This is a genomic window from Mycolicibacterium sp. XJ2546 (assembly GCF_053483195.1).
Genome location: NZ_JBEFRW010000004.1, coordinates 57,232 through 114,902, shown reverse-complemented (window position 1 = coordinate 114,902; position 57,671 = coordinate 57,232). Strand labels below are relative to the sequence as shown.

At 67.1% G+C, this 57,671-nt stretch carries 50 protein-coding genes, 1 tRNA gene and 1 pseudogene (2 of these 52 only partly in view); 28 read left to right on the top strand and 24 right to left on the bottom strand.

Translation table 11 applies throughout. From position 1 onward, the window contains the following. Positions 1 to 1,397: the 3' portion of an Hsp70 family protein gene (locus ABQE44_RS09485; protein WP_448429366.1), read on the top strand. It extends 274 nt beyond the left edge of the window; only the last 1,397 of its 1,671 coding nucleotides appear in the window; its start codon lies beyond the left edge, outside the window; its stop codon occupies positions 1,395 to 1,397. Positions 1,398 to 1,400: 3 nt separating this feature from the next. Here the strand turns inward: ABQE44_RS09485 and ABQE44_RS09480 are convergent, their stop codons facing one another. Together ABQE44_RS09480 and ABQE44_RS09475 are read right to left on the bottom strand one after the other, a co-directional pair. Continuing rightward, positions 1,401 to 2,585: a DUF7159 family protein gene (locus ABQE44_RS09480; protein ID WP_448429364.1), complete on the bottom strand. Its 1,185-nt coding sequence runs from the start codon at positions 2,583 to 2,585 to the stop codon at positions 1,401 to 1,403. A gap of 63 nt (positions 2,586 to 2,648) precedes the next feature. Continuing rightward, on the bottom strand, positions 2,649 to 3,410 hold the full coding sequence (locus tag ABQE44_RS09475) for an SDR family NAD(P)-dependent oxidoreductase (RefSeq protein WP_448429568.1): 762 nt from the start codon (positions 3,408 to 3,410) through the stop codon (positions 2,649 to 2,651). Positions 3,411 to 3,509: 99 nt separating this feature from the next. Between ABQE44_RS09475 and ABQE44_RS09470 the strand changes: the two genes are divergently transcribed. Then, a complete protein-coding gene (locus tag ABQE44_RS09470; protein WP_448392469.1) occupies positions 3,510 to 4,199 on the top strand; it encodes a VldE C-terminal domain-containing protein in 690 nt (229 codons plus the stop codon). 479 nt (positions 4,200 to 4,678) lie between these two features. On the opposite strand, the gene ABQE44_RS09465 is transcribed toward ABQE44_RS09470, so the two are convergent. The 3 genes from ABQE44_RS09465 to ABQE44_RS09455 all read right to left on the bottom strand — a co-directional run bounded on the left by ABQE44_RS09465 (position 4,679) and on the right by ABQE44_RS09455 (position 6,642). Further along, positions 4,679 to 5,098, bottom strand: coding sequence for a hypothetical protein (locus tag ABQE44_RS09465; RefSeq protein WP_448429362.1), 420 nt, complete (start codon positions 5,096 to 5,098; stop codon positions 4,679 to 4,681). 153 nt (positions 5,099 to 5,251) lie between these two features. After that, on the bottom strand, positions 5,252 to 6,442 hold the full coding sequence (locus ABQE44_RS09460; protein ID WP_448429360.1) for a Fic family protein: 1,191 nt from the start codon (positions 6,440 to 6,442) through the stop codon (positions 5,252 to 5,254). A gap of 126 nt (positions 6,443 to 6,568) precedes the next feature. Next, positions 6,569 to 6,642: transfer RNA gene (locus ABQE44_RS09455), tRNA-Gly, on the bottom strand. Between the two features lie 45 nt (positions 6,643 to 6,687). On the opposite strand from ABQE44_RS09455, the gene dcd reads away from it, so the two are divergent. The 6 genes from dcd (at position 6,688) to rfbA (ending at position 12,529) form a co-directional block, all read left to right on the top strand. Next, entirely contained in the window at positions 6,688 to 7,260 is a 573-nt protein-coding gene (gene dcd / locus ABQE44_RS09450; RefSeq protein WP_448392466.1) for a dCTP deaminase, read from the top strand. Between the two features lie 264 nt (positions 7,261 to 7,524). After that, complete coding sequence (locus ABQE44_RS09445) at positions 7,525 to 9,099, top strand: DUF7159 family protein (RefSeq protein WP_448392465.1); 1,575 nt, start codon at positions 7,525 to 7,527, stop codon at positions 9,097 to 9,099. A gap of 110 nt (positions 9,100 to 9,209) precedes the next feature. Beyond that, positions 9,210 to 10,505, top strand: a complete 1,296-nt coding sequence (locus ABQE44_RS09440) for a cytochrome P450 (RefSeq protein ID WP_448429566.1) — start codon at positions 9,210 to 9,212, stop codon at positions 10,503 to 10,505. 27 nt (positions 10,506 to 10,532) lie between these two features. Further along, positions 10,533 to 11,279: a maleylpyruvate isomerase family mycothiol-dependent enzyme gene (locus tag ABQE44_RS09435; RefSeq protein ID WP_448429358.1), complete on the top strand. Its 747-nt coding sequence runs from the start codon at positions 10,533 to 10,535 to the stop codon at positions 11,277 to 11,279. 18 nt (positions 11,280 to 11,297) lie between these two features. Then, positions 11,298 to 11,663, top strand: a complete 366-nt coding sequence (locus tag ABQE44_RS09430) for a nuclear transport factor 2 family protein (RefSeq protein WP_448429356.1) — start codon at positions 11,298 to 11,300, stop codon at positions 11,661 to 11,663. Next, positions 11,663 to 12,529 carry a glucose-1-phosphate thymidylyltransferase RfbA gene (rfbA, locus tag ABQE44_RS09425; protein ID WP_448392462.1) on the top strand — a complete coding sequence of 289 codons (867 nt, stop codon included), beginning with the start codon at positions 11,663 to 11,665 and terminating at the stop codon, positions 12,527 to 12,529. The genes ABQE44_RS09430 and rfbA overlap by 1 nt, the downstream gene beginning before the upstream one ends. Here rfbA and ABQE44_RS09420 read toward each other — a convergent pair. The 7 genes from ABQE44_RS09420 to ABQE44_RS09390 form a co-directional block, all read right to left on the bottom strand. Further along, positions 12,480 to 13,742 (bottom strand): YibE/F family protein, encoded by a 1,263-nt coding sequence (locus ABQE44_RS09420; RefSeq protein WP_448429354.1) that lies wholly within the window; start codon positions 13,740 to 13,742, stop codon positions 12,480 to 12,482. The two genes, rfbA and ABQE44_RS09420, sit on opposite strands and share 50 nt — an antisense overlap. Positions 13,743 to 13,781: 39 nt before the next feature. Then, on the bottom strand, positions 13,782 to 14,591 hold the full coding sequence (locus ABQE44_RS09415) for a class I SAM-dependent methyltransferase (RefSeq protein WP_448429352.1): 810 nt from the start codon (positions 14,589 to 14,591) through the stop codon (positions 13,782 to 13,784). Positions 14,592 to 14,683: 92 nt separating this feature from the next. After that, the gene (locus ABQE44_RS09410) at positions 14,684 to 16,303 is read right to left on the bottom strand and encodes a helix-turn-helix transcriptional regulator (protein ID WP_448429350.1); all 1,620 of its coding nucleotides are present in this window, start codon (positions 16,301 to 16,303) and stop codon (positions 14,684 to 14,686) included. Between the two features lie 37 nt (positions 16,304 to 16,340). Beyond that, entirely contained in the window at positions 16,341 to 17,615 is a 1,275-nt protein-coding gene (locus tag ABQE44_RS09405; protein ID WP_448392682.1) for a pyridoxal phosphate-dependent aminotransferase, read from the bottom strand. A gap of 58 nt (positions 17,616 to 17,673) precedes the next feature. Further along, entirely contained in the window at positions 17,674 to 20,598 is a 2,925-nt protein-coding gene (locus ABQE44_RS09400; RefSeq protein ID WP_448429348.1) for a (Fe-S)-binding protein, read from the bottom strand. 136 nt (positions 20,599 to 20,734) lie between these two features. Then, positions 20,735 to 23,317, bottom strand: a complete 2,583-nt coding sequence (iniR, locus tag ABQE44_RS09395) for an isoniazid response ATPase/transcriptional regulator IniR (protein ID WP_448429346.1) — start codon at positions 23,315 to 23,317, stop codon at positions 20,735 to 20,737. A 4-nt stretch (positions 23,318 to 23,321) separates the two neighbouring features. Beyond that, on the bottom strand, positions 23,322 to 25,094 hold the full coding sequence (locus tag ABQE44_RS09390) for an Hsp70 family protein (protein WP_448429344.1): 1,773 nt from the start codon (positions 25,092 to 25,094) through the stop codon (positions 23,322 to 23,324). Positions 25,095 to 25,330: 236 nt separating this feature from the next. On the opposite strand from ABQE44_RS09390, the gene ABQE44_RS09385 reads away from it, so the two are divergent. The 4 genes from ABQE44_RS09385 to ABQE44_RS09370 all read left to right on the top strand — a co-directional run bounded on the left by ABQE44_RS09385 (position 25,331) and on the right by ABQE44_RS09370 (position 30,590). After that, positions 25,331 to 25,828 carry an Rv0340 family IniB-related protein gene (locus ABQE44_RS09385; protein ID WP_448429342.1) on the top strand — a complete coding sequence of 166 codons (498 nt, stop codon included), beginning with the start codon at positions 25,331 to 25,333 and terminating at the stop codon, positions 25,826 to 25,828. A 250-nt stretch (positions 25,829 to 26,078) separates the two neighbouring features. Further along, positions 26,079 to 27,065 (top strand): IniB N-terminal domain-containing protein, encoded by a 987-nt coding sequence (locus ABQE44_RS09380; protein ID WP_448429340.1) that lies wholly within the window; start codon positions 26,079 to 26,081, stop codon positions 27,063 to 27,065. A gap of 97 nt (positions 27,066 to 27,162) precedes the next feature. Further along, entirely contained in the window at positions 27,163 to 29,022 is a 1,860-nt protein-coding gene (locus ABQE44_RS09375; RefSeq protein WP_448392453.1) for a dynamin family protein, read from the top strand. A gap of 62 nt (positions 29,023 to 29,084) precedes the next feature. Beyond that, entirely contained in the window at positions 29,085 to 30,590 is a 1,506-nt protein-coding gene (locus ABQE44_RS09370; RefSeq protein WP_448392452.1) for a dynamin family protein, read from the top strand. Between the two features lie 73 nt (positions 30,591 to 30,663). Here ABQE44_RS09370 and ABQE44_RS09365 read toward each other — a convergent pair whose 3' ends face one another. From ABQE44_RS09365 to ABQE44_RS09355, 3 genes are read right to left on the bottom strand one after another with little or no spacing between them, the layout of a single operon-like run. Next, entirely contained in the window at positions 30,664 to 31,119 is a 456-nt protein-coding gene (locus tag ABQE44_RS09365) for a hypothetical protein (protein WP_448429338.1), read from the bottom strand. A 19-nt stretch (positions 31,120 to 31,138) separates the two neighbouring features. After that, entirely contained in the window at positions 31,139 to 31,561 is a 423-nt protein-coding gene (locus ABQE44_RS09360) for a hypothetical protein (RefSeq protein ID WP_448392450.1), read from the bottom strand. A 40-nt stretch (positions 31,562 to 31,601) separates the two neighbouring features. Then, positions 31,602 to 32,543, bottom strand: a complete 942-nt coding sequence (locus ABQE44_RS09355; RefSeq protein WP_448429564.1) for an LLM class F420-dependent oxidoreductase — start codon at positions 32,541 to 32,543, stop codon at positions 31,602 to 31,604. A gap of 263 nt (positions 32,544 to 32,806) precedes the next feature. Here ABQE44_RS09355 and ectA point away from each other — a divergent pair, with 263 nt between their 5' ends. The 4 genes from ectA to thpD are packed head-to-tail and all read left to right on the top strand — an operon-like array spanning position 32,807 to position 36,005. Next, a complete protein-coding gene (ectA, locus tag ABQE44_RS09350; RefSeq protein WP_448429336.1) occupies positions 32,807 to 33,364 on the top strand; it encodes a diaminobutyrate acetyltransferase in 558 nt (185 codons plus the stop codon). Between the two features lie 30 nt (positions 33,365 to 33,394). Continuing rightward, the gene (gene ectB / locus ABQE44_RS09345; RefSeq protein ID WP_448429334.1) at positions 33,395 to 34,684 is read left to right on the top strand and encodes a diaminobutyrate--2-oxoglutarate transaminase; all 1,290 of its coding nucleotides are present in this window, start codon (positions 33,395 to 33,397) and stop codon (positions 34,682 to 34,684) included. Between the two features lie 14 nt (positions 34,685 to 34,698). Continuing rightward, entirely contained in the window at positions 34,699 to 35,088 is a 390-nt protein-coding gene (locus tag ABQE44_RS09340) for an ectoine synthase (protein WP_448392447.1), read from the top strand. Further along, positions 35,085 to 36,005, top strand: coding sequence for an ectoine hydroxylase (thpD, locus tag ABQE44_RS09335; RefSeq protein WP_448429332.1), 921 nt, complete (start codon positions 35,085 to 35,087; stop codon positions 36,003 to 36,005). The genes ABQE44_RS09340 and thpD overlap by 4 nt, the downstream gene beginning before the upstream one ends. A gap of 34 nt (positions 36,006 to 36,039) precedes the next feature. On the opposite strand, the gene ABQE44_RS09330 is transcribed toward thpD, so the two are convergent. Then, positions 36,040 to 36,513 carry a hemerythrin domain-containing protein gene (locus ABQE44_RS09330; RefSeq protein WP_448429330.1) on the bottom strand — a complete coding sequence of 158 codons (474 nt, stop codon included), beginning with the start codon at positions 36,511 to 36,513 and terminating at the stop codon, positions 36,040 to 36,042. A gap of 20 nt (positions 36,514 to 36,533) precedes the next feature. Further along, a pseudogene (locus tag ABQE44_RS09325) lies at positions 36,534 to 36,803 on the bottom strand (PIN domain-containing protein); the annotation flags it as partial. A gap of 294 nt (positions 36,804 to 37,097) precedes the next feature. Here ABQE44_RS09325 and dnaK point away from each other — a divergent pair. From dnaK to ABQE44_RS09305, 4 genes are read left to right on the top strand one after another with little or no spacing between them, the layout of a single operon-like run. Continuing rightward, positions 37,098 to 38,963: a molecular chaperone DnaK gene (dnaK, locus tag ABQE44_RS09320; protein WP_448392444.1), complete on the top strand. Its 1,866-nt coding sequence runs from the start codon at positions 37,098 to 37,100 to the stop codon at positions 38,961 to 38,963. Continuing rightward, positions 38,960 to 39,562, top strand: a complete 603-nt coding sequence (gene grpE, locus ABQE44_RS09315) for a nucleotide exchange factor GrpE (RefSeq protein ID WP_448429328.1) — start codon at positions 38,960 to 38,962, stop codon at positions 39,560 to 39,562. Before dnaK ends, grpE begins: the two co-directional genes overlap by 4 nt. Before the next feature lie 35 nt (positions 39,563 to 39,597). Continuing rightward, complete coding sequence (dnaJ, locus tag ABQE44_RS09310; RefSeq protein ID WP_448429326.1) at positions 39,598 to 40,782, top strand: molecular chaperone DnaJ; 1,185 nt, start codon at positions 39,598 to 39,600, stop codon at positions 40,780 to 40,782. After that, complete coding sequence (locus ABQE44_RS09305; RefSeq protein ID WP_448392441.1) at positions 40,782 to 41,150, top strand: heat shock protein transcriptional repressor HspR; 369 nt, start codon at positions 40,782 to 40,784, stop codon at positions 41,148 to 41,150. Before dnaJ ends, ABQE44_RS09305 begins: the two co-directional genes overlap by 1 nt. On the opposite strand, the gene ABQE44_RS09300 is transcribed toward ABQE44_RS09305, so the two are convergent. The 5 genes from ABQE44_RS09300 to ABQE44_RS09280 form a co-directional block, all read right to left on the bottom strand. Further along, positions 41,147 to 42,595, bottom strand: coding sequence for a sugar nucleotide-binding protein (locus ABQE44_RS09300; protein WP_448429324.1), 1,449 nt, complete (start codon positions 42,593 to 42,595; stop codon positions 41,147 to 41,149). The genes ABQE44_RS09305 and ABQE44_RS09300 overlap by 4 nt on opposite strands. Before the next feature lie 238 nt (positions 42,596 to 42,833). Further along, on the bottom strand, positions 42,834 to 43,736 hold the full coding sequence (locus ABQE44_RS09295; RefSeq protein ID WP_448429322.1) for an aldose 1-epimerase: 903 nt from the start codon (positions 43,734 to 43,736) through the stop codon (positions 42,834 to 42,836). A 292-nt stretch (positions 43,737 to 44,028) separates the two neighbouring features. Then, positions 44,029 to 45,090, bottom strand: a complete 1,062-nt coding sequence (locus tag ABQE44_RS09290; protein ID WP_448392438.1) for an NAD(P)-dependent alcohol dehydrogenase — start codon at positions 45,088 to 45,090, stop codon at positions 44,029 to 44,031. Positions 45,091 to 45,140: 50 nt separating this feature from the next. Then, positions 45,141 to 46,307, bottom strand: coding sequence for an FAD-binding oxidoreductase (locus ABQE44_RS09285; protein ID WP_448429320.1), 1,167 nt, complete (start codon positions 46,305 to 46,307; stop codon positions 45,141 to 45,143). Between the two features lie 16 nt (positions 46,308 to 46,323). Continuing rightward, positions 46,324 to 47,328: an ABC transporter permease gene (locus ABQE44_RS09280; RefSeq protein ID WP_448392436.1), complete on the bottom strand. Its 1,005-nt coding sequence runs from the start codon at positions 47,326 to 47,328 to the stop codon at positions 46,324 to 46,326. 102 nt (positions 47,329 to 47,430) lie between these two features. Here ABQE44_RS09280 and ABQE44_RS09275 point away from each other — a divergent pair, with 102 nt between their 5' ends. After that, entirely contained in the window at positions 47,431 to 48,045 is a 615-nt protein-coding gene (locus tag ABQE44_RS09275; RefSeq protein ID WP_448429318.1) for a TetR/AcrR family transcriptional regulator, read from the top strand. Here the strand turns inward: ABQE44_RS09275 and ABQE44_RS09270 are convergent. Continuing rightward, positions 48,040 to 48,690, bottom strand: coding sequence for a GAP family protein (locus tag ABQE44_RS09270; RefSeq protein ID WP_448392680.1), 651 nt, complete (start codon positions 48,688 to 48,690; stop codon positions 48,040 to 48,042). The genes ABQE44_RS09275 and ABQE44_RS09270 overlap by 6 nt on opposite strands. A gap of 30 nt (positions 48,691 to 48,720) precedes the next feature. Next, positions 48,721 to 49,122 (bottom strand): Rv0361 family membrane protein, encoded by a 402-nt coding sequence (locus tag ABQE44_RS09265; RefSeq protein ID WP_448392434.1) that lies wholly within the window; start codon positions 49,120 to 49,122, stop codon positions 48,721 to 48,723. Between the two features lie 169 nt (positions 49,123 to 49,291). Between ABQE44_RS09265 and clpB the strand changes: the two genes are divergently transcribed. From clpB to nhaA, 7 genes are all read left to right on the top strand, one after another. Continuing rightward, a complete protein-coding gene (gene clpB / locus ABQE44_RS09260; protein ID WP_448392433.1) occupies positions 49,292 to 51,871 on the top strand; it encodes an ATP-dependent chaperone ClpB in 2,580 nt (859 codons plus the stop codon). A 142-nt stretch (positions 51,872 to 52,013) separates the two neighbouring features. Further along, on the top strand, positions 52,014 to 52,829 hold the full coding sequence (ttfA, locus tag ABQE44_RS09255; RefSeq protein ID WP_448392432.1) for a trehalose monomycolate transport factor TtfA: 816 nt from the start codon (positions 52,014 to 52,016) through the stop codon (positions 52,827 to 52,829). A gap of 14 nt (positions 52,830 to 52,843) precedes the next feature. Further along, positions 52,844 to 53,632 (top strand): SDR family NAD(P)-dependent oxidoreductase, encoded by a 789-nt coding sequence (locus tag ABQE44_RS09250; RefSeq protein WP_448392431.1) that lies wholly within the window; start codon positions 52,844 to 52,846, stop codon positions 53,630 to 53,632. A 12-nt stretch (positions 53,633 to 53,644) separates the two neighbouring features. Then, positions 53,645 to 54,544: a hypothetical protein gene (locus tag ABQE44_RS09245; RefSeq protein WP_448429316.1), complete on the top strand. Its 900-nt coding sequence runs from the start codon at positions 53,645 to 53,647 to the stop codon at positions 54,542 to 54,544. Continuing rightward, positions 54,537 to 55,178 (top strand): TrmH family RNA methyltransferase, encoded by a 642-nt coding sequence (locus ABQE44_RS09240; protein ID WP_448429314.1) that lies wholly within the window; start codon positions 54,537 to 54,539, stop codon positions 55,176 to 55,178. Before ABQE44_RS09245 ends, ABQE44_RS09240 begins: the two co-directional genes overlap by 8 nt. Before the next feature lie 14 nt (positions 55,179 to 55,192). Next, positions 55,193 to 56,293, top strand: a complete 1,101-nt coding sequence (locus ABQE44_RS09235) for a glycoside hydrolase family 76 protein (protein ID WP_448429312.1) — start codon at positions 55,193 to 55,195, stop codon at positions 56,291 to 56,293. Beyond that, positions 56,290 to 57,671, top strand: the 5' portion of a protein-coding gene (nhaA, locus tag ABQE44_RS09230) for a Na+/H+ antiporter NhaA (protein WP_448429310.1). Its footprint extends 463 nt past the window's final position; 1,382 of the gene's 1,845 nt are visible here — the first part of the coding sequence; it begins with the start codon at positions 56,290 to 56,292; the stop codon falls past the right edge of the window. Before ABQE44_RS09235 ends, nhaA begins: the two co-directional genes overlap by 4 nt.

The window sequence follows — 57,671 nt, the reverse complement described above, 5'->3', positions numbered from 1 at the left end:
CACCGGCGTCGTTGGACGCACTGGGCAACGCGATGCGCGCCAGCGCCGTGCTGGCGCCGGCGCGGCTGCTGTCCGACGCCGTCGCCGCGCTGACCGCGCTGAAAACCAACCCCGGCCTCACGCCGCAGGGCGTCGTCGTCCTGCTGGATTTCGGTGGCGGCGGCACCAGCATCACGTTGGCCGACGGAGGCGCGGGGTTCGAACCGATCGACGAGACCACCCGTTATCTCGAGTTCTCCGGCGACCACATCGACCAGGCGCTGTTGCGCCTCGTGCTCGACGAGATCACCCGAACCGGTGAAGTCGATCCCGCTGCCACCGCCGCGGTGGGATCGCTGGCCCAGCTGCGCGACGAATGCCAGCGCGCCAAGGAGCGGTTGTCGACCGAAGAGGTAACCGAGGTGGTCGCCGAACTGCCCGGACACCGGTCGTCGGTTTCGGTGTCGCGGCCGCAGCTGGAGGAATTGCTCGCCGAACCGCTGGCCGGACTTCTGGTGACGCTCGATAATACGTTGCAGCGCAACCGGATTGACTGGATCAACGTGTCGGCGGTGGCGATGGTCGGCGGCGGTGCGAGCATCCGGCTGCTCGGGCAACGGCTTGCCGGGCATACGGGCGCGCCCGTGATCACCACGCCGCAGCCGGCGCTGGACGCCGCTGTCGGTGCCGCGCTGTACGCGGCTTACAGGGCGGTCGCCGAGGCCGAAACCGGGTTGGCGCCGGCCCCGCTGGTCGACGTCGAGGCGTCGGAACCATCGACGGTCGGGGCGCTGGCATGGTCGCAGGACGATGCCAGCGCTGAAGATCCGGTGCCCTACACCGGCCCGGAGTCCTACGACACCGGCATGACCGCGTCGCGACCTCCGGTGCAGTACGTGCCGCCGACGGGGCCGATCGATTCGCCCCGCACCTGGCAACGGCTCCCGGCGCTGGCGGTCGGCGTGGCCGCCGCCGTCGCGTTGATCGCCGTCGGCGGGGTGGCGATCGCGCTGACCGGCGCGACCGACACCAGCAACACCCCCGAGGCGCCGCGCACGTCCGCTGCGCCCAGCCCTCCCGCGTCGCCGCCGCCGACCAGCGCGCCGCCGCCGAGCCCGCCCGCGGAGACCGTCACGGTGACCAGCGACCCGCCGCCGCCACCCGAGACCACCCAGGCATCTCCGCCGCCGCCGTCGACGGCCGTCACCACGACCACGACGCCGCCCACCACAACCACCACGACGACTACGACTACAACGACCACTACGACGCCGCCCACCACCACCACGACGACGACGACGCCCACCACCACCACCACGACGACGGTTCCGCCGGTGACGACAACCCACTTGGTCGTGCCGGGCGTCGGGTCGATCCCGATCCCGGTGCCCAACAACCAAAATCCGCCGGCGCCCTGACGGTCAGCGCGGGTACGGATATTCCGGTTCGTGGAACCGGTTGATGATCGGGATGCGCTCGATGATCCGGTCGCGCAGCCTCGGCTTGGGCGCGGGAACGTAGGCCGGCTGCTGCGGCGGCGGCACGTAAGCCGGCGCAGGTGGGGGCACATACGCAGGCGCCGGCGGCGGGTAGGCCGGGGCGGGCGGTGCGACCTCGGGCGCCGGCGGCGGGACGTACTCGGGCGGGTCGTACATCGGTTCGGCGACGGGCGCCGCGGGCGGCGGCGGAGCCGCGACGGCAATGGTCTGGGCGAGCACCGGGCGGGCCTCGGCCGGCGTCGACACCTTCTTCTCCGGCGGCGCGGGTGCGCCTGCCGGTTCCTCAGCCGGGTTTGTCGCCGAGGCGGCCTGCGGCTGCTCGTCCGGGGTGCCAGGAGACAAGCTCAGCACGACGGCCACGGACAGCGACACCACGAACGTCAGCACCGCGGCGGCAAGGACCGAAGCCAACGCGCCCACCTTGGATGGCGCCTTCGACCCGGCCGGAGCCATTTCGTTGACGGCATGTGCCGACGCCAGGGCCGCCCCCCGGGCCAGCGCCACGTCGGCGTCGGCGGCCGATACGACCGGACACTCCGCCGCGTCGGTGAGGGCGGCCACGACCACGTCGAGGTCCTCGGCCGAACCGAGGACGAAGATCGCATCCGGATTCCAACCGTCGAGTTGCGACAGCGCCAGCACCCGGCTCGACAGTTCCACCACGTCGGCGCCGTCAAGCGGCCGGGCGATCCGGTCGACCGTCGCGCCGGCGGGCTGGACGGCCGCGACCACCGCCGCGTCCGGTTCGACGATGCAGACCGCGAGATCGTCGTAGCCGCCGAGGCCGGCGAGCCCCGCGGCGAGCACGTCGGCGGCCTCGAGTTCGGATACGGCGATCACGTTGGCGAACCCGCGGGCGGCCAGCGCGTCCAACACGTCGGAGGCCGCGATTTCGGCCTCGTTGGTCCACGTCACGCCGATGGCGTGGATGGAACCGTCGACCTCGTCGGACAGGACCACGTCCAGCAGATCTTCGGGGTCGACGGCCGCGGTGAGGGCGCAGGCGCCGCGGTGAACGGTGTCACCTTCGCCGGTCGTTCCTTCGACCAGCACCCAACGAACAGCGCTGGACGTCATCGATAGACCCAGCACGAGGTTCATGGCCATGCCCCCATCCGCTGACGATCGGCTCAGAGGTTACCCCTCCACTCAGCGGCGGTATCCACTCCCTCAGGGCCGAAACGTCACGCCGCCGTCGACGCTGATCGTCTGGGCGGTGATGAAGCTGCCGTCGTCGGAGAGCAGCAGCGCGGCCAACGCGGCGATGTCGTCGGGTGCGCCGAAGCGGGACTTGATCATCTGACGGGCACGAGCCTGTTCGACGACGCCGTCGGGCATCGGCTGCTCGTCGAACTTGTAGTGCCAGATCAGGCCGGGAGCGATCGCGTTGGCGCGGATGCCCTTGGGTCCGTACCGGCGGGCGATGTGGCGGATCAGCGCGAGCTCGGCGGCCTTGCTCATCTGGTAGGACACCCGGGTGCTGGCCGCGTTGTAGGCGTCGGCCGAGGCGGTGAACACGATGGAGCCGCCGCCGTTGTCGATCATTGCCGGTATCGCGTGCTTGGCGCAGATCACGAAACCTCTCGTGTTGACCCGCATGACCTCGTCGAACACCTCGAGCGGCAACTCGACGACACCGCCGGGGAGGTACGCGTCGGCGGTGTCGGCGAAGTTGACGTGCAGGCCGTCGATGCGGCCGAAGGTGTCCACGGCCGACCGCACGATCGCGGCGACGGAGCCCTCGTCGGCGCCGTCCAGCCTTACGCCGCGGACCCGTTCACCTGAGCGATCGATGTCGGCGACGACGCGCGTCACCAGGTCCTCGTCGAGGTCGCCGACGACCAGCAACGCGCCCTCGTCGGTGAAGCGCCGCGCGAGGCCATTGCCGATGCCGCCGAGCCCGGCGAGGATGACGACCTTGTTCTCGAGCATTCCGGTCACGGGTCGATCTTGCCCCCTGACCTGGGCGATCGCTCAGCGGGGGTGGCAGCGGTTGCGGCAAATGTAACGAATTGATATAGGCTGCAGCCCGTGGGTCGCCATTCCTTAGCCACAAAGCGACGGAGGCCGCCGATCGGGCTGGCTGCGATCATCGCCCCTGCCGCGGTGCTTTTCGCGGTCGGCGGCGACGTGCCCGCACCGGCCGAGACCAGCCGCGAGGCCCCCGAACCCGTCGTGACACCCGTTGAGAATCAAGCGAGCGCCGAGACCGCGACGCCGTGCTGTGTCGAGTTGGTGGCTGCGCCGCCGACCGCGCCACCGTTCATCGTCGACGAGCCCGATGCGGCTCCGCCACCCGGCGAGGTGTTCGCCGCGTCGCGTCTGCGGATAGTCGACCGAGCGCTGCCCGCCGGCATCGCTCCCGAGCGCGGATTGCAGGTCAAGACGATCCTGACTTCACGGGCCATCAGCGAGGCATTCCCGGAGATCAGCAATATCGGCGGTGTGCGACCGGATTCACTGCGGTGGCATCCCAACGGGCTGGCGCTCGACGTGATGATCCCGAACCCGACCAGCGCCGAGGGCATCGCGCTCGGCAACGAGATCGTCTGGTACGTGCTGCGCAACGCCGAGCGGTTCGGCATGCAGGACGCGATCTGGCGCGGCGTCTACTACACGCCCGATGGTGCGCAGGGTTCCGGACATGGGCATTTCGACCACGTCCACATCACCACGACCGGCGGCGGATTCCCCGACGGCGACGAAATCTACTTGCGCTGAATTTCTTGGCGCTGAAATAGCGCGTAGGGTCGCGCGCACGCGAATTACAGTGCCCTGAGCGCTATCTCGGGCTCAGTGGTGCCCGGAGTCGTGTTCCGTGCTGTCCACCGGGGAACCGATGCCGGCGGTGGGCGGCGCCGGCGGGACGGGCGCGGGTACGCACGTTGGGGTGCCGTCGACAACGGATTCGGCTCCGATGCAAGCAGGTTCGGCGAGTGGTGGTGACGGCGTTTCGTTCAGCGCGGCTAACGCGGGCGCCGCAACGAGCGCGCCGCCGACGGCGGCTGCACCAATGAGTCGGCGGGTAGACCGTGGCAGATCGAACATTTCGCACCTCTCAAATGGAGGAATCGAGACTATCGGCGTTGGCGTGTCCAGCGTTGGAATTTACGCAAATTGACACAGTGGTAACCCAGTGGGGGAAGGTCGCTGCTGAGCTGTCACCACGGCCACGTGTGCGCGTCGTGCGGTCAACGAGGTCAACCGACCTTGCGCAAGTGGAACGGGCTGTGCGACACGACTCCGCCTTCGCAACCGTAGTTGGAGTCCGACGTCAACACCCCGTTGAGCGTCACCGGGTCGATCGACATCGACACCACAGCGGGTTCGTAGTGGCCGTCGGCGCAGGTCAGACCACCGGGCTTGGAAACTGTGAAGATCCAGCGGCCATTGGCATATGTGGTGGGGGTCTGCCAACCCTCGTTGCTGGCGACGGTACCGGTGCAACCGGTCGGGCCGCAGCTGGTCGCGAACGTCCAGACGATCACCGAGTCACCTTCGACTTCGCTGTAGTTGCCGTTGAGCAGCGCCGGATCGGCGGCCGCAGTGGCGGCGAGGGCAATGCCGGCGAATGCGGGCGCGGCGACGACGGTGGTCAAGGTGCGCAAGACTTTTGTCATAGTGACTGAGGAATTTAACGGTCATGTCAGCCACTTGACGCCAGCGACGCGCCTGCGTCGCCGAATCGCAACCTGCGGAGCCGATGACGGGAATCGAACCCGCGTTCTCAGCGTGGGAAGTCGTTCAAAGAGTTCTGACGCTCCTCCTACGTCCTAGAGCCTTACGCGCTCCTCACGGTTGATCGCATTGAGGATCTCCGGTGCGACAAACAGCCGGTCTTGCCGGCGTCCCGTGATCTCCATGAGGACACCATGTTCAATCAATTTGCCCACTGACTGGTTTGCGGCTTGAAACGATCGACCCAAAAGGTCTCTGACGGTTGGTACGTCGATCACCGGGTAGCCGACCAGTACTTCTGCGATTTCTACGGGTGATCCGCGCATGCCTTTGCCGCGCAAGTCCGCAACCAGCCGGTCCCTGATGCGTAATAAGCATTGGATCTTGGCGAGACCCTCACGAGCCTGCACTTCAACAGCGTGAGCGAATAGTTCGACCCAGGGGCTGAAGTCTCCAGAAGTTGTGACGGCCAACAAGCCGTCCTGATACTGCTGCCGCCGAGCTTCGAACCACGGAGCGATGTTCAGTACCGGCCAGCGGAGCTCGCCAGCCTGCATCACCTGCAAGAGCGCTATCAGGCGGCCCAGTCGACCATTGCCGTCGCTAAATGGGTGCAGTGTCTCGAATTGGTAGTGCGCAATTGCCATTTTCGCCACGATCAATAGATCGGAGTTCTCATTGACCCAGTCCTCCCAGGCGGCGAAGCCTGTCTCGAGGTGATCGCCAGCCGGACATGGAACGAATCGAGACTCTTCAATGGGCCTGGTTTCGGCACCGATTGCCACCTCATGCGGCCTGAGATCACCTGCATCCGCGGTGTCACCCTTGGTCCCGCGAACGATTATCCGTTGCAGCTGCCCGAGAAAGCTGCGTGAGATCCTCCGCTCCCTGATGTTGTGAACTGCGAGCTCCGATGCCTGCACGTAGTTGCGTATCTCGCGTTGTTCGAACGACATCTGATTTTCCTGCAGGAAGTCAGCCTCAAGAACTTCCTGGAAGCTGGCGTACGTCCCCTCGAGTGCCGATGTACTCGCTGCTTCCCGTCGAATGATCGGTCGAACGAGAATCTCTGGTCGAGGCAGTTGCGCAACGGCCTCATCGAGGCGGGCGATGGCCATGGCGGCTTTTGACGCGCACGCCACGGCCCGTGCGGACAAATTGGGAGCAGCCGGCAGGGGAATAGGTAGGTATGCCCAGTAGTGCCATTCCTCCATGCTGCGAGGATCCGTCCCACTGATCGGTACCAGTTCACCGATCGGCGACGCGCGGACTGCTTCGAGTTCCATAGTTCAACCTTATACCCCATTAGGTTGAATGTTGACGCTCAAGCTCAACGTAGGTTGCGCCCACCCCGCCTTGGTTGAACTGCATACGGGGAAGTTCAACTAACGGGGAAGCGCGGCAGTTCAATGTGGAGCCGGTGACGGGAATCGAACCCGCGTTCTCAGCTTGGGAAGCTGATGTTCTGCCATTGAACTACACCGGCCGGTTTGAGCACGAAGGCTAGCATTCGAGCGGCTACGCTCGTCGCGTGCTGCTCTCCGACCGCGACATCCGCGCTGAAATCGCCGCCGAGCGGCTGGGCCTCGACCCGTTCGACGACACCCTGATCCAGCCGTCGAGCATCGATGTCCGCCTGGACAACCTGTTTCGGGTCTTCAACAACACTCGCTACACCCACATCGATCCGTCGCTTCAGCAGGACGAGCTCACCAGCCTGGTACAGGCCGCACCCGGTGAGCCCTTCGTGCTGCATCCCGGCGAGTTCGTGCTCGGCTCGACGCTGGAGCTGTGCACGCTGCCCGACGACCTCGCCGGCCGCCTGGAAGGCAAGTCCTCGCTGGGCCGGCTCGGCCTGCTGACCCACTCCACCGCGGGCTTCATCGACCCCGGCTTCTCCGGGCACATCACCCTGGAGCTGTCCAACGTCGCCAACCTGCCCATCACCCTGTGGCCGGGCATGAAGATCGGACAGCTCTGCCTGCTGCGGCTGACCAGCCCCGCCGAGCACCCCTACGGCAGCGCCAAAGTCGGCTCCAAGTATCAGGGCCAGCGCGGTCCGACGCCCTCGCGGTCCTATCAGAACTTCCTCAAATCGACCTGACTCGAGTCCCTCGTTGACCCTGCGCTGAGGGGGTCTCGGGGCGTACTTTTTGCGCCCTGGACGCAGCGTGAACTGACTTGCGCGCACCGCCGTTGATCCGAGTAGGGTCGAAGTGCCGATACAAAAGTTGATCGCCATCAGCTAATGGCATTTTGGGATGTAACGCGGCTCCTGCCGATGCCGATGAACTACTAGTCGCCGGTTTCTGCGAATCGCGGGGCGACACGAAAACCTTGATAGCGTAGCAAACTTTTTGGAGGGTTCGTGGACATCGTATTAGGTGTGTCGATGACACCTACGACGGTCCGCATGGTGCTGGTCGAAGGGGAGAAGGCCGACGGCGTCACCGTCGACCACGACGTCTTCGACGTCAACGGCGAGCCCGACTCGGCAACGTCGAGCGCGCCCAACCAGGTCATCGACGCTGTGCTCGGCACCAAGGAGAGCGCCGAGACCGGCGGGCACCATCTCAAGTCGATCGGCGTCACCTGGAGCGACCACACCGAAGCCGCAGCCCTGCGTGAGGAATTGGCCGCCCGCGGCATCGACGACGTCATGCTGGTCTCCGACGGTCACGCTGCCGCCTCGCTCGCCCAGGCGGTGGGCCGGGCCGTCGGATACGACACCACCGCGCTGCTCTTCCTCGACCGCGACACCGCGACGCTGTCGGTGGTGCAGACCGGCGACGGGTCGGTGGTCAAGGTGCTCAGCCGCACTCTGCACAGCGACGACGCGATGGTCGTGCTGACCGAAATGGCCGCCGCGGTCGACGCCCAGGAGTCACCGCCGCAGGCCATGTTCGTCGTCGGCTCCGGCGTCGATATCGCCTCGGTGAAGAACCACCTCGAACACCTCGTTAGCCTGCCCGTCAGCGCACCCGACGAACCCGACCTCGCGCTGGCCCGCGGCGCCGCGCTCGCCGCCGCCAACGCCCCCGCGTTCGAAGCGTCCACCGTCGGGCTGGCCTACTCCCAGGACCCCGACGGCCCCACCGCCGGTAGCGCATACGCCGGGCTGGCCGCCGGCGCCGCACCGCTGCTCGACGGTGACGAGCCCGCTACCGACTTCCACCCGATCGGTGAGGAGCGCAAGCCGTTCCTGCTCGTCGGCAGCGCGCTGACGTCGATCTTCGTCGTCGGTGTGGTGGCCCTGGTCATCTCGTTGGCGGTCAGCATCCGCCCGACGGCCGATCAGCGACCCAGCCCCGGGCAGAGCGCGATCGTGCCCAGCGCCGTCGCCCCCGCGCCACCGCCCGTGCAGCAGGAAGCCCAGCCGGTCGAGGCACCCCCGCCGCCACCTCCGCCGCCGGCCGAGACCATCAAGGCCCCGATCCCCGTCGTGCAAGAGGCTCCGCAGGCCCCGCCGCGCACGGTGTACGTCGAAGCGCCCGCTGCGCCCGCACCTGCACCCCCGCCGGCTGCGCCGCCACCACCTCCTCCTCCCGCGGCGCCTGCGCCTGCCCCGGCGCCGGCCCCCGTGGCTCCGGCACCGGCCCCGGTGTACATCCCTCCGCCCGTGTACAACCCACCGCCGATGTGGTATCCGCGGCAGCAGAATCCGTGGTATCCGCCGCGGCCGACCTACGACCCGCCGACGCCCACCTGGACGCCGCCCAAGTCGCCGTGGGACCCGCCATGGGAGAAGCCCGACAAGCCGCGCAACCCGAAGTGGCCGCCGTGGGAGAACGGCTCGGGCTCGCGTGGCTCCGACTCGGACAGATCTTCGGGGTCACGCGGTTCGGGTGACTTCGGTCCCGGGTCCCGTGGTTCCAACGGGCCGTCCGGGCGCGGCGGTTCGGGCGGTTCGGGCAACAACTGTTTCCTGATATTCTGCAGTTAATCGCCTGCCAAAACACCTGAGCAGGAAGCACTTTTAGGAGTGTCATCGTGCACGACGGTCGCCCGCGTCGACGCAACGGCCCGATCAAACAACGGGCCCGATGGGTGGCGATGCACGGGGTCGTGCGCGCGCTCGCCCGGTTGGCCGCCCGTCGCGGCGATTTTCAGGGCAGGCTGATCGCCGATCCCACGATCCGGAACGATCCCGCCTCGTTCACCGAGGAACTGCGTGCGCGCGGTCCCCTCGTGCGCGGTCGGGCCGCCTACCTGACCGTCGAGCACAAGATCATCAACGATGTGCTGCGCTCCGACGACTTCCGGGTCTTCGCGATGGGGTCGAACCTGCCCAAACCACTGAAATGGGTGACCGACCGCACCAAGACCGACATGCTGCATCCGTTGCAACCGCCGTCGATGCTGTCGGTCGAACCGCCGGATCACACCCGCTACCGCAAGCTGGTGTCGTCGGTGTTCACCACCAGAGCCGTTGCGGCACTGCGTGATCGGGTGCAGGAGTCGGCCGACGCAATGCTCGACGAGATGGCTGGCACCTCTGGTGCCACCGGCACCGTCGACATCGTCGAGCGCTACTGCTCTCGGCTGCCGGTCAGCATCATCAGCGACATTCTCGGCGTCCCCGACGAGGCGCGGCCAAACATTCTGGAGTTCGGCGAACTCGGCGCGCCCAGCCTGGACATCGGCCTGCCGTGGAAGGTGTACCGCCAGGTCAACCGCGGCATCGAAGGGTTCAACGACTGGCTCGTCGACCACCTGGCCGAACTACGGCGCAACCCGGGTGAAGATCTGATGAGCCAGATCATCCAGGCCAGCGACGAGGGCGCCCGGCTCAACGAGGAAGAGCTGATGGCCACCGCGGGTCTGGTGCTGGCCGCGGGCTTCGAGACGACAGTCAACTTGCTGGGCAACGGAATTCGCATGCTGCTGGACAACCCCCAGCATCTCGACACCCTGGCCGCCAGGCCTGAACTGTGGCCCAACGCCGTCGAGGAGATCCTGCGGCTCGACTCACCGGTGCAACTCAGCGCGCGAATGGCGCGCAAGGACACCGACATCGCCGGCACCCGGGTGCGCCGCGGCGAGATCATCATCCTCTACCTCGCCGGCGCCAACCGCGATCCGAACGTTTTCGACGACCCGCACCGCTTCGACATCGAACGTGAAAACGCGGGCAAGCACCTGTCGTTCTCCGGTGGCAGGCACTATTGCCTGGGCGCGGCGCTGGCGCGCGCCGAAGGTGAGGTCGGGTTGCGCACCTTCTTCGAACGCTTCCCCGACGCCCGGCTGGCCGGTGCAGGCAGCCGACGCGAGACCCGGGTGCTGCGCGGGTGGTCGGCACTGCCGGTCACGCTCGGCAAGGCGCGCGCCCCCATCGGTTCGACGATCTAGCCGCAGCAAGTGGGTTAAGTTCGGGGCGTGGATTTCCGAGGGGCGCTGCTCGAACAGACCCGGGCGTTCGGGGTACTGATCCGCAGTGCAGACCCGTCAACGCCGGTTCCGACCTGTCCGGAATGGACACTCAAGCAGCTGTTTCGCCACGTCGGACGGGGAAGCCGGTGGGCCGCACAGATCATCGCGCAGCGTCGGATGACGCCGGTCGATCCGCGCGAGGTGCGGGACGGCAAGCCGCCCGACGATCCCGACGGCGCGATCGACTGGCTGAACGGCGGTCCGCGGGCCGTCTTCGCCGCGGTCGACCGGGTCGGTTCGGAGCGGGTGTGGACAGCGGCGGGGCCGCGCCCGGCCGGGTGGTGGGTCCGCAGGCTGTTGCATGAAGTGGCGGTGCACCGCGCCGACGCCGCGCTGGCGCTGGGCGCTGACTACGACCTGCCCGCCGAGGTGGCCGCCGACGGCATCAGCGAGTGGATCGAGTTGATGTCCATCAAGGCCAGCCGAGCCGACGCCCCCCTCGATCGCGGCCGCACCATGCACCTGCACGCCACCGACGACGGCCTCGGGCCCGCCGGCGAGTGGACCGTCGCCAACGCCGAAGACGGCGTGACCTGGACGCACGACCACGGCAAGGGCGACGTCGCACTGCGCGGTCCGGCAAAGGATCTGTTGCTGGCGATCATGCGGCGACGCAGCGCCGCCGACGCAGGAATCGAGATCTTCGGCGACGAAGCGGTGTGGGAGAGCTGGCTGCAGCGCACCCCGTTCTAAATGGGTACCTTCTCGACCATGAGCACTTCAGAGATCGCCACCGTCCTCGCCTGGTACGACGCGCTCAACGAGCGTGACCTGGACACCCTGGCATCGCTGTCCAGCGACGACATTGAGATCGGTGACGCCGACGGAGCCGCCCAGGGCCATGTCGCGCTGCGGGAGTGGGCGCAGCAGGAGGCCGGTGGAAAAGTCGAGACGGGCCGGCTGTATGTGCACGACGGCGTCGTGGTCGCCGAGGAACTGTCCGGTGATTCGGACGCCGTGGCGTCGGCGTCGGCGTTCCGCGTCGTCGACGACCGCGTCACGTCGGTGTTTCACCACGGCGACCTCGCGTCGGCGCTGGCCGCCACCGAGCTGACCGAAAAGGACCTCAAGAGCTGATGCGCGGCATCATTCTCGCCGGCGGGTCGGGCACTCGGCTGTACCCGATCACGATGGGTGTCAGCAAGCAGCTGGTACCGGTGTACGACAAGCCGATGATCTACTATCCGTTGTCCACGCTGATGATGGCCGGTATCCGCGACATCCAGGTGATCACCACACCCGACGATGCGCCGGCGTTCCACCGATTGCTCGGTGACGGTTCGCATTTCGGCATCAACGTCACCTATGCGGTGCAACACCAGCCCGACGGGCTAGCCCAGGCCTTCATTATCGGAGCGGACCACATCGGAACCGGGCCAGTGGCATTGGTTCTGGGCGACAACATCTTCTACGGCCCCGAACTCGGCACCGGGCTGCGGCGGTTCCAAGACATCAGCGGCGGAGCAATTTTCGCCTATCGGGTGTCCAACCCATCTGCCTACGGCGTGATCGAGTTCGCCGAGGACGGCACCGCGCTGTCGCTGGAGGAGAAGCCCGCCACCCCGAAGTCGCACTACGCGGTGACCGGGCTGTACTTCTACGACAACGACGTGATCGAGATCGCACGGTCGCTGAAACCTTCTGCTCGAGGCGAATACGAGATCACCGAGATCAACCAGACCTACCTCAACCAGGGCAGGCTGACGGTCGAGGTGCTGGCCCGCGGCACGGCGTGGCTGGACACCGGAACGTTCGACTCGCTGTTGGATGCCTGTGACTATGTGCGCACCATCGAGCGGCGCCAAGGTTTGAAGATCAGCGTGCCCGAGGAAGTTGCGTGGCGCGTCGGCTTCATCGACGACGAGCAACTGGCATCACGGGGATACGCGCTGCTCAAGTCCGGCTACGGCGCGTATCTTCTGGGGCTGCTGGAGGAAGGCTAGCGATGCGCGGAGTGGCCAGCACGGCCGCGATCGCGGTCGTCAACGGCACCGACAGCGCCAGCGCGATGCCACCCACCGCAGAACGCGCGATCTCGATGGCCACGCTCTCACTCGTCAGCACGTCGCCCAGCGACCTGTTGGCCACACTGAACAACAGCAGCAGCGGCAGCGCACTGCCCGCATACGCCAGCACCAGGGTGTAGACGGTGCTGGCGATGTGGTCGCGGCCCACCCGCATGGCGCCCACGAACACGGCCCGGCGCGAACTGCCTTCCAACTCGGCCAGCTCGAACACCGTCGACGCCTGGGTGACGGTGACGTCGTTGAGGACACCCAGCGAGCCGATGATGAACCCGGCCAACAGCAGACCGGTGATCGATACGTCCCCGAGATATGCTGCGACGGTGTTGTTTTGGTCCTCCGACAGTCCGGTCAGCTGCGCCGCTTCGATGGCCACCCAGGACAACACCGCGGCCAACAGCAGCGACGTCAACGTGCCAAGCAACGCCGCGCTGGTGCGCAGGCTCACCCCGTGCGCCAGGTAGATCACCGCGTAGAGGATCACCGCCGAGGCCACCAGCGCGACTGGGATCGCGGCCGCGCCGTCGCGCAGCGCAGGCAGTAGGAAGACCACCAACACCAAGAACGCGACCACGATGCCGACCAACGCGCGCAACCCACGCCATCGGGCGACGGCCACGACCACGACCGCGAACACCACGGCGAGCGCGATCAGCGGCCACGTCCGCTCGTAGTCGTAGAACGAGTATGTGGTGGTGCCGGCGTCGTCGATCTGCCTGCTGATGCGGACCTGGTCGCCGACGGCGAGGTTGGGCTGCCCCGGCCCGCCGCTGAACTCCAACAAGGTGTTGGCGCCCGTATTGGGCCCGGAGTCGATCGCGATGAGCGCCTGCACGCAGGTGCGTGCAGCGTCGCTTTGAGCGGGCACCGGTGCGGCGGTGAGGACCCGCCCGCTTGACGGGCTGCCGCAGGCGGCAAGGCTGCTCGAAAGCACGTGCCCGGCTTCGGTGGTGACCGCGCCGCCCGCCGCGTTCTGAAACGGCAGGGGGATGTCGGCCTTCTGCTGGCTCGGCCACAACCACACCGCGCCGCCGAGCACGGCGACGCCGATGGCGATCAGCAGTCCGACGACGACCTTCGCAGCCAGGGGGCCCAGCGGCGCCGGACCGCTCAGGGAATGGGAGTGCGTCACCCGAACAGGGTAAAGGCCCGCACCCTCGGGACCGCGGCCCTACTTTCGAGCGGTCGCTGTGGTGACCCCAAGCTCGACAACCAGTCCGTCGCCGTCGACGAACTCGCGCCAGTTGGCGACGACATTGTCCTCGAGCGCTCGCCGACGGTCGGCATCGGCGGCCAGGACGGTGCCGGCGAGCGGAGTCACCTTTAGGTACTGCCAGAGGAATTGGGCCGGTGGCGGCAACCGCAGCGTCCTCGTCACGGTGTTGACGGTGACGTCGCGAAAGTCATTGTCTTGCAATAACGCGAGAAGGGTGCCCTCACTCACCGAGAAGATGGCGCGCAGGAAGCCGGGGAGGCCCGGGTCGATGTGGCGACCGAGCGCCTCGGCCATGACGTCGAACAGCCGCGGGATGGGCCCGGGCACGTTGACGGCGATACGACCACCGGGCGAAAGCACCCGCCGTATCTCCCGCACGGCCGCGGTCCGGTCCGGAAAGAACATCAGCCCAAGCTGGCACAACACCAGGTCGTACGAGTCGTCGGGAAGCGGGAGCGCCTGCGCGTCCGCCTGCTGCCACTCGATCGTCGCGCCGTTGTCGGGGCAGGCTCCGTCCGCCACCGCCAACATCTCGGGAACGAGGTCTATCCCTACAACTTTCCCGGCGGCGCCGACTCTTTCGGCGGCCAGGTGCGCCACCACACCGGTCCCGCATGCGATATCGACGACGAACTCGCCCGGCTCGGGTGCGGCGACCTCGATGAGGTCGGCGGCCAGTGGAGCGGGGATGACGGGGACGAAATCGCGGGCGTAGTTCTCGGCTTCGGTCCGCCGCAGGTCACGGTAGCCAACGTGTTGAGACATGGTGCAACGGTACGAATCCCAACGCTCTGGCCGCGTCGACGGAATACACCATTCGGCTCTGCCGAGATGGTCAGTTCTGACCACTGCGGTCCTCACACCAGGTGCTGCTCGTAGGCGTAGGCGGTGGCCGCGGCCCGCGACGACAGGCCCAGCTTGGCGAAGATGTTCTGCAGATGCCGCGCGATCGTGTGCTCGCTGAGGACCAGGGTCGCGCCGATTTCACGGTTGGTCTTACCCGCGGCCACAAGCCGCAACACCTGGCATTCCCGCTCTGTCAGCACACCCGCCGCATGCCGACGGTCGGCGACCAGTTCGGCCAGCCGGTCCAGATCGGGTTGGGCGCCGAGCCGGCCGAAAGCAACCCGCGCGGCGTCGAATTCCATTGCTGCTGCATCGATGTCGCCGAGTTCGCGGTAGGCCAGGCCGGTTTGGACCCGCGTGCGCGCCGCCTCATAGGGCATCGACAACTCCAACCAACCCGCAGCGGCTCGCCGCAACGCCACCAGTGCCGAGGTGGCGTCGCCTTCGGCGAGAAGCGTCGCACCGTCGGCGTACGCGGCGATGGCATGCAGGTAGGGAGCGTCGATGGCGGCGGCAATCCCGGCTAGCTCGTCAGCACTTGTCCGCGCGGCAGCGTCGTCGCCGATGGTGAGCATGATGTCGACGTGGGCGGCCAGGGCCGCCGGCCTGCCGTACCGGTCCTGGTTGTCGTCGAGGGCGCGGCGGATGGCGGCGACTGCGGCATCGACGCGCCCCTCGGCGAGTTTGAGCTGCGCCAACCCCGGCAGCGGCTGTCTGCCGTGCTCGTGAGCTTGCCGGTAGGCGGTGTCGGCGTCGTCGAATTCTCCACGCAGCCGGTGTATTTCAGCTCGCTGGTAGGCAGCCATGCCCAGGGAGGGGTGCGGTGTCGGCTGTGCCAGGTGCGTGCACGCCAACTGCGCCGCCTTGGCCGCCTGCGACCATTCACCGTGGATCTGCAGGATCTGCGAGCGGTGCACCAGGCACTGGCCGCGGTAGGGCACCAGATCAGGTTGGGATTCACACCAGGCGACCAACGCCATGGTCCATTCGGTCGCTCGGCGGAGGTCGAATGCGCCCATGCACGTCTCGATGACGGCGCAGTAGACGATTCCGGCGGGGATCGGCGCAACCTCGCCGGTGGTGACGCCCACCATCGCTTCATCGAGCAGGGCCAGCCCGCGCGCCGTCTGCCCGCCGGTGACCGCCGCCTGACCCTGACCCAGCAAGGCGATCGCCGCCAGGTTTTTGTCGCCGAAGCGCGTCGCGATCCGGCCCGCCTCACCGCACAACTGGTCTGCGGTGGCCGAATCTCCGCCGGCCCACGCTCCGAGGGCCGGCGGAATCAGCAGATATCCCCGGGCGGCACAGTCGACGTCGGCGTCGTCGAGAAGTCGGCCCACCCGGGCGAGCCACCCGCCCGCTCGGGCGGAATTGCCGTGCAGCAGCTGTGTCAGCGCCAGCCAGAAGCCGCATTCGGCGGCCTGGCTGAATTCGTCGAGCGCCACGCGGGCCGAGTAGGCCTGCTCCCAGGCGTGCACACTGGCCTCATCGTCACCGATGAGGTAGGCGGCGACGGCCAAGCGTTCGAGGTCATCAGCGGTGAGCGGCTCATTCGGGTCGGTGAGACACTCGTACACGTCAGTCCAAGCGTGGCGCTCGAACGCGATGGCTGCCCGGCCGGTAGCCGCCATCGTCTCAGTCTCGCGCATCCCCCCGGTGCGCACCGCCTTACTGCCGGTAGCTGGTGAGGAAGTTGCCGAGGCGTTCGATGGCCGCGGCGAGGTCGCGGGCCCACGGCAGGGTGACGATGCGCAGATGGTCGGGGGTGGGCCAGTTGAAGCCGGTGCCCTGAGTGACCAGGATCTTTTCTTGCAGCAGCAGGTCCAAGACGAGCTGTTCGTCGTCGACGATGTCATAGACCTCAGGGTCGAGCCGCGGGAACGCGTACAGTGCCCCCTGCGGCTTGACGCACGACACCCCGGGGATCTCGTTGAGCTTCTCCCACGCCACGTCGCGTTGTTCGAGTAGCCGACCGCCGGGCAGCACCAGGTCGTCGATGCTCTGGTAGCCGCCCAGCGCGACCTGGATGGCGTGCTGCGCAGGCACGTTGGGGCACAGCCGCATGTTGGCCAGCAGGCTGATGCCCTCGATGAAGCTCGCGGCGTGTTCTTTCGGGCCGGTGATCACCAGCCAGCCCGCGCGGTAGCCGGCCACCCGGTAGGCCTTCGACAGCCCGTTGAAGGTCAGCGTCAGCACGTCGGGGGCCACCGACGCCATCGCGATGTGTTCGGCGTCGTCGTAGAGGATCTTGTCGTAGATCTCGTCGGCCAGCAGCAGCAGTTGGTGTTCGCGCGCCAGGTCGGCCATCTGGGTCAGCACCTCGCGGCTGTAGACCGCGCCGGTGGGGTTGTTGGGGTTGATCACCACCAGGGCCTTGGTGCGTTCGGTGATCTTGGACTCGAGATCGGCGATGTCGGGTTGCCAGCCCTGGGTTTCGTCGCACAGGTAGTGCACCGGGGTGCCGCCGGCCAGCGACGTCGACGCGGTCCACAGCGGATAGTCCGGCGCCGGGATCAGAACCTGGTCGCCGTTGTCCAGCAGCGCCTGCAACGTCATCGTGATCAGCTCGGAGCACCCGTTGCCCAGATACACGTCGTCGACGTCGAACCGGGGGAAGCCCTCGACCAATTCGTAGCGGGTGAACACCGCGCGCCGCGCCGGCAGGATGCCCTTGGAATCAGAGTAACCCTGCGCATAGGGCAGCGCCTGGATGATGTCGCGCATGATCACATCGGGCGCCTCGAACCCGAACGGCGCCGGATTGCCGATGTTGAGCTTGAGGATCCGGTGCCCCTCAGCCTCCAGCCGCGACGCATGCTCGTGCACGGGCCCGCGGATCTCGTACAGGACGTCCTGCAGCTTGGATGACTGCGTGAACGTGCGCTGCCGCGGGTGTTGGCCGGCGGCGTGGAACGGCACGTGGTGGGTAGTCACGCGCTCAATAGTCTCACTGCTGTCCAATGATTATCTAAAAACACTGGTCAGCGATGTTTCGAGACCATCACCGCTTACCCGGAGGGCGGGCGCCCTTCGCGATCCCGAGGCCTTTCACGGGAGGTGCCGGCTTGTCACTGTCGGCCGGAGCAGAATCCTGGGGCGCAGCCTCGGATTCCTTGTCGGCTTCCGGCTTCGGCTGCGGCGCAGCGGGCTTCGCCGGGGCCGCCGACTTCTTCGCGCCGGGACGCCGTGCGCCGGGTGCGATACCGAGGCCCTTCACCGGCTGCTGGGGTTCGGCTAGCCCGCGGTCGGAGTCGGCGGTGTCGGTCTTGGTTTCCGGTGTCGCCTGATCCGGGTCGACGTTCGGCGGCTGCGTGACGCTGGCTTCACCCTCGTTGGGCGATACCTTCGGCGCGGCCTTCTTGGCACCGGGACGCCGTGCGCCCGCGGCGATTCCGAGACCCTTGGCGGGCGGCGCGGCGGCCGGCTTGTCGGCCGATGTATCGGCGGCTGGCGCCGCGGCCTTTTTCGCACCTGGGCGCTTGGCGCCCGCGGCGATGCCGAGTCCCTTGGCGGGCGGCGCGGCGGCCGGCTTGTCGGGCGCAGGAGCGGATTTCGCCTGGGCCGGCTCGGCCTGGGGCTGCGGTTCGGCTTGCGGCGCAGTCTTCTCTACCGCAGGCGCCGACGCAGCGGCCTGGGCGGCACGCTCCTCGGCTTCCTTTGCCGCCGTGCCCTTTTCCGGCAGCTTGACGCTGCTCCTGTCGAGCGAGTCGAGCAGCAGCTGCGCCACGTCGAGCACCTCGGTCTTCTCGACCTCACGGGCGGCGGCGACGTCGTCGACACCGTCGGTGATCATCACGCGGCAGAACGGGCAGCCGGTGGCGATGGCCGACGCGCCGGTATCCATGGCCTCTTCGACCCGTTCAACGTTGACGCGCTTGCCGATGTGCTCTTCCATCCACATCCGCGCACCGCCCGCGCCGCAACACAGCCCGCGGTCGGCATGGCGGGGCATCTCGGTCAGCTGCGCACCGGACGCACCGACCAGCTCGCGCGGTGCCTCGTAAACCTTGTTGTGCCGGCCCAGGTAGCAGGGGTCGTGGTAGGTGATGTCGCGTCCGCCGTCGACCGGCTTGACCGGCACCAGCTTCTTGTCCCGGATCAGCCGGTTCAGCAGCTGCGTGTGGTGCAGCACCGTGTAGTGGCCGTCGAGCTGCGGGTATTCGCGGCCCAGCGTGTTGAAGCAGTGCGGGCAGGAGGTGATGATCTTGCGGTCCACCCGCTCCACACCCTCGAACAGGTCGTTGAGCGTCTCGACGTTCTGTGCGGCCAGCTGCTGGAACAGGAACTCGTTGCCGGAGCGGCGGGCCGAGTCACCGTTGCAGGTCTCGCCCTCGCCGAGCACCAGATACTTCACGCCTGCGGTGGCCAGCAGCTCGGCGACGGCCTTGGTGGTCTTCTTGGCGCGGTCTTCGTAGGCGCCGGCGCAGCCCACCCAGAACAGGTACTCATAGCCGTCGAACGACTCGACGTCCTTGCCGAAGACCGGCACGTCGAAGTCGACCTCGTCGATCCAGTTGGTGCGGTCCTTGGCGTTCTGGCCCCACGGATTGCCCTTGGTCTCAAGGTTTTTGAACAGCACACCGAGCTCGCCGGGGAACTCCGACTCCATCATCACCTGGTATCGGCGCATGTCCACGATGTGGTCGATGTGCTCGATGTCCACCGGGCACTGTTCGACGCAGGCGCCGCACGTGGTGCAGGACCACAGCACGTCGGGGTCGATGACGCCGCCCTGCTCGGCGGTGCCGACGAGCGGGCGGGTGGCTTGCTCGGGGCCGGACCCGGTGACTCGGCCGAAACCGGATTCGGGGACATGGTGGTCCTCGGCGTGCTTCTCGCCGCGAATCTCCTCACCGAGGCCGCCCTCGGGGGTGTTTTCCAGCGGGCTTTCCTTGTCACCGAGGACGTAGGGCGCCTTGGCGAACAGGTGGTCGCGCAGGTCCATGATCAAGAGCTTGGGTGACAGCGGCTTGCCGGTGTTCCACGCCGGGCACTGCGACTGGCAGCGGCCGCACTCGGTGCACGTGGTCATGTCGAGGTAGGCCTTCCACGTGAAGTCCTCGATCTTGCCGCGGCCCAGCACGGCGTCCTCGGGCGGATCCTCGAAGTCGATCGGCTTGGCCTCGTTGTCAGACACGTATTCGACGGGCAGCAGCGGGCCCAGCCCGTCGGGCAGTCGCTTGAAGGTCACGTTGATCGGTGCCAGGCCGATGTGCAGGTGCTTGGAGTGCAGCACGATCAGCAGGAAGACCAGCATCACGGCGATATGCAGCAGCAACGCGATCGTTTCGATCCACTCGTTGGCTTCGGTTCCGAGCGGATTGAGCACCCAGCCCATGAAGTTCGAGAAGAACGCGCCGTCGCCGTAGGGCAGGGCCCCGGTATTCACGCCGGCGCCACGCACCAGCGCGTAGGTCCAGATGACGTTGAAGATCATGAAGAGGATCAGCCAAGCGCCACCGGTGTGGGAGCCGTAGAACCGCGAATCGCGACCGTGCTCTTTGGGTTCGGTACGCAGCCGGATGATCGCGAACGTGATGATGCCCGCCAGCACCGCGACTGCGAAGAAGTCCTGCAGGAAGCCCAGCAGATCCCAGCGGCCGATGATCGGGATGTGGAAGTCGTGGTCGAACAGGTACCCGTAGGCCTCGAGGTAGACCGACGCGAGGATGAAGAAGCCCCACATCGTGAAGAAGTGCGCCAGGCCGGGGATCGACCACTTCAGCAGGCGGGTTTGCCCGAACACCTCTCTGATCTGCGTGAGGATGCGGGTACCCAAGTTGTCTTTGCGGTTGTTCTCGCGGCTGGTGGGCGCGCCGGCGCGGATCAGGTTGGTCAGCCAGAGCACGCGTTTGGCGGCGAACACCAGCACGATCGCGGTCATGCCGAGACCGACGATGAGCCTGATGAGCATCTGCGTATCCACCACGTGCCTCCCGTGTCTAAGTTACCCAAAGGTAACTTAATACATGTTACCGGCCAGTAACATTCGCTCAGGGCCAGTTCAAGCCGGGCTCATCGTCGCACCCCGTGGGGAAAGTGCGCTACGAAGGCTTGCCTAACTACCTCTCGGACCCGGTCGATCGGCCCTGCGGGGTGAGCATGGCCCGCAGCATCGAGAGCATCTCAGAGCGGGATTCGGCGCCGAGGCGACGACGGATCCGGGCCACGTGGTGTTCGACGGTTTTCGCGGAGATGAACAGCTGCGCGCCGATGTCGCGGTACGGCATGCCGAGCAGCAGCAGTTCGGCGACCTCGCGTTCACGGTCCGAGAGCCGCGTCGACGCAGGCCGGGTCGGCGCGCTCTGGGGAGACGCGGTGCTGTCATCGATATCCGGCCCTGGCCCGTCGTCCAGGGCCGCGGTCTGCTTGAGGTCGCGCGCCAGTTGCAGCATCGCCCCGGACGCCCGTCCGTCGGGTGCGTGCAGCGCGGCCTGGCTCGCCAGCCGGGTCGCGTCCCAGGTCAGACCGAACTGCGCCAACCGCTGTGCCGCCGCGGTGACGTCGTCGACGTCGACGGTGTTGGCCAACACCCGCAACCAGGTCCGGCCCCCATGGGCCAGCGCCTTGGCGAAGGCGCTGTCGGGTCCCTCGGCCCGGCTGGCCGCCGTCAACACCTGCCCGTGCGGGGCCACCGCGTCCGGCGAGTTGATGAGGATCCCGGCGTGTACGCCGGCCCAGTGCAGCGGGACCGACCACAGCGTCGGGTTGCCGAGCGACTCGAGCAGAGCGAACGCTTCGTCGATGCTGTGTTGTAGGCGTTCGATCTGACGCAACCGAGCGGCGGCCACCCATAACTCGCCCAACGGCAGCAGCGAGAACAGGTCCATCGAGCATTCGGCGAGCACCTCGACGGCCGTATACCAGTGTTTCTGCACCGCACCGCTGTCGCCGCTGCGCCGGGCGATCGCGGTCTGCAGCGCCGCGGCCCACAGCGCGTCGCGCCGATGTAGTGCCGTGGGGGCATCGCGGTCGGAGACGACGGCGGCGACGTCGGCGCCTGCTGCGGCAAGCCGGCCGTCCTGCATCCGCGTCCATCCCAGCAGCAGTCGGTGTCGGTGGGCGACGAACGCGGTGTTCTCGAGGCCCTCGTCGAGGTCGGCGCGGACCGCCCTGGCGATGACGCTGCGGGCGCGCACCGGGTCGCCGCCGTGCAGTGCGGTCAGCGTCAGCAGCGCCGCAGGGGTGTCCGGTGCGACGGCCGTCGGGGATTGCTCGGCGGCGACAGCCTGGCCGAGCCGGGCGACGGCGGCCGGATAGGGCCCCTGTACCGAGGTGAGGAGCCCGTCGGCGAGGCTGCGGGCAGCGCGTGCCGTCGACGTTGGCGGCCCCGCGCTGTCGGTGCTGAGCGCCGCACGCGCTCCGGGTTGGTCGCCCGTGCCGAGCATCACGACGGCACCGGCGGCACCGACGAGGGCGTCCGGATGGGGTCCGAGCCACCGGAACAATTCAGCGGCGTGCGCGGCGCTGCCGTCGTGCGCGGCGATGCTGGCGGCGATCCGCACGGCCGCCGCGCGTTCGGTGGAGTCGGCGGAACCCAGCAGTTCGTCGGCGAGCCGGCCAGCCGTCGCGCAGTCACCGGTCAAGGCGAGGGCGTCTGCCAGCGGCGCGGCCAGCGTCGTCGCGCCCGCCGCCGTCGCGGCACGGTAAAGCCTTGCCGCCCTTGCGGGTTGGCCGGCGCTACGGGACGCCATATCGGTGAGCACAGCGGCCAGTCGGTCGTCGCGCAGCCCGTGCTCGGCCAGCTGTAGCGCGAGGTCAGCTGACAGCGTCGACGATCCGAGCTGGGACGTCAGCAGCGCCATCTCGATGTCGTGATGGCGCGCCGCCCCGACGATCTGGGCGATGCAGCGGTGCAGCATCCGCAGAAACGCATGGTTGTGCGACGGCTCGATCAGCCCGGTCGCGCGGGCGCGGTCCACCAGCTCCTGTGCGTCATCGGCGTTGCGCCGCAACGTGGCCGCCACGTCGTCGGGTCCGAGGTCGCGGCCCAACGACGACAGCAGCAGCGTGTCGAGCAGCGGTTCGTCGATCCGGCGCAACCGGTCGATCAGCGTGAACTTCGCCGCATCGACGACGCCGGCCGTTGGTATCTCACCGTCGGATGATGCCACGGCGGCGACCGCGGATTGCAGTAGAAACGGCAGCCCGGCCGTCGCCACCATCAGCGAACGCATGACCTCCGAAGACAGTGTGGCGCCGGTCATTTCGGTGACCGCATGAGCTGCGTCGCTGGGACTCAACGCGCCCAGCGACACAGCGGGGTTCTCACGCTCGATGGCCGTCGTCAACGCGTTGAGTGCGGGCCGGCGCGCCAACGGTTCAGCAGCGATGACGACCGTGGTATCCGGATCGGCAACCCGGTCGGTGAGCCGGCCGAGTTCGTCGTCGCTGAGCAGGTGCGCGTCGTCGACGACCACCGCGGCGACCGGCGCGTCACCGTCGCGCGGAGCGCTGGTCAGCACCGGTATTTCGGCGCCGCGCAACGCGGCGCGGACAGCGGCCAGCACCGAACTCTTGCCGGTGCCGACGCCTCCCGACACCACAAGCTTCACCGGGGCGTCCGGCGCGGAGGTCAGCGTCGCGACGGCGGTGCGCGCGGCCGGCGGGATGCCGGTCAGTCGTTCCGGCGCCGGTCTGGCCATAGGGTCACGCTCCTGGATCCGGCTCCGGCTCAGGTTCGGGCTCTGGTTCGGGTTCGGGGGCAGGCGGTGACGTCGTGGTGATGGTCGTACGGGTTGTCGTCGGCGCCGTAGTGGTGGTGGTCGGCGGCGTCGTCGTTGTCGTGGTCGTCGTGGTCGTCGTGGTCGTCGTCGTGGTTGTGGTGGTGGTCGGCGGGGTAGTGGTAGTGGTTGGCGGGGGCGGCGGCACCACCGACGTCGTCGGTCGGCCATCGGTCCCGGTTACCGTGACCGTCTGGGGCGCAACGGTTGTCGGTGGGCTATCCGGTGAGGGCCCGGTCTCGACCGTGGTCGCGGTTTCGGTCACCGGGCTCGTGTCGCTGCTGGTGCTGGTCAAGGTGACTGCCAGGCCACCGACGGCCAGCAGTGCCGCAGCGGCGGCCGTGCCGAACAGAATCGGCGGCCGCTTGTACCAGGGCAGCGGTTCGGGTTCGGGCGCAAAGCCCTCTTCCTCGTGGGCGAACGCCATCTGCGGGCGGGCGCCGGTGGCGGCTTGGTTGAAGGTGTAATCCTCGCCGGCGTAGGGCACCGGTTCACCTGCGGGCGAATCGTCTTGCGACCACGCGAGCGCGCGGAACGTCGCGGACGCGGCGCCGTCCGACGCCGACTCGGTGGCGGCCACGCCGGCCGCACCCGCCGCCCAGGCCGCGGCGGCCATGCTCGTCGGCGCATCGGCAGCGGGCGCCAACCCGGTGGGCGCGTCGGCGGCGCCCCCCCGGTCGGCGATCAGGGCCGCGCCCGCCGCGACGTTGAGTTGGGATTGCGGGGTGGTGACCACAGGGGCGCGCAACCGCTCTGAGAGTTGCGCGGTAACCAACGGAATGTTCGCGCCGCCCCCGACGGTGGCCACCGCCGAAATGCTGGCAGGTGCAATATTGTTGCGCTGCAGCGTTTCTTCGACGGTGTCGAGGAGACCGGCCAGCGGCGCGGAGATCAGCTGCTCGAGTTCGCTTCTGGTGATCCGGACATCGGAGCTGAACCCCGGCAGATCGGCGCGCACCGCAGTTGCCGTCTCCGCGGACAACCGCTCCTTGGCCTGTCTGGCTTCGTCGCGCAACCGGGCCAGCGAGCCCAGACCCAATGTGCCGGTGGGGTCGGCGCCGGCGGACTCGGCGATGCCCGCGGTGACATGGTTGAGCAGCGCCTGATCGATCAGGTCGCCGGAGAAGTCCGGATAGCGCACGGTCTCACCGACGGGGTCGAACGTCGACGCGGCGTCGGCCAACGTGATGCTGGTGCCGCTACCGCCGAGATCGACCAGCACGATGACACCGTCCGCGGGCAGTCCGGGGGCCGCCTGCAGCGACGCCAGCGCGGCGACCGAGTCGGGGATAAGCGCCGGTGGCGCCCCGTCGGGCAGCAGGCTCGGCTTGGTGCGCAACGCTCCGCGCAGTGCCCCGACGGTGCCCGGACCCCAGTGGGCGGGCACTGCGACCGCGATGGGTGCGCCGCCACCGACGGTGCGGGCCATCGCCTCCAGCGCCTCGACGAGTACGTACTCCCCGCGATGTGGCGATCCGTCGGCCGCCACCAGCGGCACCGGGTCGCCGACGCGTTCGACGAAACCGCTGAGCACCAGACCGGGTTGGTTGGGGTCGTAGGCGTATTCGGATGGCACCCCCACTTCGGCGGGGCGGTCGTGGAAGAAGGTGAGGATCGAGCGGCGCATCACCGGGGGTCGGCCAATGCGGGCCGCCACCAGGTTGGTCATTCCGATCGACAACCCGAGTGAGTCGCTCATCTACACCTCTATGTTTGGCCGTGCTTCACGATAATGGTTCGGCGCGCCAAGCTACGGCACATCCCCTAGTGCGTCGAAATCCCCTAACGCCGATCCCCCTAATGGCGGAGGGGCGAAGCCGGGTTCGGCACCGATCTCGACGCGGGTTCAGTTCCATAACATCGAAATCACACCGCAGATGGCTGCTATCGCAGCTATATCGGCAGATATATCTGTCAGGGGAAGGAAGGTGTTTCGTGGCCAACTCACTGCTCGACTTCGTCATGTCGGTGGTGCGTGATCCCGACATCGCTGCCCGCTTCGCCGCCGACCCCGATCGAGTTCTCGCCGACGCCAACCTGACCAATGTGACCAGCGCCGACGTCGAGGCCCTCATCCCGGTGGTGTCGGAGTCGATACCGTCGCTGGTGACTGCACCAGCGACCGTCGACCTCGACGGGCTCGGTGCGGCGACGACGAACATCTGGGCCAGCGCCGCGGCCACGACTGCCTTCGACGCGTTCGGCGATGAGGTGCCGGTTTCGGTGGTCGATGACACACCCGCGTTGATCTCCGACCACGTCAGCGCCGTTGAACCCGCTCAGCCCCAGTACGAGCTGGACGTACCCGATGTCGGGGTCATCGGTGACGAGATTCAGCCCGCCGAGGCGCCCGTCGACGATGTGCTGGGCGATGCCGTCCTCGACGTCATGGACGACGTGGATCCCGGGGCGTCCGGCTTCGACATCTTCTGACACCTCCACGACAACAACCCGAACTGCGCGGCCGACTTTTCGGCCGCGCAGTATTGGTTTCGGGCTCACCTGCTCCCCCCTAAGCACCCCCTAATCCCCTAATGGGCGGCGTCGGGACGACCCCGAACGCCGGGGTGAAGGGAGGGGTTTCGACCCCGTTTCGTAGGTGTCGTCGGCTCCATAGCGTGGGTGTCAGTTCGCCGGACAGCCCGGTAACCAGCTCCCCGCCAGAAGTGAAAGGACCGAAGAAATGACGAACGTAATCGACTGGATCCTCAACCTGTTCCGCGACCCGGTTCGCGCCCATGAGTTCATCGCAGACCCTGACCGGGCCATGGCCAACGCCGGGGTGCACAACCTGACCGCCGCGCAGGTCCAGTCGGTGGCCGCCACCGTCGCGCCGGCCGCGGTGCTGCAGGGCGGCGGCGACCCCGTCGTCGGGTTGCAGCAGGCCGTCGCTCAGACCCACGGCATCGCGTTCACGCCGCAGCGCCAGACCGACCTCTGGTCGAACAACGACACGTTGAGCAACAACGACACTCGCTTCCTGAGCCCGGAGACCGACGTGAACAACATCGCCGGCCAGGACCAGCAGCAGGGTGCCGTCAACGTCGGACTGGACTTCGGTGACATCACCTTCGGCGACAAGACCAGCAACACCGCCGCAGACGGTGGCGTGGTCAACACCGGTGTCGCAGGTGACATCGATGCCACCAACGTCGACGGTGACGGCAACGTGGTCGGCGACGACAACGAAAACGTCAACACCGGCGATATCGACGACTCCAACGTCAATATCGGAGAGGACAACGAGATCGACGACAGCGGCGACCAGACCGCAGTCGGCGACATCATCTCCGACAACGACGGCCCGGTCATCAGCGACGTCGACATGAGCGGCGGCGACGGTGGGGCAGCGGTCGGCGGTGACGGCCGCGGCGGCCTGATCGGCATCGGCAATGACGGTGGCGACGCCACCGGCGGGGCCGGCGGCAGCGGTGGCGGTATCGTCATCAACGACAGTGACGCCACCAACGTCGACGCAAGCCGGACCAACGTCGGAGACATCGACGGCTTCGTGTCCGGTGGCATCGCCGGCGGAGCGAGCCTCGAGGACACCTCGATCGACAACTCCGTGGACAGCTCGGTGGACAACTCCGGGCAGAACAACTCGGTGGACAACTCCGGTCAGGTCAATACCGATGTCGATCTGAGCAACGACATGAGCGTCTTCTGACGCAACCGCACCGCACAACTGGCGGGGATCGAAGTCTGATCCCCGCCAGTTGGCGCGTCTACCGTGAGTAAATGGCGTGTTTCGACAAGAGGGACCCATGACGCAAGCGAAGGACTCAGGCAAGGCCAAACCGGTCACGGCCGGCGGGCCGGCCAAACCGGTCAAAGTCCTCGTCGAGTTGATTGACCACACCAGCAAGATCGCCGATGCGCACGAACGCGCTGACCTGGTCGAGCGGTTGGCCCGAGCCAAAACTCGGGTGACGGACCCGCAGATTCGGGTGGTGGTCGCCGGTCAGCTCAAACAGGGCAAGAGCCAGCTGTTGAACTCGTTGCTCAACGTGCCGGTCGCGCGGGTCGGCGATGACGAGAGCACCGTGCTCCCGACCGTGGTGTCCTACGGCGAAACCGCTACGGCGAAGCTCATCGTGGCGCGCGGCGAAGGCGAAGAGCCCGACGAGGTCGAGATTCCGATGGCCGACGTCACGAACGATCTGCGCCGTGCACCGCAAGCCGCAGGGCGAGAAGTGCTGCGGGTGGAGGTCACCGCGGCCAGCCCCCTGTTGAAGAACGGGCTCGCGTTCGTGGACACCCCAGGTGTCGGCGGCCACGGTCAGCCGCACCTTTCGGCGACCCTTGGCCTGATGCCCGACGCCGACGCGCTGCTGATGTGTAGCGATACCAGCCAGGAGTTCACCGAACCCGAGATGACGTTCATGCGGCAGGCATTCGAAATCTGCCCGTTGGCAACGATAATCGCCACCAAAACCGACCTGTACCCGCATTGGCGCCAGATCGTCGACGCCAACAAGGCGCATCTGCACCGGGCAGGACTGGACATCCCGATCATCCCGTCGTCGTCTCTGCTGCGCAGCCACGCCATCGCGCTCAACGACAAAGAGCTCAACGAGGAATCGAACTTCCCCGCCATCGTGAGGTTCCTCAGCGAAGAGGTGTTGGCCCAGCAGAACGACCGGATCCGCAACCTAACGATTGGTGAAATACGTTCCGCTGCTGAGCATCTGACGATGTCCGTGGAATCCGAGCTGGCGGCTCTGAACGATCCCGAAACCCGGGAGCGGCTCGAAAACGAACTCGAGCAGCGCAAACAGGAGGCCCAGGACGCTCTGCAGCAGACGGCGCTGTGGCAGCAGGTGCTCAACGACGGGATCTCGGATCTGACCGCCGACGTCGACCACGACCTGCGCAACCGGTTCCGGGTGATCAGCCAACGCATCGAAAAGGTGATCGACACCTGCGATCCCACGCATCACTGGGCCGAGATCGGCGCCGAGCTGGAGAACGCGGTCGCCACCGCGGTCGGTGACAACTTCGTGTGGGCCTACCAGCGGGCCGAGGTGCTGGCCGCCGAAGTCGCGCGCACGTTCGTAGAAGCGGGGCTGGATGCGGTCAAGATGCCCCGGATCGACCCCAGCGACATGGGCGCCAGCCTCGGTGAGATCAAGTCGTTGGCCAACCTCGAGGCCAGGCCGCTCGGCAAGGGGCGAAAGCTCACGATGGGTATGCAGGGGTCCTACGGCGGCGTGCTGATGTTCGGCATGATGACGTCGTTTGCCGGGCTGGGCATGTTCAACCCGCTGTCCCTCGGCGCCGGGCTGCTGATGGGGCGCACCGCCTACAAGGAGAACATGGAGAACCGCATGATGCGGGTGCGAAACGAGGCGAAGCTGAACACCCGCCGGTTCATCGACGACACGCAGTTCGTGGTGAGCAAGGAGTCGCGCGATCGCCTCAAGGGCATCCAACGCCAGCTGCGCGACCACTACCGCGGTATCGCCAACCAGACCACCCGTTCGCTCAACGAGTCGCTGCAGGCCACGATCGCCTCGGCCAAACTCGAGGAGACCGAACGCAACAACCGGATCCGCGAACTCGAGCGTCAGCTCAACATCCTGCGGCAGGTGCTCGACCACGCCCGGCCGAGCGGCCAGATATGACACGCGAACTCGTGTACGGCGTGCCATAAGTGGCCACTCGACTGCCTAAGCTGTAGCGCGAGATGAGCACGAGTGATCAGGTGCGCGCGATCCTGGCCGGAACGACGCTGGCCTACCGCGCCGATCCCGCATACCGCGATCGCCCCGACGTGCACAACGAGTTGGACCGCATCGGGCGTCGGCTGAACCAGCCGATCCGCATCGCGCTGGCCGGAACCTTGAAGGCGGGTAAGTCGACTCTGGTCAATGCCCTTGTGGGAGAGGATATTGCGCCCACCGATGCCACCGAGGCCACCCGCATCGTGACATGGTTCCGGCACGGTCCCACGCCGAAGGTGACCGCCAACCACGTCGGCGGTCGACACTCCAACGTGCCGATCGGCCGGGATCCCGAGGCGGGCGGTCTCACGTTTGACTTCGCCAGCCTCGATCCCGAGGACGTCGTCGACCTCGACGTGGAATGGCCGGCCGCTGAACTCATCGACACCACCATCATCGACACGCCCGGAACGTCGTCGCTGAACCGCGATGTCTCCGAGCGCACGCTGCGGCTGTTGGTGCCCGACGACGGCGTGCCGCGGGTGGACGCCGTGGTGTTTCTGCTGCGGACCCTGAATGCGCCAGACATCGCACTGCTCACGCAGATCGGCGAGTTGGTGGGCGGTTCGGCGGGGGCGCTCGGCGTGATCGGCGTGGTGTCGCGCGCCGACGAGATCGGCGCCGGACGCATTGACGCAATGCTGTCAGCCAAGGATGTGGCGACCCGGTTCACCAGCGAAATGGACCGCACCGGCATCTGTCAGGCGGTGGTCCCGGTGTCGGGCCTGCTCGCACTGACCGCACGTACGCTGCGGCAAAGTGAGTTCGTGGCGCTCGAGAAGCTCGCCGGGGTGGACGCCGCCGAGCTCACCAAGGCGATGTTGTCAGTGGACCGGTTCGTGCGAGAGGACATCTCGCTACCGGTCGACGCGGCCACCCGCGCGGCGCTGCTGGACCGGTTCGGGATGTTCGGGATCAGGATCTCGATCGCGGTATTGCGCGCCGGCGTCACCGATTCCGTGAGTTTGGCCGACGAACTGCTGGAGCGCAGCGGCTTGGTGTCGTTGCGCGAGGTCATCGACCAACAGTTCGCGCAGCGTTCGGACCTGCTCAAAGCCCACACCGCCCTGCTGTCGCTGCGGCGGTTCGTCGAGGTCAACCCGATCTACGCCACGCCCTACATCATCGCCGACATCGACCCGCTCCTCGCCGACACCCACGCCTTCGAAGAGCTGCGGTTGCTCTCCCAATTACATTCGCGACCAACGACATTGAACGACGACGAGATGGCATCGCTGCGACGGATCATCGGCGGATCGGGCACCGACGCCGCGAGCAGGCTCGGGCTGCAGCCCGACGCACCCTATGACGGCCCCAGGGCGGCGTTCGCGGCGACGCAGCGCTGGCGCCGACGTGCCGAGCATCCGCTCAACGACCCGTTCACTACGCGGGCGTGCCGCGCGGCGGTGCGCAGCGCGGAGGCGTTGGTGGCCGAATACGCCGCGCGCGGCCGGTCCCCATCGCGTTGACTCTGCGCTCAGGGCGTGAAATCGGCTGAAATCGCGCCCTCACCGCAGAGTCAATCGGCAGGACGTGACCGGCTCAGCCTTCGCCCTCGGGTGGCGCGGTGACGGTCTCGGTCTGGGTCACCGTTTCTGTGCTGGTGCTGACGCTGGTGGTCGGCTCGGTGGTGGTGGTTGTCGTCGGTGGGGCCGTGGTCGTAGTGGTCGTGGTTGTCGGCGGCGGTGTGGTGGTCGGAGTGACTGTCTCCGTGACGGTTTCGCGTGTGGGCACGGTCGTCACGACCGACCTCGTCGTGGTGGTCAGCGGGGTCAACGTTTCGGAATCGGTCGGTTCGTCACCGCCGGCGATCAATTGGGCCAGACCCCACACGATCAGCGCGATCACCACCGCGCCCAACGCACCGAGCGCAACCAGCGCGGCCGGTTTGCGATACCACGGCGTCGGCTCCTCGGGCGGCGTGCCGTAGTACTCCGTCGGTGAGTCGTCGGGGTAGTTCGGGTCGTTCGGGTCGTTCGGAGGTCCGTATCGCGCCACGGCCTCCGATAGTAGGCGCTCAGGGCAGCGGATAGAGCGTGCGCGTCACATTTGTGCGCGGCTTGCGACGGGTACTGGTCTCCGTCGACTCCTCTTCGTCGTCGGTCTCGACGGTCGCCTCGGCGCTGGAGGTCTCGGTTTCCGACGTGGTTTCCGAGGTCGTCTCGAGCGCCGACAGGTCGGTGGTCTGCGGCGGGCTGGTGGTGGTGACCGTGTGGGTGGTGGCGGTCGGGGTGGCCGACCGGGTGGTCGGCGCGGAATAGGCGGGTTCGACGAAATTGAGCGGAGCCTGTTCGGGCGCGCTGAACTGGCGGGCCATCGCCGTCGCGGCGAGCACCAGAACGGCGATCACCGCCAGCGCGGCGATGCTCGCACCGACGAGGCTGGGCGTGCGGTTGTGCCAGGGCTGCCCATCCTCGCGATCGTCGTCCCGGCGGGTCACGGGACGAATCGTAGCCGCGGAGCGCTTCAACGGCGCGCGCTCAGCGCAGCGCAGGAACGACTTCGCGGGCGAAAAACTCCAGGTGATCCAGGTCGGACATGTCCAGAAGCTGCAGGTAAACGCGCTGGATGCCGGCATCGGTATACCCGGCGAGCTTGTCGGCGATCTCGGCGGGCGTGCCCACCAGCGGGGAGTTGCTGCGCAGCTCGTCGACCTCGCGGCCGATCGCGGCTGCGCGCCGGGCGATCTCGGCCTCGTCGCGGCCCGCGCAGATCACGAACGCCGCCGAGAACGTCATCGAGTCGACGGAGCGTCCGGCGTCGGCCAGCGCCGTACTGACCCGCTTGATCTGGGTCTTGGCCACATCGAGGGAGACGAACGGCACGTTGAATTCGGCGGCGTACTCCGCGGCCAACTGCGGGGTGCGCTTGGCGCCGGTGCCGCCGATGATGATCGGCGGGTGCGGCGCCTGCACGGGTTTGGGAAGCGCGGGCGACTTGGTCACGGTGTAGTAGGTGCCCGCGTAGTCGAACGTTTCGCCGGGTGGCGTCGTCCACAGCCCGGTGAGGATGCGCAGCTGTTCGGTGAGTCGGTCGAACCGCTCGCCGACAGACGGGAACGGGATCGCGTAACCGATGTGCTCGGCCTCGAACCAGCCGGCGCCCAGACCGAGTTCAACTCGTCCGCCGCTCATGTCGTCGACCTGAGCGACGGAGATGGCCAGCGGACCCGGATAGCGGAACGTCGCCGAGGTGACCAAGGTGCCCAGCCGGATCGAGGACGTCTCGCGCGCGATGCCGGCCAGTGTGACCCAGGAATCGGTGGGGCCGGGCAAACCCTCACCGCTCATCGCGAGGTAGTGGTCTGACCGAAAGAACGCCGAGTAGCCGAGTTGTTCGGCGGCGCGGGCGACCGCAAGTTGGTCGGCGTAGGAGGCACCTTGTTGCGGTTCGACAAAGACCCGGAAATTCGCCAGAGAGATCACGAGCGTCAGCCTAGAGCGACGCAGTGGCGCAGCTCACCCGATGCCGGGTTTTGGTAACAATTCGATAACAGCCGGGCTCCGCCGCCCGGCACGCTCTGGGTTCGTGTTTGCGCAGGTTTGCGGGGTGGAGGGGACGTTCTGGCGGCCGATTTGGCCGGTCGTCGCGCTTGATCGGCTAGTGGGCCTCGCTTACGGTCGGTTCACCGATGAACTGAACTGACGATGGTCGACAACTGCTCGGTGGTGACTGCTAACTGGTTATGTCCGCTCTAAATCGTGCCCCGCACGCGTGGGCAGATTCGCTGCGTTCACCGGTGGCTGCAGATGCGCTCGCAATGCACCGATTAGTTGCTGCCACCGGCGTGCTGGATCTCAATTCGTCGTACGCCTACCTGTTGTTGGCGACGGATTTCGCGAATACCTCAATCGTGGCGGATCGAGACGGCAAACTCTGCGGGCTCATCACCGGCTATCACCCGCCGGCCCGACCGGATGTGTTGTTCGTCTGGCAGGTAGCGGTCTCTGATGCCGCCCGCGGTCAGGGCTTGGCCAGCGCCATGCTCGACGCCCTGGTACACCGCGTGCGCAGCGACCGCTGTGGCCACCCCGTCACCGTGGAGACCACCGTCGCGCCGAGCAACTCGGCGTCGCGAGCGTTCTTCGGTGCGTTCGCCCGACGCCATGGGGTGCCGTTGACCGAGAGTCCGCACTTCAGCTCCGAGCTGCTCGCCGCTGATGGCGAGCACGAAGACGAGCCGTTGCTGCGGATCGGACCGATCACGGCAGCTCTACCGAACGAAATGTCCGACAAAAAGTAAACTGATTATCTGAAACTGAGGATTGACTGTATGTCGCTCGCAACGTTGACCCCCCTATCCGAATCGGAGCTTCCCGATGTCTATAGCTCGGTGGAATCCGAAGTGCGCAGCTACTGCCGCGGCTGGCCGGCGGTCATGGAGCGCGCTCAGGGTTCCTGGGTCACCGATACGGCCGGTCGGCGGTATCTCGACTTCTTCGCCGGTGCAGGAGCATTGAACTACGGGCACAACAACCCGTTGCTCAAAAAGCCCCTTCTGGATTATCTGGCGTCCGACGGAATCGTGCATTCCCTGGACGTCGCCACGTCCGCGAAGACGGACTTCCTGGAAACGTTTGAACGCGTGATCCTGAAGCCGCGCAACCTGGACTACAAGGTGCAGTTTCCGGGGCCGACCGGCGCCAACTCGGTCGAGGCGGCGCTGAAGCTGGCCAGGAAGGTGACCGGGCGCGAATCGATCATCAGCTTCACCAACGCTTTTCACGGGATGACGCTGGGTGCGCTTTCGGTGACCGGCAACTCGATGAAGCGTGCCGGCGCGGGTATCCCCCTGGTGCACGCGACCCCGATGCCGTACGACAACTACTTCGACGGCGTCACCGAGGACTTCCACTGGTTCGAGCGTGTTCTCGACGACTCCGGTAGCGGGCTCAACCGGCCGGCCGCCGTGATCGTCGAAACCGTGCAGGGCGAAGGTGGGCTCAACGTCGCCCGCATCGAATGGCTGCAGGCGCTGGAAAAACTGTGCCGTGAGCGCGACATCCTGCTGATCGCCGACGACGTTCAAATGGGTTGCGGCCGAACGGGTCCGTTCTTCAGCTTCGAAGAGGCCGGTATCACACCCGACATCGTGACGCTGTCGAAATCGATCAGCGGCTACGGGCTGCCCATGGCGCTGACGCTGTTCCGCCGTGATCTGGATGTCTGGACTCCCGGTGAGCACAACGGCACCTTCCGCGGCCACAACCCGGCGTTCATCACCGCCACGCAGGCGCTCAAGTCCTTCTGGCAGAGTTCGGATTTCACCGACGAAACGGTGAAAAAGGGCAAGTTCATGCGTAAGCGTCTCGAGGAGATCGCTGCCGCCCACGACGGCGTCTCCGCACGAGGCCGGGGGATGGCGCAGGGGCTGAAGTTCGAGGACACCGAGCTGGCCTCCGCGGTGTGCCGCGCCGCGTTCGACCGCGGTGCGCTGATGGAGACTAGCGGTCCCTCGGACGAAGTGGTCAAACTTCTCCCACCGCTTACCATTTCGCAGGAAGATCTCGAGACCGGCATGGACATCCTCGCTGAGGCTGTCGATGCAACGGTCACTGCATAGAAAGTGTTCGATCCATGATTGTGCGTACTACCGCAGAAATCACCGGCACCGAACGTGACGTTTCAGACGGTGCGTGGAGGTCCAAGCGGATCATCCTCGCCGGTGACGGTGTGGGGTTCTCGTTCCACGAGACCACCATCAACGCGAACTCGGTCAGCGAGTTCCACTATCAGCACCACGTCGAGGCGGTGTGGGTCGTCGAAGGCAGCGGTTCGTTGACCAACCTCGAGACCGGGGAAAAGTTTGCTTTGGGCCCGGGGACGATGTATCTGCTCGACGGCCACGAACGGCACCGGGTCACCTGCGACGAACAGCTCAGGATGCTGTGCGTCTTCAACCCGCCGGTGACCGGCCTCGAAGTCCACGACGAGACCGGCGCTTATCCGCCACCGCAGATAGCATGAGTACCGTGACGATGCCGCGCGTCCGCGACCGGTATCCGACGCGGTTGGGCCATGCGATTTCCCCGATTCCCCGGGAAGAGCCGACGGTGTGGGGCGGTCCGCACGACGGCCCGCTCAGCAAGGACGCGTTGGACAGCTTCGCGCGGGCCGGCTATATGGTGCGCCCCCGCACGCTCGGCGAGGACTGGCTGCCGCCGCTGCGCCAGGAACTCGAGCGGATGGGTGCTGAACTCGACCGCGACGACCCGCGGGTGATCTACGAGCCGGGCGGGGGCAGTATCCGCTCGGTGTTTGAGCCGCACCTGATCAGCGATCTCGTCGCGGAGGTCGTCGGGCTGGAGACCGTGATACCGGTGGCCCGGCAGTTGCTCGGCAGCGATGTCTACATTCACCAGGCCCGGATCAACATGATGCCGGGGTTCACCGGTACCGGGTTCTACTGGCATTCGGATTTCGAAACCTGGCACGCCGAGGACGGAATGCCCCTCATGCGTGCGGTTTCGTGTTCGATCGCGTTGACCGACAACCATCCCTACAACGGCCCGTTGATGGTGATGCCGGGATCTCATGAGGTGTTCTATCCGTGTGTCGGCGCCACGCCGGACAACCACCACACCTCATCGCTAGTGCGACAGGAAACCGGTGTGCCCGATCAGGGCGCGCTGACCAAGGCCGCCGCCGAGTACGGCATCGACCAGCTCACCGGGGCCGCCGGGACGGCTGTCTGGTTCGACTGCAACCTGTTGCACGGGTCCTCATCGAACATCACGCCGCTGCCGCGGTCGAACGTCTTTCTGGTGTTCAACTCGGTCGACAACGCGCTCACCGAACCGTTCGCGGCGCCACGTCCGCGGCCCGAGTATCTGGCGTGCCGCAACCCTGAGCCGTTCGGGGTGAACCCGCCGCCGGTGCGCTAGCCCGCGTCGGCCTGACCGCCTCAGCCCCGGGCGGTCAGGTCCAGCGCACCATCTCGCGCCCCGGGTGGGCGTCGTGCCAGGCCTGGATCGCGGTGTCCCACTGGTCACCGTCCAGCGACGTCAGCGCCGCGGGGAAGAGCCCGTCCTCTTCTTTTCGGGTGTGCTCGAAGAGGTGTTCCACGGCGTCGCGGATGGCCTGCTGGCCCTCGGCGCGGGAGATATCCACGGTGGCGAGCAGTTCCTCGAGTTCGCGGTGCTCGCGCACGAGCGGTTCGATGTGTGCGAGGAACAGGTCGTCGGTGGACATGACCGCGAACAGGCCGTTCTCCTCGCCCTTGAAGTGCGATAGCAGTTCGTCGGCCATCGCGGCCAGCCGTTCGCGCGCGGTCTGCAGGTCGCCGCGATCGATCGCGCGTACCGCGTCGCCGCCGAGGTTGAGCACATAGGCGTGCTCGCTGATGTAATCGCGGATCAGCGGCATGTCGCGGCATCCGCAGTATTGGCACATGCTTCCGATGCTAGGAAGTATCAGCCGATTTGGCGCTCGAGCAGGTCGGGGCGCACTTCGGCGATCCGCGCATACGCACGGTCGTGATGGAGGGCTCCCGCACAGTGGAAAAGGGCGGTCTCGGCGATGAAGAGGTCCGGAATGGCGGTGCGATGCCACATTCGGCGATGGTGCGCGAGATCGCGTTGCAGTCGACGAACCCGGTCGAAGATGTCCGGCGGCGTAGCCAGCCTCGTGAACGCGTCGCGTACCAATGTGCGTTGCCGGTCGTAGTCGGCGGACGAACGTGCGCGCTCTTGTCGAGCACCCACAGCGTCATCGCCACGCCTCGTTGGACTCGAGCGGGCGGGCGGCCGTCGTGAGACGGACGCATTGGTCGATTCGCAGCGCGTGAAACCGCCACTGCGTCGGCTTCGAGCAGTCCCACCTCCACGCCGGGAACAAACCGGCGAAACATACCGTTGACAACTTTGACACTTGAGTGCAGTGGGCTCAAGTCTGGTTTGACAGGATAGGGTCCGTCGGAGCAGTCTTGAGTGCGGTGCACTCAGACCCCTAGTAGGACTAGTTCAGGAGGCAACACTATGGCTCGTGCGGTCGGAATCGACCTCGGAACCACCAACTCGGTCGTCGCGGTACTGGAGGGTGGCGACCCGGTCGTCGTCGCGAACTCCGAGGGCTCCCGCACCACGCCGTCCGTCGTCGCGTTCGCTCGCAACGGCGAGGTGCTGGTCGGCCAGCCCGCCAAGAACCAGGCGGTGACCAACGTCGACCGGACCATCAGATCGGTCAAGCGCCACATGGGCTCGGACTGGTCGGTGGAGATCGACGACAAAAAGTACAGCGCGCCCGAAATCAGCGCGCGGACCTTGATGAAGCTCAAGCGGGACGCCGAAGCGTACCTGGGCGAGGACATCACCGACGCAGTGATCACCGTGCCCGCCTACTTCAACGACTCCCAGCGTCAGGCCACCAAGGACGCCGGCCAGATCGCCGGCCTCAACGTGTTGCGCATCGTCAACGAACCCACCGCCGCAGCGCTGGCCTACGGGCTGGACAAGGGCGAGAAGGAACAGACCATCCTGGTCTTCGACCTCGGTGGCGGCACCTTCGACGTCTCGCTGCTGGAAATCGGCGAGGGCGTCGTCGAGGTACGTGCCACCAGCGGCGACAACCACCTCGGTGGCGACGACTGGGACGATCGCATCGTCGAATGGCTCGTCGAGAAGTTCAAGGGCACCTCCGGCATCGACCTGACCAAGGACAAAATGGCGATGCAGCGGCTGCGTGAGGCCGCGGAGAAGGCGAAGATCGAGCTGAGCTCAAGCCAGCAGACGTCGATCAACCTGCCCTACATCACCGTTGACGCCGACAAGAACCCGCTCTTCCTCGACGAACAGCTCAGCCGCGCTGAGTTCCAGCGCATCACCCAGGATCTGCTGGACCGGGCCCGCAAGCCGTTCCAGTCGGTGATCTCCGACGCCGGCATCTCGGTGTCCGACATCGACCACGTCGTGCTGGTCGGCGGCTCCACCCGGATGCCCGCGGTCTCGGATCTGGTCAAGGAGATGACCGGCGGCAAGGAGCCCAACAAGGGCGTCAACCCGGACGAGGTTGTCGCGGTGGGCGCCGCGCTGCAAGCCGGCGTGCTCAAGGGTGAGGTGAAAGACGTTCTGCTGCTGGACGTTACGCCGCTGTCACTTGGTATCGAGACCAAGGGCGGCGTGATGACCAAGCTGATCGAGCGCAACACCACGATCCCGACCAAGCGGTCTGAGACGTTCACCACCGCCGACGACAACCAGCCGTCGGTGCAAATCCAGGTGTATCAGGGTGAGCGTGAGATCGCCGCGCACAACAAGCTGCTCGGCAGCTTCGAGCTGACCGGTATTCCGCCGGCGCCGCGCGGTGTGCCCCAGATCGAGGTGACGTTCGACATCGACGCCAACGGCATCGTGCACGTCACCGCCAAGGACAAGGGCACCGGCAAGGAGAACACCATCCGCATCCAGGAGGGCTCCGGTATCTCCAAGGAGGAGATCGACCGGATGGTCAAGGATGCCGAGGCCCATGCCGAGGAGGACCGCAAGCGCCGTGAGGAGGCCGACGTCCGAAACCAGGCCGAATCGCTGGTGTACCAGACCGAGAAGTTCGTCGCTGAACAGCGCGAGGCCGAAGGCGGATCCAAAGTCCCCGAGGAGACGTTGAGCAAGGTCGACGGCGCGATCGGAGACGCGAAGAAGGCGCTGGAAGGCACCGATATCGCTGCGATCAAATCCGCGATGGAACAACTCGGCGTCGAAAGCCAGGCGCTCGGCCAGGCGATCTACGAGGCGACCCAGGCCGAACAGGCCGCAGGCGGCGGTGCCGCCGACGCTGGAGCCACGGGCTCGTCGGCTGACGACGTGGTGGACGCCGAGGTTGTCGACGAGGACCAGGAGAACAAGTGAGCCAGAACGATTCGCACGAGCCGGTGACCGTCACCGACAAGCGGCGTATCGACCCCGACACTGGCGAAGTACGTGAACAGGCGACCGGGCCGGCTCCTGGCGAGCCGGCCCCGGAAGCCGGGGGTTCGCCGCAGGAGGTCACCGAGCTGAAATCGACACTTCAGCGGGTAAAGGCCGAGTACGACAACTACCGCAAGCGCACGCTGCGTGACCAGCAGGTCATCGCCGAGCGGTCCAAGGCCACCGTCCTCACCGAGCTGTTGCCGGTGCTCGACGACCTGGACCGGGCGCGCAGCCACGGTGACCTGGAGTCCGGGCCGTTCAAGGCGGTCGCTGACAAGCTGACCAGCATCCTTGAGGGGCTTGGCCTTTCGGCATTCGGTGACGAGGGCGACGATTTCGATCCCGAGTTGCATGAAGCCGTTCAGCACGAGGGCGACGGCAGCCATCCCGTCGTGGGCGCCGTGATGCGCCGCGGCTACAAGGTCGGCGATTTCGTGCTGCGCCACGCCATGGTTGGTGTCGTCGACACCGTCCCCGATTCCGCCGACACGTCGGATAACACCGACGAATCGGACGAGAAGGCAGCAGAATCCTAATAACGAGTAGGCAAATGGTAAGGAGGTGACGCGACATGGCCCAGCGTGAATGGGTCGAGAAGGACTTCTACTCCGAGCTCGGCGTCTCCTCTGACGCCAGCGACCAGGAGATCAAACGGGCGGCGCGCAAGCTGCTCGCCGAAAACCATCCCGACCGCAACCCCGGTAACTCGGCGGCAGAGGAACGGTACAAAGCCGTTTCGGAAGCCAAGGAGGTGCTGACCGACCCGGCCAAGCGTAAGGAATACGACGAGACCCGAAGGCTTTTCGCCAACGGTGGCTTCGGTCGCGGCCGGTTCGGCGGCGGCGGTGGTGGCGGTTTCGGTGGTGGCTACGGCTCCGACGGTGTCGAGTTCAACCTGAACGACTTGTTCGATGCGGCCGGTCAGACCGGTGGTGCGAACATCGGTGACCTTTTCGGCGGTCTGTTCGGGCGGGGCGCACAGCAGCCCCGGCCGAGCCGGCCCCGTCGCGGCAACGACCTGGAGACCGAGACCGAGCTGTCGTTCCTCGAGGCGACCAAGGGCGTCGCGATGCCGCTGCGCCTCACCAGTCCCGCGCCGTGCACGAATTGTCATGGCAGCGGCGCACGTCCGGGCACCAGCCCGAAGGTGTGTCCGAACTGCAACGGGGCCGGCGTGATCAGCCGCAACCAGGGCGCGTTCGGGTTCTCCGAACCGTGTACGGAATGCCGGGGCAGCGGCTCGATCATCGAGCACCCGTGTCAGGAGTGCAAGGGCACCGGTGTGACCACCCGGACCCGCACGATCAACGTGCGGATCCCGCCGGGCGTCGAGGACGGCCAACGGATCCGGCTGGCCGGACAGGGTGAGGCCGGGCTGCGCGGGGCGCCGTCGGGTGACCTGTACGTGACCGTACATGTGCGCCCGGACAAGGTTTTCGGCCGCAAGGGCGACGACCTGACCGTCACCGTGCCGGTGAGTTTCCATGAATTAGCGTTGGGCACAACGCTTTCGGTGCCAACTCTGGAGGGCAAGGTCGGCGTGCGGGTGCCCAAGGGAACGTCGGACGGACGGATCCTGCGGGTGCGCGGGCGTGGGGTGCCCAAGCGTTCCGGTGGCCACGGCGACCTGCTCGTCACGGTCAAGGTGGCCGTTCCGACGAACCTCGAGGGCGACGCGGTCGAGGCGTTGGAGGCGTACGCCAAGGCCGAGCGGGCCAGCGGGTTTGACCCGCGGGCGGGATGGGCAGGTGCGTGATGGCGGCGAAGCGTTCCAACGATGAAGCGCGCACGTTCCTGATTTCGGTGGCCGCCGAGTTGGCGGGTATGCATGCGCAGACGCTACGTACCTATGACCGGCTGGGTCTGGTGCGCCCGCAGCGCACGGCCGGTGGCGGCAGGCGCTATTCGCAGCACGACGTTGACCTGCTGCGGGAGGTGCAGCGGCTATCTCAGGACGAGGGTGTCAACCTCGCGGGGATCAAACGCATCATCCAGTTGACCAACCAGGTCGAGGCGCTGCAGGCCCGCGTCAAGGAGTTGACCCGCGAGCTCGAGGAGCTGCGGGCGCAGCCGCGGGCCAAGAGCACCGCGTTGGTGGTGTGGCAGCCGCGCAACCAGCGCTAGTCGGTGGCGGCGTTCAGCGTCGGCAGGCGTTGCTGTTCGAGTTCGATGTAATTCGTCAGCATCTCGTCGGCATCCACGGGAACGAATCCGGTGGACTCGATCTTCTTCAGGTCCAGAACGCTGTTGGTCGGGCGCGGAGCAACAGGACCGGTGGCCTGGCCGAAATACTCGGCGGTGGAAACGCCGGTCACTCGACTCGGCTCATGGCCGGCGATGGCGAACGTGCGTTGTGCGATCTGTGCCCATGACCGAACCGACCCGGATCCCGTCACGTTGTAGGTGCCATAGGGTGCACGGGACTCGGTGACGTGTCGGATCGCCCGCGCCAGCTCCGAGGTGAACGTCAAGCGTCCGAACTGATCGTCGACGACGGCCGGGTTCACGTCATTGCTGGCCAGCGACAACATGGTGCGTACGAAGTTGCGCCCGTCGCCGATCACCCACGACGTGCGCAGGATGTAGTGACGCGCAAGCGTGGCCACGAGTTGATCGCCGGCGGCCTTGGTCTGTCCGTATACGCCCAGCGGCGCCGGCGGGTGGTCCTCGCGGTACGGCGTCGTGCTCGTACCGTCGAACACGTAGTCGCTGGAGATATGCACGACGGTGATGCCATGCTCAGCGGCGACCCGCACCAGGGCCGCTACACCGGTGACGTTGGTGGCCCATGCCGCGGCACGACCTTCCGCGGTCTCGGCTCCGTCGACGTTGGTGTATGCCGCGGCGTTGATGACCGTGTCGTACTCACGCCATGCGCGGGCGGAAGCGAGGTCACCGCCCGTTAGGTCGAGATCGGCGCGCCCGGCGAATTCGATGGACGGCGCATCAGCGTACGCACGGCGCAATGCGCGGCCCAGTTGTCCGTCCGCCCCGACGATCAGGGTCTTGCGCGGCGGAATGGGTTCGACCTCTGCCAGGTGCGGCTGGGCTCGGTCCTTGGCCGACAACACCGCTTGGTCCAACGGAATTGGCCAGTCGATGGCGACGCGCTCATCGCCGGGATGCACCGAGGTGTAGTCCGCGTCGGGGGAGTAGTGATCGTTGACGAGGTAGGAGTAGACGGTGTTCGGCTCGAGGGTCTGATAGGCGTTGCCAACCCCACGGGGTACGAAAACCGCACGCGAAGGGTCGAGTTCGACGGTGAACACCGTCCCGAAAGTCTCGCCCGCACGCAGATCGACCCAGGCGCCGAACGCCCGTCCGGCCGCCACCGAAACGAATTTGTCCCACGGCTCGGCATGGATACCGCGCGTCGTGCCCAGCGATTCGTTGAAGGCGATGTTGTGTTGTACGGGTCCGAAATCCGGCATCCCGGCAGAAATCATCTTCGCGCGCTGCCAGTTCTCCTTGAACCAGCCGCGGTTGTCGCCGTGGACGGGCAGCTGCCAAACGGTCAGCCCCGGGATCGGGGTGTCCATGGCACCCAACGTCTTGCCGTACTCCGTCATTGCTTGGCTTCTCCGTCATTGCCCGAGTCGGGCGTAGAACGCTTCGGTGGCTCCTTTAGCGGGTGCCCACCAGTCTTCGTGGTGGCGATACCAGTCAATAGTCGCAGACAGACCTTCCTCGAAGTCTCCGTACCGTGGGCGCACGGAAGCATTCGATAGGCGATGTAATGATTCTGGCATTAGTCGCCGCGGCGAAGACCAGGTGCGCTACCGCATGGTGCCAGGGATGTGGTGACGGTCACCGCACGCTGATCGAAAAGCGTACCGTTTCAGGCCTGCCCGGGACGGCACAGCGGTAGGTACCGCGGCGCAGCGAGTCGGTCGGGGCGGCCATCGGCTCGAAGCAGACGACGTCGTCGCTGCCGGGCGCGAAAATCTGCGCCGCCGGATAACCCGCCTCGAACCTGACGTCGAGGCGGTGGTCCCCGCCGGACAGCGAGAACACCGCCCCGTCGGGCACGTTGTCGAAGCCGTCGTCGTACTCGACGCGGCCGAGCGGTTCGGTGCCGCCGTGCCACTCCTGATGCCCCCCGGTCGGAATACCCCGGTCGTCCACCGGCAAGCGGCGCATGGCCGGAGTGGTCAGCCGCCACTGTTCGCGCGGCACACCGGGGATCGTCAGATAGGGGTGGTAGCCGAAGCACAACGGCACCGACGCCGACGTCGTCGCCATCACGGTGGTTTCGATGGTCAGCTTGCGTTCGCCGAGCGTGACGCTGTGGACCAGCAGGTGCGGGAATGGGAACGAGGCCAGCAGCCTGGGTTTGCCGCCGTAGTCGAGCACAGCCGTCAGCGAGTTCTCCGACCGGGCGGTTACCAGCCACCCCGGATAGGCGGCCAGCACACCGTGGATCGGAGCGCCGTGTTCGTCCGTGCGCACGCCACCGGCACCGGCGGTCAGGGTGACGACAGCGTCGTCGACACTATACGTGTTGTCGCTCAACCGGTTTGCCCACGGATACAGGAACGGAATGCCCATCGTCTTGCCGGATGTCACGTACGCGTCCAACCCGCGGCGCTGGCCGAGGAACTCATCACCCGCGTCGGCCAGCGAGGTGCCGACCATGCCGGCCGTCGGGACGAACGTCGCTGTCATCGACGATGCCGGATCCTTCAGCGTGACGCTCTCCAACTCGGCCATGTCAGCCGATCCTGCCACCGGATGCGGTTAGATCAAACGGTGATCGGAGATACGCGGGCGCACGACGAAACCGAAGCCCGCAACCTTGAGATCGTCCGCGCCGGTTTCGGCGCCTGGAGCGACGGCACTGGCAGCCCCGATCAGGCGCTGAGGGCGCGGCTCGCGACGGCGTGGCCTACCGCAACACCTATTCGTGGTTTCTGACGCTCGCCGACGACCGAATCGTCAGAGGTACAGCGCTTTTCGACAGCATCGCGTTCAACGATTTCTGGCAACGGGTGCCCGCCGACAGTCAGTCGTAGACGATCACCGCGCGGCCGACGAAATCGCCGTGGCCCAGTGCGTCGATGTGATCGTTGACCTCCTCGAAACGCACCTGCGTCACCGAATCTTTGATCTTGCCCGCCTCTGCCAGCGCCACGACCTCGGTGAGGTCGCTGTAGTTGCCCCAAAATGAACCGAACAATGTGTATTCGCGGCTGACCAGAGGGAACAGCGGCATGTCGACGCGATTGCCGACCAGCCCCACCGTCGCGACCGCGCCCTCGGTGGCCAGCAGCGCGAAGGCCAGCCGGATGCTGGTTTCGGCTCCCGCGCATTCGATGACCGCGTCGAACTCCCGTCGGCCGGTGACCTGCTCGAGCGCGTCGCGCACCTGATCGTCGGAGCGGTCGCCGATGTTGATGGTGTGATCGGCTCCGTTTTCTTTTGCCAGCGCGAGCTTTTCATCGTTGCGGGCCAGCGCCACCACCGTCGCCCCCGCGCCGAGCAGCTTCGCGTACTGCACGGCGTATGCGCCGAGCCCGCCGACGCCCATCACCGCCAGCGTGGTGCCCGGACCGAGCACCCCCGCGGAGCGGAGCTTCTTCAGGCCGCGGTAGGGGGTCAGGCCGGCGTCGGTCAGCGGCGCCAGGGACAGGGCCGACATCTGACCGCTGACCCTGATCAGCTGTCGGTAGGAGACCGGGACGTACTCCTGGTACCCGCCGTGCGGCCCGAAACCGATCCAGTGGCCCTGGTTGCAGATGTGCTGGTTGCCGCGATGACATTGGCGGCAGGAGCCGTCGCCTTGCGGCCCGAAGACCACCACATGGTCACCCTCCGCCAACGCTGCGGCGGCAGGAACGTCGGCGCCGAGCCGATCGATGGTCCCCGCGATCTCGTGACCCGGGGTCGCAGGCAGCGGCATATCCATCCCGAAGTAGCCGTCGATGAGCTGAAAGTCGGTGCGGCACATGCCCGCTCCGCCCACCTTCACCAGTACCTGGTCGGGTTCGATGTCGGGTATCGGGATCTCTTCGAGCTTGAGCGGTTGCCGGTATCCGTACATCCGTGCGGCGCGCATGGTCGGCATAGGCTTCTCCTCAGCCTGAACTGATCTTGAGCAGTGTATGAGCCCGCCGCTCAGTTGGATAGCGGATCGTGCTGAATCCGCTCGGCCGGCGCCCCTTTGGCGATCAGCGCGGCCTTGGTGGCCTCGACCATCTGCGGCCCGCCGCAGATCAAAATCTGGCGGTCGCCCCAGTTGCCGTACCGGGTCACCACGTCGGGCAGCCTGCCGGTCTGGCGCACGTGCAGCCCGCGAGGCGGGTTGACGTCGGGATACTCCGACGCCCACGGCGGATCGACGTTGTACTCCGACACCGGCGTCACCGACAGCCACGGATTCTGCGAGGCGATCTGCCACAGGGTGTGCAGGTCGTAGAGGTCGCAGGGGTAGCGCCCGCCGAAGAACAGCTGCACCCGGGGGTTCACCCCGCACCGGGTGAGGTCCATGATCAGCGCCCGCAGCGGGGCCAGGCCGGAGCTGCCGGCGACCATCAGCACATCGCCGCCGTTGCGGTCGATGTGCAGGCCGCCGTGCGGGTTGGACAGCCGCCACCGGTCACCGGGTCGGGTCTCGCCGACGATCGCGGTGCTCACCATGCCGCCGGTGACCGAGCGGATGTGGAACTCGATGCCCCCGCTGGGTTCGGCCGGAATCGACGGGCTCAAATACCGCCACCGCCGCGGCCACTGCGGCACCTGCACGGTGACGTACTGGCCGGGGTGGTAGGCCAGCGGTCGGTCCAGTTGCAGGCGTACCACCGAGACGTCACGGGTGGCGCGGATGTGCTCGATCACCGTGCCGTCGCAGTACGGCGGGCCCTCCTCGGCCTCGGCCGCCCCCCGCATGACACCGATGAACAGCGCGACCGCATCGTGGCTGGCCTCGGCCAGCCTGTCATCCCAGCGCTCGACGAGGTGATCGCGCAGCGACCTCAGCAGGGCGCGTTGCATGCTGTCGTAATGCTGTTGTGTCACACCGTATTTGCGGTGATCGCGACCGAGCTGGGCCAGGAAGGTCACCGGCTCGTCGGCGCGTTGCGCGACGAGTTCGCCGAACAACCAGGTCAACGCCTGCGCGAACACGGCGCGCTGCTGGGCCATATCGGGTGGAAACAAGTCGCGCACCGACGGGTCGGTGGCGAACCAGTGGGTGTAGAAGGTGCGGATCAGATCGTCGGAGCCGAGCGCGGGGTCGACGGCGTGGCGCAGCATTTGCAGCGCGTCACGGTCGTCGAGTCCCACGCCGCCCGAGTGTAAGTCAGCTCGGCCCCCGGCTCCGTTGGCGCAGCGCGGCGATGACCATCAGAGCCGCACCGGCCAGCACCCAGAGACTCAGCACGAGGACCGGCACGGCCCCGCCTGCGCCGTCGAAGAACGCCGTCGACCGCAGGAGGGTGGCATTGGCGCCCTGCGGCAACCACTGACCGACCTCACCCCAGCCGCTGGGCAACATCTCCGGCGCACTGTTCAGCCCCGACAACGGGTTGCCGACCAGCACCGCCAGCAGCGCGCCGACGATCAACCCGATCCGCCCGAACACCGAGCCCAGCCCCATGATCGTCAGCCCCGCGGCAAGCACGCCCAGCGTCAAACCGGCGGTGACACCCCAGAAGTTCTGGTCGATCGAGCCGAGCACGAAGCGCAGCAGCGCCGCGATCGTCACGCCGGAGACCGCGGCGAAGGCGATCATGGCCGCCACTCGCGTCCAGATCTCGCGCCGAAGCACCAAGACCAGCGCAATCGCGGGCAGCAGCGCGGCCAACGTGAGCGGCAACGCCGAGGCGGCCAGCCCGATGCCGCGCGGATCGTCGGCGGTGGGCGGCGCGAGATCCTCGACCTGGACCTGCGCGCCGGTCTGTTTGGCGATGCCGTTGGCGACCTGGGTGAGCATTTGCGCGACGGCCGGGCTGGCCCCGGTGGCGATCAGCAGTGTCCGCCCGTCGGGACTGAATGCCATGCCGCCGTAGACATCCCGGCTTTCGATGGCGTCGCGCAGCGCCGCTTCGCCGGGATAGTAGGTGACGGCGAACGCGCCGGGGGCCTGCTGCTGCAGCAGTGCCTCGACTTGACCCGCCGCGGCCTGCGGGCCCGCCGCGCCGATCGGTACGTCGCGGGGCGCCGTGTGCACGGCGGGCAGCGCGAAGGCCAGCGCGACGATCGCGACCACGACGGTGAGCACCAGCACGATGCCGGTCGCGCGGATCGCCGCGGACGGTTCGTGGCTCGGAGTGAAGGGCGAGGTGTCCAGCTGTGTTTCGGTCATGGTTCGAAACCTTTTCATCTGGTGTTGAATTAATGCCTTGCGCCGAGCGTAACGCCGCTGGGGGAAGGATTTCAACAGTTATTGAAATGTTAGTGTCGCAATATGCGTTCACCAGCCCGGGTGGCCAAACGGCGCGGCCGCCGCCAGGGTGACCCGGTGTCGCGGGAGGCGGTGCTGGCGGCGGCCAAGAAGCGGTTCGCCACCGAGGGTTACGACAAGACGACGCTGCGGGCGATCGCGCGGGATAGCCATGTCGATCCGGCGATGGTGCTCTATCTGTTCGGTTCGAAGGCCGAGCTGTTTCGCGAGTCGTTGCGGTTGATCGTGAATCCCGACGTGTTGATCGCCGCGCTCACCGGCGCGCCCGGCGACGACCCCGACATCGGCACCCGGATGGTGCGCGCATACCTGCGGATCTGGGCCGAACCCGACACCGGTCCCACCATGGTGGCGATGCTGCAGTCGGCCACCTCCAACAGCGACGCCCACGAGGCGTTTCGCGGGTTCATGCAGAACTACGTGCTGACCGCGGTGTCGGGCGTGCTCGGCGGTGACGAGAACGCGCGGCTGCGCGCGATGCTGGCCGCCAGCCAGCTCGTCGGCATGGCGATGCTGCGGTATGTGATGAAGATCGGACCGTTGGCGGCCCTGCCCGACGACGAGGTGGTGAGGCTGATCGCCCCGACGGTGACGCGGTACCTCACCGACGAGCTATAGGTGCGAAATCCCCTTGTACAGCACCATGAGCCCGATCACGACGAGGATCACCGCCATCAGGACCGCGTGCTGTTGCTCCATCCAGTCCTTCAGCCGCGCCAGGGCGTTGTCGAGGCGTTTCCCGGACACGGCGTAGCCGAGAATCGGTATCACCACCGACGACGCGGCGACCACCACGAACCACGCCACGGCCGCCCAGACGCTCGATCGGCCCATGCCGGCCGAGCCGATCGCCAAACCCGCCGCGGCGCAGATGAGCAACACCTTGGGGTTGACCACGGTCAGCGCCAGCGCCGTACCGCCCGCACGGGCCGGGGTCAGCTTGCTCAAGCTCTGCATCCAGCGCGGCATGTGCGCGGACTTCTTGCGCATCGACCACCGGTAGATGCCGAACGCGATCAGCGCGACGCCCACGGCGATGCGCAGCCATGAGGCCCAGCCGGGAGGCTCGCGGTCCAGCCCGCCGAGCAGGCTGGAGACCGCGAGGAAGGCCGTCGTCAGCACGGCGATGCCGATCACCCAGCCGGCCAGAAACGACAACCCGGTCGGGCGCGGGCGCGCGGTGTGTAGCACCAGCACCGCCGGGATGATCGACAGCGGGGACAGCGCCACGACGAGCGCCAACGGGATGAGTTCGGTGAGCACCGATACCAGCACGGATAACCTTTCGTTGAACTAAATGGCCTCGACGGCGTGATATCGGCAGGCCTTCCACTGCGCGCCCTCGCGGACGAACTCGACGGCCAGTGTCTCAGTGTGGTGGGCCGCCTCGAAGCGCACGGTGGCCATCGCCGACGTCGCCGGATCGCCCGCCACCGATACCGCTCCGACGCTGATGCGCGTCGGCCCGTCGACGCGCCTGCTGGAATACCAGCCCGGCTCGAAACCGTCATCGTTGCGCATCGCGGCGCACACATACATGGCGAACGCATCGAAGTCGAAGCGGTTATACGAGTCGTTCATGCCGTTGAGCACCGCACGGACCTGTTCCTGATCGGTCGCCGCCCGGGCTGTGCTGGACGGCCACGCCAAGCCGAGCACCGCGAGGACCGTCAACGCGGCGATCAAACGCACCATGTGTCAAGGGTCGCCGACCCGAGTGTGCGGATTGGTACGCCGGGACCGGCGTGTTGCGGATGAAACCGCACGACCGCGGAAAGTTTGGCAGACTTGAGCGGAACAGACTCAACATTGACTGCGTTGTACATCGCGACAACGCTTTCCTTTAGACGAAACGGAGGTAGTCGTGGACTCGTTTAACCCGACGACCAAAACCCAGGCGGCGCTGACGTCGGCGTTGCAGGCGGCCACCGCCGCTGGCAACCCGCAGATCGCGCCCGAACACCTGCTGATGGCATTGCTGACGCAGAACGACGGCATTGCCGCCCCGCTGTTGGAGGCCGTCGGAGTTGACCCCGCGACGATCCGGGCCGAGACCCAGCGGTTGCTCGACCGGTTGCCCAGCGCCACCGGTGCGGCCACCCAGCCGCAGCTGTCGCCGCAGTCGCTGACCGCGATCACCGCTGCGCAGCACCTGGCCACCGAGATGGACGACGAATACGTCTCCACCGAGCACCTGCTCGTCGGCCTCGCCGGCTACTCGGGTCGCTCCGCAGGCTCCGCTCCTGAAGGCGACAGCGACACCGCCAAGCTGCTGAGCGGCCACGGCGCCTCCCCGCAGGCGCTGCGCGAGGCGTTCACCAAGGTGCGCGGCAGTGCGCGCGTCACCAGCGCCGACCCCGAGGGCACCTACCAGGCGCTGGAGAAGTACTCCACCGACCTGACCGCCCGCGCCAAGGAAGGCAAGCTGGACCCGGTCATCGGGCGCGACAACGAGATTCGTCGCGTCGTGCAGGTACTGAGCCGACGCACCAAGAACAACCCGGTGCTGATCGGTGAACCCGGCGTCGGCAAAACCGCGATCGTGGAGGGCCTGGCCCAGCGCATCGTGGCCGGCGACGTGCCGGAGAGCCTGCGCGACAAGACCGTCGTCAGCCTGGACCTGGGCTCGATGGTGGCGGGATCGAAGTACCGCGGCGAGTTCGAGGAACGGCTCAAGGCCGTGCTCGACGAGATCAAGAACTCGGCGGGCCAGATCATCACGTTCATCGACGAGCTGCACACCATCGTCGGCGCCGGTGCGACCGGCGAGGGTTCGATGGACGCCGGCAACATGATCAAACCCATGCTGGCGCGCGGCGAGCTGCGTCTGGTCGGCGCGACCACGCTCGACGAGTACCGCAAGTACATCGAGAAGGACGCCGCGCTGGAGCGCCGCTTCCAGCAGGTGTTCGTCGGCGAACCGTCGGTGGAGGACACCATCGGCATCCTGCGTGGTCTCAAGGATCGCTACGAGGTGCACCACGGTGTGCGGATCACCGACTCCGCGTTGGTGTCCGCCGCGACGCTGTCGGACCGCTACATCACCGCGCGGTTCCTGCCCGACAAGGCCATCGACCTGGTCGACGAAGCCGCATCGCGGTTGCGGATGGAGATCGACTCCCGGCCGGTCGAGATCGACGAGGTCGAGCGGCTGGTGCGTCGCCTCGAAATCGAGGAGATGGCCCTCTCGAAGGAAGAGGACGAGGCCTCCAAGGAGCGGCTGGAGAAGTTGCGCGCCGAGTTGGCCGACTACAAGGAGAAGTTGGCCGAGCTGACCACCCGCTGGCAGAACGAGAAGAACGCCATCGACGTGGTCCGCGAGCTCAAGGAGCAGCTCGAGTCGATGCGCGGCGAGGCCGACCGCGCCGAACGTGACGGCGATCTGGAACGCGCCGCCGAGCTGCGCTACGGCCGTATTCCGGAGGCCGAGAAGAAGCTCGACGCCGCGTTGCCGCATGCCGAGGCGCGGGAGGACGTCATGCTCAAGGAGGAGGTCGGACCCGACGACATCGCCGAGGTGGTGTCGTCGTGGACCGGCATTCCGGCCGGCCGGATGCTCGAGGGCGAGACCGCAAAGCTGCTGCGGATGGAAGACGAACTGGGTAAACGGGTCGTCGGGCAACGGAAGGCGGTCACTGCGGTTTCTGATGCGGTCCGCAGAAGCCGTGCCGGGGTCGCCGACCCGAACCGGCCCACGGGTTCGTTCATGTTCCTGGGCCCGACCGGTGTCGGTAAGACCGAGCTGGCGAAGGCGCTGGCGGAGTTCCTGTTCGACGACGAACGCGCGATGGTCCGCATCGACATGAGCGAGTACGGCGAGAAGCATTCGGTGGCTCGGCTGGTCGGTGCGCCCCCGGGCTACATCGGCTACGACCAGGGCGGTCAGTTGACCGAGGCGGTGCGCAGGCGTCCGTACACGGTGATCCTGTTCGACGAGATCGAGAAGGCCCACCCGGACGTGTTCGACGTGCTGTTGGCCGTGCTCGACGAGGGCCGGTTGACCGACGGTCAGGGCCGCACGGTCGACTTCCGCAACACCATCCTGATCCTGACGTCGAACCTGGGTGCCGGCGGCACCGAGGAGCAGGTGATGGCCGCGGTGCGCGCGGCGTTCAAACCCGAGTTCATCAACCGGCTCGACGACGTGATCGTCTTCGACGGGCTCAACCCCGAGGAGTTGGTCCACATCGTCGACATCCAGCTGGCTCAGCTGGCCAAGCGCCTCGAGCAGCGCCGCCTGACGCTGGAGGTGTCGGCGCCCGCCAAGAAGTGGTTGGCCCACCGTGGGTTCGACCCACAGTACGGCGCCCGGCCACTGCGTCGGCTGATCCAGCAGGCGATCGGCGACCAGCTGGCCAAGCTGCTGCTGGCCGGGACCGTGCACGACGGCGACGTGGTGCCGGTCAACGTCAGCCCCGACGGGGACTCGTTGGTGTTGGGCTGAGCCCCCTACCACCCGCGACGCTGCATTCCGGCAGCGAAATGTCGAGTAGACACCTGCCGGAATACAGTTTCGCGGCTCGGATGCGGGACCGTGACCAATCCGAGTTCGGGATTTGGCGGCTCCTGCAAGTAGGCTGAGCGTAATGGTGCCGCTTTGGTTCACGCTGTCCGCACTCTGTTTCGTGGGTGCGGCGGTGCTGCTGTACGTCGACATCGATCGTCGACGCGGGCTGGGCCGACGACGCAAGTCGTGGGCCAAGTCGCACGGGTTCGACTACGAACACGAATCCTCGGACATCCTCAAACGCTGGAAGCGCGGGGTGATGTCGACGGTCGGCGACGTGAGCGCCAAGAACGTGGTGCTCGGTCAGATCCGTGGCGAAGCGGTGTTCATCTTCGACCTCGAAGACGTCGCGACGGTGATCGCGCTGCACCGCAAGGTGGGCACCAACGTCGTCGTCGACCTGCGGCTCAAGGGAATCGCCGAGCCGCGCGAGAACGACATCTGGCTGCTGGGCGCCATTGGGCCGCGGATGGTCTACTCGACCAACCTCGACGCCGCCCGGCGCGCATGTGACCGGCGGATGGTCACGTTCGCCCACACCGCCCCCGACAGCGCCGAGATCATGTGGAACGAGGAGCACTGGACGCTGGTCTCCATGCCGGTGACGTCCACCCGCGCCCAGTGGGACGAGGGTTTGCGCACGGTGCGCCAGTTCAACGACCTGCTTCGGGTGCTGCCGCCGACGCCGCAGTCCGGTGCGCAGGCCGCGCCGGCCCGACGCAATGCGGCACCGAGCCGCCCGCTGGTACCGGGCCGCGCAGAAGCTCACCCGCCCGCCCGCCCAGATCCGCCCGAGCGCGCCGGTCGCTACCCACAGCCGCCGGCTCCGCCCGAAGGCGTCCGCCGCCCGCCGCAGGCGCGTAATGGACGGCAGTCACCGCACTACCAGCGGTAAGTACCCTCTTAGGCATGTCACGCCCTGTCGCGCTGATCACCGGACCGACGGCCGGCCTTGGTGAGGGGTTCGCGCGCCGGTACGCCCTCGACGGCTACGACCTGGTGCTGGTCGCCAGGGACGCCGAGCGTCTCGAACGCCTGGCCGCCGAACTGCGCAGCGAAGGCGGCGCGGACGTCGAAGTGATCGTCGCCGATCTCGCCGAAGCCACCGACCGGGCCAAGGTCGCCGACCGGCTGACCGCCGGGGTGCAGGTCCTGGTCAACAACGCCGGGTTCGGCACCTCCGGCGAGTTCTGGACCGCCGACTACGCGCTGCTGCAGTCCCAGCTCGACGTCAACGTCACCGCGGTCATGCAGCTCACCCACGCCGCCTTGCCCCCGATGCTGGCCGCCCACGACGGCACCGTGATCAACGTCGCCAGCGTCGCCGGGTTGCTGCCCGGGCGCGGTTCGACGTACTCGGCGTCGAAGGCCTGGGTGGTCGCGTTCTCCGAGGGGCTGGCCAACGGGCTGGGCGGCACCGGCGTCGGTGTCTATGCGCTGTGCCCGGGATTCATCCGCACCGAGTTCCACCAGCGCGCGGGCATCGAGATGAGCGGCACCCCCTCGATTCTGTGGCTGCAGGTCGACGACGTGGTGCGCGAGACGATGGCCCACGTGCGCAAGGACACCAAGAAGAACGCTGTCGTGATCGTTCCCGGGCTGCAGTACAAGGTGCTCACCACTGGAGGGCGCCTCATACCGCGCAGGCTGGTGCGGGCCATGACGAAAGTTGTTGGCCGTGGCCGGAACAGAACCTAGATCCGGACATACGTGCGCGCGCTGATCGCGACGCTGGCCGCGGTTGTCGTCGTCGCGGCCCCGGCGTGTTCCACCGACGACCGGCTCGAATCTCCCTACGCCGCGCAGACCGCCGCCGTCGGCGAATCGCTCGCGGTGCTGGGCTGGAACATGTCGGTGTCGAACCTGCGCGTCGAGGGCGACCACGTGCTGATCGACGTCGACGCCGCACCCGCACAGCCCGACGCCCCGCACGCCAAGCCCGAGGACATCAGGTTCGGCCTCTACGGTGCGCTGGCCCACCCGATCGAGGCCAACGCCATCGGCGGCTGCCGTGACGTCACAAACCTTGCGCTGCAACCGGTTTCTGAATCCACGCCGGACCGGATGTCGGGCACGGTGTGCCTGGGCCCGCACCGCGACCTGGTGCAGGTGCGCGGGGTGTACGTGTACTCGCCGCAGGACCGGATCGCCGGTACGACGACGGCTCATCCGGCGGCGTTCCCGGTCGGGTTGCCGCCGACGACGGACAACGAGACCGGCCTGTCGATCCAGACCACGAGCCTCGACGCGTTCCGTGCCGACGGGGCGATGCTGGGCCCGAACGCGCTCGGCGACCCCGACGCGTTCCAAGGCGGGGGCTACATGCTGCTCGGGCTCGAGATCAGCGGCCTGGCAGAGCAATACCGCGAAGCCTCGCTGCGCCGAGGTGGCCCGACGATGATCGTGGTGTCACCGACGCTGCCCGTGCCGGGACTGAGCCACGCCTGCGACGTCTACGGCGCCTCGGTCCTGGTGCTGCCCGACGCGTCGCGCGACGCGGTGCAGGTGCGGGTGTCGCTGTGTTCGCAGGGCGAAATCAACCAGGCCCTGTTGTACAGCACCGTTTCGGTGATCGGCACCCACGCCGGGCTGTGGATCGCCGATGGATGAGCCTGGCCCTACCGAATGGGGGCAGCGCCCCGGCGTCGGACCGTGGCAGGGCCCGCAGCCCGACGACCCGCGCTACGACCCCGCGCTGCTGCGTGACGGCGACACCCGCAATGTCGTTGACGCTTATCGCTATTGGACACGTGAAGCGATCGTCGCCGACATCGACACCAGACGGCACCCGCTGCACATCGCGATCGAGAACTTCGGCAACGACGCCAACATCGGCGCCGTGGTGCGCACCGCGAACGCGTTCGCCGTCGACACCGTGCACATCGTCGGGCGGCGGCGTTGGAACCGGCGCGGCGCCATGGTAACCGACCGCTATCAGCGGTTGCGCCACCACGACACCACCGCGGCGCTGCTGGCGTTCGCCGCCGATGCCGGGTTGACCGTCGTCGCCGTCGACAACGTGCCGGGCGCCGCGCGCATCGAACACACCGTGCTGCCGCGGCAGTGCTTGATGATCTTCGGTCAGGAGGGCCCCGGCATCACCGACGACGCCAAGACCGGCGCGGCCCTCACCTTGTCGATCGCGCAGTTCGGATCCACCCGCAGCATCAACGCCGCCGTCGCCGCGGGTATCGCGATGCATACCTGGATCACCCAACACGGGGACATTTCGACGGCCTGGTAGGGCAGGATCAACACATGGATCAGGTATGGGCCAACCGCGCAGCCAGCGCCGAAGCCGCGATCGAGAAACGACACCTGAGAAAGCTGTGGGGGCTGCCCGGCACACAACTCGGCGTGGTCGCCTGGCCCCCGGCGCGCAACCACCGATGGTTCGGCACCTGGCACTACTGGTGGCAGGCCCACCTGCTCGACAACCTGGTCGACGCGCAGGTCCGCGACCCTTCGCCCGAGCGGGAGAAGGCGATCCGCAACCAGATCCGCGCCCACTGGCTGCGCAACACCGGCTGGGTCAACGACTACTACGACGACATGGCCTGGCTGGCGCTGGCGCTGGAGCGCGCCGGGCGGCTGGCCGGCGTCGAATACCCCAAGGCGCTGAAGAGGCTGGCCGAACAGTTCGTCAACGCGTGGGTGCCCGAAGACGGCGGTGGCATCCCGTGGCGCAAACAGGACCAGTTCTTCAACGCTCCCGCCAACGGGCCGGCCGCCATTTTCCTCGCCCGCTACGATGACCGGCTGCGGCGCGCACAGCAGATGGCCGACTGGCTCGACGAGACCCTGATCGACCCGGAAACTCATCTGGTGTTCGACGGCATCAAGGCCGGCTCGCTGGTGCGCGCCCAGTACACCTACTGCCAGGGCGTCGTGCTCGGTTTGGAAACCGAGCTCGCCGTGCGCACCGAGGACCCCGACCACGCCCGGCGGGTGCATCGGCTCGTCAACGCCGTCAAGGACCACATGGCACCGGGCGGGGTGATCCGCGGAGCAGGCGGCGGCGACGGCGGGCTGTTCAACGGAATTTTGGCTCGCTACCTCGCGTTGGTCGTCACCATGCTGCCGCAAGATGACCCGCAGGACGCCGCGGCGCGCGACACCGCCCGCTCACTGGTGCTGGACTCCGCGCAGGCCGCCTGGGACAACCGCCAAACCGTCGACGGTCTGCCGCTGTTCCCCGCGTTCTGGGACCGCGTCGCCGAAATACCCACGGTCGCAAGCGAAGAAGCGCAGTTCGTGGCCGGTGCCGTCAACGCCTCCGAGGTGGCCGAACGTGACCTATCGGTACAGCTGGCCGGCTGGATGTTGATGGAAGCCGCGCACGCCGCCTCCCAAACGTGACCGCCGCATCCGCGCCGCGGATCATCCGCCTGCTGCCCGCACGGTTCAGTCGCGACGGCAGGGCGTCGCACACCGGTGAGAACAGCGCGGCGGCGCTGCTGCTTACCTTCACGCTCATCGCCATCCTCTGGGCGAATTCACCGTGGGACCAGAGCTATTGGGCCTTCTTGGATACCCACATCGGGTTCACGTTCGGGACCAGCAGCTACGAGCTGACCGTCAAGCATCTGGTCAACGACGGCCTGATGACGTTCTTCTTCTTCATCGTCGGCCTCGAGGTCACCCGCGAGTTCACAATCGGCGAGCTCACCGACCGCTCGCGGGCGGCAGTGCCCGTCGCCGCCGCGATCGCCGGGCTGGTGCTGCCCGCGCTCATCTTCGTCCTGATCAACTCATCGGGAGAGAACGCGCACGCGTGGGGTGTGGTGATCTCCACCGATACCGCGTTCTTGGTCGGTGCGCTGGCCATCATCAAACCCAAATGCCCTGGGCGGCTACGGATCTTCCTGTTGACACTGGCGGTGGTCGACGACGTCGGCGCGCTGATCGTCATCGCGGTGTTCTACTCCGACGCCATCGAGGTGGCGCCGCTGGTTGCGGCGATGGCGCTGATCGTGGCGATCGCGCTGGTGCGGTTTCTGCCCAAGGCCCGCGGACCGGCATATGCGGTGCTGGGGTTCGCGCTGTGGGTGGCGTTGGCCGCCGCGGGCATCCATCCGACGCTGGCCGGTGTCGCCCTCGCGCTGCTGATCCCGGTCTTCACCCCCGAACGCCAGAGCGTCGAACAGGCGATCGAGGTGATCCGGGCGTTCCGGCAGTCGCCGAACTCGCGCTACGCGCGCACTGCGGCGCGCCGGCTGCGCGAGTCGATCTCGATCAACGAGCGACTGCAGACCGACTTCGGGCCGTATGTGTCGTATTTCGTGCTGCCACTGTTCGCGTTGGTCAATGCCGGAGTGCACCTGGACGCCGAAAGCCTTGCCGTGGCGTTCCGGTCGTCGTTGACCTGGGGCATCATCGCTGGCCTGGTGCTCGGCAAGTTCATCGGCATCACCGCCGCGACCTGGTTCACGCAGCGCAGCCGCTACGGGCAGTTGGCGCCCGGGCTGACCGTCAAGCGGCTGGCGGGCGGTGCCGCGCTGTCCGGAATCGGATTCACCATCTCGCTTTTCATCGTCGACATCGCGATCGCCGACCCCGACCGCCAGGATCAGGCCCGCATCGGTGTGCTGGCCGCCTCGCTGCTGGCGTTCGCACTCGGCTGGGCGATATTCCGGATCACCGACTGGCTCAGCCCACCAGAACCTATCGGGGTCAAGATGATTCGACCGATCGACTCCGAGCGCGACCACATCCGCGGCAACCCCGACGCCCCACT

Coding starts and splice junctions, on each gene's coding strand:
- ABQE44_RS09480 (WP_448429364.1), bottom strand. CDS start 2,585: ATGGCCATGAACCTCGTGCTGGGTCTATCGATGACGTCCAGCGCTGTT.
- ABQE44_RS09475 (WP_448429568.1), bottom strand. CDS start 3,410: ATGCTCGAGAACAAGGTCGTCATCCTCGCCGGGCTCGGCGGCATCGGC.
- ABQE44_RS09465 (WP_448429362.1), bottom strand. CDS start 5,098: ATGACAAAAGTCTTGCGCACCTTGACCACCGTCGTCGCCGCGCCCGCA.
- ABQE44_RS09460 (WP_448429360.1), bottom strand. CDS start 6,442: ATGGAACTCGAAGCAGTCCGCGCGTCGCCGATCGGTGAACTGGTACCG.
- ABQE44_RS09440 (WP_448429566.1), top strand. CDS start 9,210: ATGCACGGGGTCGTGCGCGCGCTCGCCCGGTTGGCCGCCCGTCGCGGC.
- ABQE44_RS09430 (WP_448429356.1), top strand. CDS start 11,298: ATGAGCACTTCAGAGATCGCCACCGTCCTCGCCTGGTACGACGCGCTC.
- rfbA (WP_448392462.1), top strand. CDS start 11,663: ATGCGCGGCATCATTCTCGCCGGCGGGTCGGGCACTCGGCTGTACCCG.
- ABQE44_RS09415 (WP_448429352.1), bottom strand. CDS start 14,591: ATGTCTCAACACGTTGGCTACCGTGACCTGCGGCGGACCGAAGCCGAG.
- ABQE44_RS09410 (WP_448429350.1), bottom strand. CDS start 16,303: ATGGCGGCTACCGGCCGGGCAGCCATCGCGTTCGAGCGCCACGCTTGG.
- iniR (WP_448429346.1), bottom strand. CDS start 23,317: ATGGCCAGACCGGCGCCGGAACGACTGACCGGCATCCCGCCGGCCGCG.
- ABQE44_RS09390 (WP_448429344.1), bottom strand. CDS start 25,094: ATGAGCGACTCACTCGGGTTGTCGATCGGAATGACCAACCTGGTGGCG.
- ABQE44_RS09380 (WP_448429340.1), top strand. CDS start 26,079: ATGACGAACGTAATCGACTGGATCCTCAACCTGTTCCGCGACCCGGTT.
- ABQE44_RS09375 (WP_448392453.1), top strand. CDS start 27,163: ATGACGCAAGCGAAGGACTCAGGCAAGGCCAAACCGGTCACGGCCGGC.
- ABQE44_RS09370 (WP_448392452.1), top strand. CDS start 29,085: ATGAGCACGAGTGATCAGGTGCGCGCGATCCTGGCCGGAACGACGCTG.
- ectA (WP_448429336.1), top strand. CDS start 32,807: ATGTCCGCTCTAAATCGTGCCCCGCACGCGTGGGCAGATTCGCTGCGT.
- ectB (WP_448429334.1), top strand. CDS start 33,395: ATGTCGCTCGCAACGTTGACCCCCCTATCCGAATCGGAGCTTCCCGAT.
- ABQE44_RS09340 (WP_448392447.1), top strand. CDS start 34,699: ATGATTGTGCGTACTACCGCAGAAATCACCGGCACCGAACGTGACGTT.
- thpD (WP_448429332.1), top strand. CDS start 35,085: ATGAGTACCGTGACGATGCCGCGCGTCCGCGACCGGTATCCGACGCGG.
- ABQE44_RS09330 (WP_448429330.1), bottom strand. CDS start 36,513: ATGTGCCAATACTGCGGATGCCGCGACATGCCGCTGATCCGCGATTAC.
- dnaK (WP_448392444.1), top strand. CDS start 37,098: ATGGCTCGTGCGGTCGGAATCGACCTCGGAACCACCAACTCGGTCGTC.
- dnaJ (WP_448429326.1), top strand. CDS start 39,598: ATGGCCCAGCGTGAATGGGTCGAGAAGGACTTCTACTCCGAGCTCGGC.
- ABQE44_RS09305 (WP_448392441.1), top strand. CDS start 40,782: ATGGCGGCGAAGCGTTCCAACGATGAAGCGCGCACGTTCCTGATTTCG.
- ABQE44_RS09300 (WP_448429324.1), bottom strand. CDS start 42,595: ATGACGGAGTACGGCAAGACGTTGGGTGCCATGGACACCCCGATCCCG.
- ABQE44_RS09295 (WP_448429322.1), bottom strand. CDS start 43,736: ATGGCCGAGTTGGAGAGCGTCACGCTGAAGGATCCGGCATCGTCGATG.
- ABQE44_RS09290 (WP_448392438.1), bottom strand. CDS start 45,090: ATGCCGACCATGCGCGCCGCACGGATGTACGGATACCGGCAACCGCTC.
- ABQE44_RS09280 (WP_448392436.1), bottom strand. CDS start 47,328: ATGACCGAAACACAGCTGGACACCTCGCCCTTCACTCCGAGCCACGAA.
- ABQE44_RS09275 (WP_448429318.1), top strand. CDS start 47,431: ATGCGTTCACCAGCCCGGGTGGCCAAACGGCGCGGCCGCCGCCAGGGT.
- ABQE44_RS09265 (WP_448392434.1), bottom strand. CDS start 49,122: ATGGTGCGTTTGATCGCCGCGTTGACGGTCCTCGCGGTGCTCGGCTTG.
- ttfA (WP_448392432.1), top strand. CDS start 52,014: ATGGTGCCGCTTTGGTTCACGCTGTCCGCACTCTGTTTCGTGGGTGCG.
- ABQE44_RS09250 (WP_448392431.1), top strand. CDS start 52,844: ATGTCACGCCCTGTCGCGCTGATCACCGGACCGACGGCCGGCCTTGGT.
- ABQE44_RS09240 (WP_448429314.1), top strand. CDS start 54,537: ATGGATGAGCCTGGCCCTACCGAATGGGGGCAGCGCCCCGGCGTCGGA.
- ABQE44_RS09235 (WP_448429312.1), top strand. CDS start 55,193: ATGGATCAGGTATGGGCCAACCGCGCAGCCAGCGCCGAAGCCGCGATC.